Below are 57,671 nucleotides of genomic sequence, written 5' to 3' on the forward strand. Positions count from 1 at the left end.
TCCTCGTCACGGCATCAAGTGTCGTCATCACGGCACCTTCCCGCTGAACATCGCTCAGCGAATCAGGCCGGAAACACCCTTAAATCCACAGTCCCCGGACAGCATCATAGTCTTCGGCTGTTGGCTACGAACCGATGTATCCTCTTGCTGGACAAGGCATTTACGATGTGCACGGACGACGCGGTCAACCGCTGTAGTGAGGTTGTGAAGCAGATGCCAACGGTCCGCGACCTGGATCGCGGCGGGGGCACCGCGGCTGGCGCCGTCGGCGTAGGGACCGCCGCGGTCCGGCAGACGACCCGGACCTCTGGATGTATCGACAGTGATCGTGCCGTAGATTCGTCCCGGGCGGATGGCGAAATCGTCGAACCAGTGACAGAACCGATTCGGTCTGCTCGGGATGCCGACACTACCGGCTACCGTTTCCGATGCTGCGCGATGTCGGGGGCGGTTTGCTCGCGGGGTCAGCGGCCATTCCGCGGTTTACTCAACAACGCGCGGCCGCGTTCTGGGGTGAGGCTGCACGCCAGAACAGGGTCGGCGAGCAGCGCGATCGGGGCGATGTGATCTGGAGTGCGGGGCTGCCATTGCGTCATCGCGGTCTCGAGCGCATGCCACAGTGCCGTTGGGGCGGAGTGGTGTTGCGCGAGCGCGTTTCGCACCGCGGTGTCGAATGCCTGGTTTCCGTAGGTGAGCCGGTAGCCGGGCTGCTGTATCCGCGCTCGGTGCTCGTCGATGGCACGTCCGATCTCGAGTCCGGGGTCGTTTTGTGTGATTTCGAGGATCTGGGCAACTTCGAGTGCGGAGTACTGCGAGTGCTCATTGTCGGCGTGTTGCTGGGCGCGTTCGAGTGCTACGCGGTGCCCGGTACGTGCGCGGTCTGCCAGGTACTGGGCATTTTCGAGCGCGGAGCCATACCAGGGTTCTTTATGTGCGTGTTGCAGGAACATGCACGGCAGGAACTCTTCGGTGAACAGTGAACCGGTGAAGAATCCGTCCGGGACGGGCGCCGGAGGTAGCAGATGTGAAAGAAGCCGGGAGGCCTCGTACGGGGAGGAGTTGGCGAGGAACATCTGGAGCTGGACTCGTAAGACTGTGGCGCGTGGCCGGCCGAAATGTTGGGCTTTTTCCAGGGCCACCATGGCTGTGTCGATGTCTCCGGAAAGTGCCTCGCTCCGAGCCTGTTCCACCGCCAGATCCCAGCTGTCTCGAGTCTTGCCCGCCGGCTGACGTATTTGATGAAAGCCTAGGTATAGCGATTCCATGAGGGCAGTGAACGACGGATATCGCCGCGGAAATTCAGCCCAGGAAAACACGCTGTAGGCGGCCCACTCGCCGTTCTCGTCACGGTCGGCCGGGTCGAGGAACAGGACCCCGGCGTCGGCGTGAAGCGAGATCAGTAGCCCGCGACTGAACGGGTTACCCGGCGCGTCGACCGGAGCCTCGGTGACCAGGTCGGCCCACGACTCCCAGGCCGGTTCGAGGTCACGCAGCCATCCCAGATTGGTGGTGTCACGCATCTTCCGCACGAATTCCCCGGCATGGCGCCATCCATCGGTGGTTAGCAGGAAGCTGCGATACGAGGGCGGCAATCTCAGGCCGAGGCGCTCCTCGGCCGCTGCGACGTCGGCCTCGGCGGCTGGGGCGTAGCCGAGCCAGCGCTGCTGCACCACCTCGGGCTCCAGGTCACCGGGATCACTGGCGGTGATCCGTTCCTCGCTCCACAGCTCCAGCCACGGTCTCCAGTTCATTCCATGAACGCTACGAATAGCCTCCGACAAGTTCGGCATGCGTGCGGGCCGAGATCGTGGTGAGAGGAGCTACTGGTCCTGCTTCGACATGTCCGCACATGCCGCAGGGCGGGCGTTCCGGAACGCGGTAGTCGCCAATCAGAAGGGCGTCCACTCCTGTCCGGCCATCGGAGATTCCACGACTGGCGACCTCGCGGTCTTCCACGGCGGCGAACGGCAGCGTGGCAGAGTGGTTGGTGCCTGCTCCGCGCGGAGGCTGTTCGAGGTTGAGGGCAGCGTCGTGGTTCGCGCATACGAGCATGAGCACCCCTACTCATTCACGCCTTGTGCGTAACGACGAGGAGTCAAGTGAACGGCGGCTGTCTCTGTGGCAATATCCGGTTCTCTGCGGCCGGAGACCCCGATTTCCCGCACCTGTGCTCGTGTGCTCGACGAATTCCTCCGAAGCCGAGACCTCCCCGTCGCCTAATTCGCGGCCTGCCACATTGTGTAGTTTCCACATTCCGCGGTGATCTCGGCCGTTTCCTGCGCCGCGGCGAAGAAGTCGTCGACCAGTCGCGAGGTGCGCGATTCCGCCACCGCGAGGCACACCTGTTCAGGCGCCAGTTCCGGGATCGGCACATAGCTGATGTCGGGACGTGAGTAGAACACGGTCTCCGACCGCCCGACGAACGAGATGCCCCGGCCTGCCGCGACGTGCTCGAGCTTCTCCTCCACCCCGCGCGCCCTGAGTCCGGAGCCGGGGTGCGGGCGCCTGGTGGGCTGCGTACTCGGGTCGGCATGCCAGATCACCGGCTCACCGTCCAGGTCGGCCTCGGCGAGTTCCTCCTTGCCGGCCAACCGGTGGTCGGCGGGCAGCGCCACCATGAGTGGCTCGGTGTAGAGCGGGGTCAGGTGTAGCCCGGTCTCGTCGACCGGCAGCCGCACGTAGCCGACGTCGACACGGCCATCCAGCAGCATCAGAGCCTGGTCGTCCCATTCCATCCGCTGCACGTCCACGACCACGTCCGGGTTCCGGGCCTCGAACGCCCGCGCCGCCGGGATGACCGGGATGCCGGTCCGGAAGCCGACGACCAACCGCTGGCTCCCGCGGCCGGCCACGGACACCCGGCGCCGGACCGCGCGCACTGAGGCGAGCAGCGGGCCGGCGTCGTCCAGCAGCTGTCGGCCCGCGTCGGTCAGCTCCACACCATGAGTGTCCCTGGTGAACAGCGCGGCACCGAGATCCTTTTCCAGAGCGCGGATTTGGCGACTGAGTACCGGTTGCGCGATGTGCAGCTCCTCGGCGGCGCGGCCGAAATGCAGCCGGTCGGCGACAGCGACGAAGTAGCGCAGCTTGCGCAGGTCCAGATCCATGGAACCTCCCGGTCCGGCAATGCCCCCAAGGTATCACCACGGCTGAAAGAGGTCTTGGACACGCACTCTGACCGGTGACATCGTCAAAGGGGCGCAAGCGAATTCGGTCGAAGAATTCCGGATCGGATTTCTACAAGGACGAGGCGAGAACGCCGTCCTGTCCAGCTTTCAGAAAGCAGGCACATCATGAGCAGCGTCAGTTTCATCGGCCTGGGCGGAATGGCCGACGCCATAGCGGCTCGCGCGGTCGCGGGCGGCAACTCCGTCGAGCTCGTCGGCCGCGACACGGGCAAGGCCAAGGGTCTGGCTGCCGAGCTCGGCGGCGGAGCCACGGTAGGGACGTTCGGCACCGTCCCTGCCGGCGACATCGTCGTCCTCGCCGTGCCATACACCAGCGCCGTCGCGGTCGTCACAAAGTACGGGGATGCGCTGGCCGGCAAGGTCATCATCGACATCTCCAACACCTTCGACGCCGACGCCACCGGGCTCGTCACGCCTGACGGCACGTCCGGAGCGCAGGAGATCGCCAAGGCCGCCCCGGCGAGCGCACACGTCGTGAAGGCGTTCAACACCGTCTTCGGCCACGTCCTGGCCCAGGACCGTCGGCTGGACGTGCTCTTCGCCGGAGACGACGCGCGGGCCAAGGTCGGCGTGGCGACGTTCATCGAGAGCCTCGGGCTGCGTCCGCTCGACGTCGGCGGCCTGGAGATGGCCCGCTGGCTGGAAGGTGTCGGGCCGCTGCTGATGGGCCTGGCCCGCCACGGCGCGGGGACCTTCGACATCGCCCTCGGCGTCGACGTTCTCGATTGAGCTCACCCACATCACCTACCCACACAAGGACACAGCGTGCGCGTTTTCGTCGCTGGCGGGACCGGCCATTCCGGTTCGTACATCATTCCCGAGCTCGTCGCCGCCGGGCACGAGGTCACTGCCCTGGCTCGGTCGGACACCGCCGCGGCGGCAGTGTCCACGCTCGGCGCGAAGGTACATCTCGGCGACCTTCAGGACCTCGACGGGCTGAAGGAGGCGGCCGCGGACTCCGACGGCGTCATCCACGTCGCGCACAGGCAGGACCTGCTTCCCTCCGGCGGGATCGACGCCGTGGCCGCCGCGGAGCTCCCGATCATGCTCGCGTACGGCGAGGCATTGGCGGGCACCGGGAAGCCGCTGGTCGCAGCGGGGAGCATCGGCTCGCCGGGGAACTTGGGCCGGCCACCGAGGACGACCCGGCCCTTCCCGTCGGCGACGAGCACAGGGGCACCCTGCGGGCCCGTAACGTCGTGGAGACCGCCGTGGTCGGCCTCGCCGAGCGGGGAGTGCGGGCATCGATCGTGCGGCTTGCCAACATCGCACACAGCACCACCGATCATTCCGGCTTCCTCGCGCAGCTGATCGCGCTCGCGAAGGAGAAGGGCTTCGCCGGCTACCCCGGAGACGGCGCGAACCTGTGGAACGCCGTGCACGTCCGCGACGGCGCCACCGTGTTCCGGCTGGCGCTGGAGAAGGGTCCGGCCGGCAGGTACTGGCACGCGGTCGGGGACGGGGCCATCCCGCTCCGCGAGATCGCCGAGGCCATTGGCAGCCGTCTGGGCCTGCCCGTCGTGAGCGTTCCCATGGACGAGCTGATGGTGCCGGGGTACTTCGGGTTCCTCGCGAACATCGTCACACAGAGCTACCCGGCCTCCAACCTCGTCACTCGCCGAACCCTCGGCTGGGAACCCGTGCAGCCCAGCCTGCTCGCCGATCTGGACAACGGCCACTACTTCTCCGCCAACTGACGGCACGGACCCCGATCGCGGCGGGTCCGGCAAACGACAAGGCTTCGCTCTTCTGAGCGTCCTCAACATCCGGCTGTTCCGGGTATTCATAAATTCAAGGGAGTGATCGTGGGAAAGCTCGATGGCAAGGTAGCGGTGATCACCGGCGGATCAACCGGCATGGCGCTGGCCGGCGCCGAGTTGTTCGTAGACGAAGGAGCTCATGTCTTCATCATGGGCCGGCGGCAGGACGCGCTGGACGACGCCGTCGAGCAGATCGGCCGGAACGTGACCGCCGTGCAGGGCGATGCGGCCGACCTGAACGACCTCGACCGTTTGTACGACACGGTCAAGAAGGAAAAGGGCTCCATCGACGTCCTGTGGGCAAGCGCCGGAATGGGCGAGCCGGGCAAGCTCGGCGAGATCACCGAGGAGCAGTTCCATGCCGCCTTCTGGCTGAACGCGCGCGGGACGCTGTTCACGGTGCAGAAGGCGCTGCCGCTGATCAACGACGAGGGCTCGATCTTCATGACCGGGTCGAACGCTTCGCTCGGGGCCTTCCCCGGGTGGAGCCTGTACGCGGGGAGCAAGGCGGTGCAGCAGGCCTGGGCCCGCGTGTGGCTAAACGAGTTGAAGGACAGGCGGATCCGGGTGAACGTACTGACCCCCGGCCAGGTCGCCACTGCGAAGCAGGAGGAACTGTTCGACGAGGAGACCAAGGCGGCGTTCGAGTCGCTGATCCCGCGGCGAAAGATGGGCCGCCCCGAAGAGATCGCGGCGATCGCGCTGTTCCTCGCCTCGGACGACTCGAGCTATGTGAATGGGCTGGAGCTGGTTGCCGACGGCGGCACCACGGCGATCTGACCGCGAGACAACGGCCGACGCACTGGGCCTGAGAAAGGACACATCATGAGCAGCATCAGCATCATCGGCTCGGGGAACATGGCCGGCGCCATCGGCACCCTGGCAATCAAGGGCGGCAACACCGTCGAGGTGATCGGCCGCGACGCGGCCAAATCCGCGGCCCTGGCCAAAACACTCGGCGGCGGCGCCACAGCCGGAACATTCGGTGCCGCCCCGGCCGGCGACATCGTCATCCTCGCGGTGCTGTTCGACAGCGCCGTGCCGGCCGTCCACGAGTTCGGGGACGCGCTGGCCGGGAAGATCATCGTCGACATCACCAACCCCTTCAACGCCACCGGCACCGGGCTGGCCGTCCCGCACGACACCTCCATCGCGCAAAGGGTGGCCGAGGCCGCGCCCACGAGCGCACATGTCGTGAAGGCGTTCAACACCCTTTCCTCCACGTCCTGGCCAAAGGCGACTCGGCGGACGTGTTCATGGCCGGCGACGATGCGCAAGCCAAGGCGAGCGTGTCAGCGTTCGTCGAGAGCCTCGGACTGCGCCCACGGGACACCGGCGACCTGAGCATGGCCCACTGGGTAGAGGGAGCGGGCGTGTTGACGATGGGCTTGGCCCGCAACGGCGTCGGGAACTTCGACTTCTCCCTCGGCATCAACAACCTCGGCTGAGCCGCCGCCACATCCGGCACGCGGCCTGCCTCGTCCGGAGAGTTTCTTGTAGCAGTCAGCATGGCAGCGAGGGGGAAAAGGCGCTGAACAGATCGCCGTGACACTCGCCCTCATCGACGTTGGACCCCATCGAGAACAGGTACAGGCGTTCAGGATTCATCGCTTCGGCGACACCTCTGGCCACTGTGTGGACAGCTGATTGCAGTCGCAGATATTTCTGTGGCGTCAGGTCGCGCACGACATCTTCGACGTGTCGGCGCGGCACCACCAACACATATCCGGGCAGCGTCGGATATGTGTTCAGGAAACCCACGTGTTCGCCGTCGTCATAGACGGTCTCATGCTCGAAACCAGGTGTCCCGGCGAGGAACTCGCAGATGAAACACCCTTCGGTGCGCACCCGTGTCTCGTAGCCGGTGATGTCCATCGGGACGCGTCGCCGCCGCATCTCGGCTGCGGTGTCGGTTGGCGCCTGGGGTTTGGTGGCGATCAGATGGAAGAACCGGGCGCCCTCCAGGTACGGGCGGCGGTCGGCCACAGCGTTCTCCAACCGCAGCAGCTTGTCGAAGAACGCGGGGTCGTGCTTGGCTTCGTCGTCGGCGATCAGGTCGCATCGACCTTCACGTCGGTACGGTTGCCGACCAAGGTCACCAAGGGGCCGGGCTCCCGCGCGGCGGGAATCGCCATGGCCTACAAAGCTGATCGAGTCCGCACAGGCCCCGCTGGCGCAAGGTCAACGCCCGCGAACTCGTCGCGCTCGTCCGCAACGGTGCGCTGTTCCACAAGGGCAAACTGCTCGAACGCCCCCGTGACATCACCCCGACATCGATCGGCCCGGCCGACACCGCAACAGAGGTCGCCTGAGACAATTCCTCCGACCTTCGTCACCGTCCGGCTGTGAACCAAGGTCACCAAGGGCGCTGGCTCCCGCGCGGCAGCCTTGGCTATGTGTTCAGGCTGGTCGAGCCCGCCCATACCTGCTGGCAGGCCGTGCACGCGGCCCCGCCTGGTTGCCCTCCTGCGGGCCGGCGCTTGCTTCGAACGCGGTCGGCTCGCCGAACGCCCGAGGCTCACGCAGCCCGAATCACCGCCACTGATCGACTGCTCTGGATTTACCCCTCGCCAAGCCGATGAGTTTGCCTGCTGTCGGGAGTCTTCCTCATCGACGCCACATTATGGAGGACAGAATGAGCAATCCGATTCGGCTGTACATGTCGATGTCGCTCGACGGCTACATCGCCGGCCCGGACGATCGACCGGGCCAGGAACTCGGACGTGCCGGTGGACGCCTTTTCAACTGGCTCGACGACCGGGAATCCGACGGTCCCAGCGGACAGGTCTATCGCGAGGCGCTGGCGACCGGCGCGCTGATCGTCGGCCGTCGGACCTTCGAACTCGCCAAGCGTTGGCACGGCGACCATCACGACGGTGTGCCGATTTTCGTCCTCACCCACCATCTGGATGACGGGGACGTGCCACTCGGCCACGCGCGATTCGTCACCGACGTCGAGGACTGCGCCCGTCAGGCTCGCACGGCCGCCGGGGACCGACCGGTCATGGTCCACGGGGCAGGCGCGGCCCAAGCGCTCCTGCGGGCCGGGCAGATCGACGAGATGGAGATCCACCTGGTTCCGGTCCTCCTCGGGCAGGGCCGACGACTGTTCGACCACCTCGGTGGCGATCACATCGAACTCGAACTCGTCCGACGGCTCGAGGACCGAGACGTCACCCACCTGCGCTACCAGGTGCGCCGGACCGGGGAGCCCGCGTGAAGACGCTGTTCGTCTCCTACCGCGTCACCGACCTGGACCGCTCACTCGATTTCTACACCGCCCTGGGCTACGCCGAGCTGGGCCGGGTCGACCCCGGCGATGGCAGTCACCTCGTGATCCTCGCGTTCCCCGGCGAACCGGCGGCCTCACTGGAACTGGTCCACCGCCCCGCCGGCGGACGCGTCGACGTGGGTAGCGGTTTCGACCACCTCGCGATCCAGGTGGACGCTCTTGCCGCCACCCTGCAGCGGCTGACCGACGCCGGCCTCGAGCCCGGACCTGTTCAGTACCCGGGCGGGCCTCACGGCCCGAAGACGTCGTGGCTCACCGACCCGGATGGCTACCGGATCGAGTTGGGGCAGTGGCCGCCTCGACACCCCGACGGCATCACCGCCGCGGACTTCTCCTGAGCAGTCCGGTGAGCGGAGTGAAGAAGCTCCGCTTTCGGGCGGGCGCGCGGCAAGGCGCCATCCCCATCCACAGATTTTGACAATTACTCCAGCGCAGCCGGCGAGACGGGCGTTCATCCCGGAAGTGAACGGGAAGTACCGGCCACTTGCATCCCCGTGATTGCCGATCGCGCTCGGCAGGCTGAGTGCGTCATGCGCTCGAGCCCGAGTAGGAGGCTATTTCGAACCCCGGCGTAACGGGTTTCGGTCGGGTTCGGGGTGTCACGACGCGATCGAGGCCATGTATCAGGTCGTCAAGGCAAATGGTGCGAACGGATACGCGGCGACACCCGTGTCGTGGACATCGATGTGTCTGAGTTATTCACTGCCACAATGCATGTCATCCCAACAGGGGCCACAGCTGGCGGGATCGGGAGCTTTCTGATGTACTGCTGCCTGATAGCCCGGTGGACTACATTATTTCGGGTGATCCGGGCTATACGTCGATCTTGCCACCTCGGTTAACCCTTTTGTTTGCAAACTATTCATCGATGACAAGAGGTTTCGAAGTCGCAAGGTGAGAATTCTCCATCGTGCTCGTCGATTCGACCGTCGCACCGGACTGGTTTCGGGGATTTGCTGTATTGCGGGCGGCAGTACCGGCTCTGAGGCCGGCGTAGCCGGGTCCTGTTTGGGTGGAGTCTTTCCTGCCTTCGCGATGACCTCTCTGGCCGCGTCCTCGGCGCGGTTGCGATGCCGCATACCCGAAGCACAGAAACACAAGAAGAACACGAACATTGCGATTCCTAGACCGAATTCCGTCCAAAGGAGTGCCCACTGGATGTATCTCCAATCGTGGGCGACTGATTGTCCGAAGGCGGCATAGATACCTACTGCATCGACAATTCCAGTGAATCCCAAGACCAGTAGAGCGGCAAGAGCGTAGTAGAGATTGAGTAAAGAGGCGTGCCAGCGATTCGCATGCCCAGCGTTGTAGAAAAGCTCCGTTGCGTGGAGTCCGATTGCCACTTTGCGAAGATCGACGTCCATATTTCGATGAAACTTGCTGGCCTGCAGAGCCTTATGCGAAGCCGGGAGCGGCTGACTGGACACGTAGTCGTCCAAGCCGGGATAGATCAGCTGCTCCAGGGTGCGGACAGAAGTGGCACGCAGCCCCTGATTGAAGCTGTGGACCGTATAGAAGACTAGGAGGAGTAGCGCGGGCAAGGGTGCGGCGACTATCACCAATGGCGTTGGTACTGGTGACTTTCCGATGAGCGTGGTGACGACCCCGACGTAGGCGAGCATCCCTGTGACTTGCGTGAAGCCGGCGGTCATCAGCGAGGCACCGTCCGAACGCTCCGAGGCGTACCAGCCGAGCAGAATCTTCAGTGCATCTTCGCCCGGCGGAAACGACTTGGATGGCCCTGACGTCATCGTTGTATTCTCGACCGGCTGCGCTCAGTTCGCAGCTATCGCTTCCATGATGGCGATAAACCGCGACGAATGGGCGCGGTGATACTGCCGCCATGGGTGATGGGAGGCAGCCTTCCGTAAGGTAGGCGGCTAACGTCCGATCCCGGGAGCCATGCCAGCACAGAGGTGGACTGGTCGCCGCCCAAGTAGGACCCATCGGGGGCCTCGATCGCGTTTGTGCCACCCAGATGTTGACGTGGTCTGCCGCAGCGGTCGCTGTCGGTGCTGTCGGCAGAGGACTCGTGTTCTGCCAGGCTCGTGTCGGTCAAGTGATCTATACATCGGACTTGGAAGGGTTATGCCGTGGAAACTGGGGTCTGAGCTGCGTCTCTACGCTTCTGCGGCGAGGTTGTCCATCGATCTCTCTTTCCGTGGTACACCTGGCTAGAACAAGGTCGCGAGATCAATGTCAGTGTTCAGGTGTTGAATTCGGTTGCGCGGACGTTGTCGTTGGATGCGGCGGAGAAGGCGCATTTGTATCGGTTGGCGGATGTGCCGACGGTGCCGTCTGCGCATGCGGGAACGGCTCTGCCGGAGGAGCTTCAGGTGATTTTGGATCATTTGGCGCCGTTGCCGGGTGTGGTGCTCAGCCCGCGTTATGACGTGTTGGCGCACAATAAGTCGTATGAGGCGCTGTGCCCGGGTTTCGTCAAGGGCGAGCGTAATGTGGCCCGTCGGGTGTTTCTGACCCCGGAGTGCTGCAACACCTATCACCACAATTGGGATGACTTGCGGCGCATGGTCGGTTACCTGCGGGATTCGTATGCGAAGAATCTCGGTGATGCGGGTTGGGAGGGTTTCATCTCTGAGTTGTGTGCTGAGAGTGAGGCTTTCGCGTCGTTGTGGGCTCGTAATGATGTGGCGGTTCCGGCGAGTCGGACGAAGCAGATTCGTAATTTGGCGGTGGGGGAGTTGGAGATGTTCTTGACGAGCATGTCTCTGCCCTCGCTTCCGCATGCGTGGATGCAGATCTATACCCCGGTTGATGAGGTGGCGTGGGGGAAGTGGGTAAGTTGTTGGCGATGAGTGAGGAAGAGCGCCAACGGACTTGGATCGAGCATCGCGAGCAATATCATGCTGCCGCGGGTTAGCGGGAGGCTCGTTGGGTGAGCTGCGGTGGACAATGGTGTCGAGGTGATGGTCCGGAGGGGCATGGAGGATCATCGTTGTGGCGGAGCGGGCACAGTCGGCACAGGGCGCTCATTGGTCTGACGCGTAGCCGCCGTGCCACCAGTGGCGCAGTATGGCGAGTTGCCGTTCGGTGAGGGGGCCGGCGAGTTGTTCTTGGATTTTGTCGAGGTAGGCCAGTTCTTCGGCGGTCCATTTGCGGCGGTGCTCGGCGTTGTCGGTCAACGGTTGCTCGCTGGTGAGGTATCCGCTTGTTGCCGATCGTGGTGGCGAAGATCGCGCTGGCGTATTGCGTTTCGGCTTCGGCTCAGTGGTGGGCCCGCCATGTGCCGGGACATCGATCCGTATCCAGCCATTGCCGGACAACCTTTCCGAGGAAAACGAGGGGGCGGTCCGTGACCTGCGAGGTGGGTTCCGCGCAGTCATCGGTGACGTCGGAGAGGCGCAGACACGAGTTCGGCGGTGGCGACACGCTCGGTGATCAATCTCTCCTGATCAGGTCATCTTCTCGATCGCGCTCCTTGCATGCCGCGAGCTCACTCAGGTAGCTGAACAGGGTCGCGGACGCTGCCCCCCGTTCCTGCACCGACGCGGTAAGGCTGAGCATGATCAAGGTGTCGCGCTGGTAGAACTGGTGATCGGAGTAGGGAACACCGAGCGGCAGGCAGATCACCAGAGCTCGGCCGTCGACCGCAGCAATTCATCTTGACTCGGTACACCCGCCGAACTCACCCCAACATTCTGCTCGAGGCCGGGAACTCACCGCACGAAAAATACCAACCACCTAGCGTGATCGAGCAGAAGCAGGGGCCCTTGGCTCAGCCAGTGCTGTGGCGTGACTTCATTCTCCGAACCCATTGCGTGATGGCCGCGACGGCCGAGAACATCGCCGTCGCACCGGCCAGCAGCGCGGTATCGGTGAGTTTCGCGGTCGAGAACTCGACCTTCCGTAGCCCTGGCACTGGATATTGTCCGTTGCCCGAGGCCCATCGGATCACGTAGCCGACTTGGGTCCCCGGGTCGGTGGGCGGACCGGAGCCGATCATGGAGCGCAGCTCTGGTCCCCTCCCGTTGAGATAGACCAACGTGAACGCGATGAACAGCGCCACAGCTACTGCGGAAGCGGTCGTCAAACCGGCAAGGGCATTGGTGCGCGCCCGGATATTGATCAACGCGGCGAAGATGGTCAGGAAGATCGCGATGGTGGCGAGGATGGCCCACTTGCCGCTGAGGTTGGAGTGGGCCGGTGGATTCTTCGACCAGAGACCCACGAGCGTGGTGGTGATGTGGGTTTGGCCGAAGGCATTGCTCCAGATCGTGCCGTCGGGGCCGCCCGTGGCGAGCCACGGCTTGAACAGCAGGGTGAATGTGATGCTGCTTCCGACTGCGGCGCACAGGTAACCCCAGTTGTCACGGAGCAGGGTCGCCAGTGGTTGCACCCTCGCGCGGAGTTTGGCGAAGCCGACCCGGCGTCTCCGAGTACCGCCCGCGGAGCTTGGCGTCGACCCTGCGTGTTGCTGCCGGTCTCGACTCGCTCGCCAAGGAGTTGGCTGCATCATCTCACTGATCCCTGTTCATTGGAGCGGTATATGACGTGCCGTCAGATATCGGCTCGCTGTTGGTAGGCGCAGATTGTTCCGATGGTTTCGCCACGGACAGCGGATCCGCGATGTCCTCCAGGGACCGACCTTCGGCGTTCACGCCGAAGAACCAGGCGACCAGACCACCGAAGATCATGAACCCGGCGCCGATGAGGTACCCCACTGTGAGCGGGAACCGGTCGGGACTCGGGTTGTCGGCGCCACCTACCAGATGTCCGAAGAGGAACGGCGCTACGACCCCGCCAGCGCCCTGCGCAATGGCGAAGAAGAACGAGATGGCTTGACCGCGCAATTCCAGCGGGAAGATCTCGCTGACTGTGAGATAAGCAGAGGACGCACCCGCCGAGGCGAAGAAGAAGATGACACACCAGAAGAGAGTCTGGGTGGTGGCGTCGAGAATGCCCGCATTGAATGCCCACGCGGAAACGAAAAGCAGGAAACCGGAGCCCAGATAGGTCGCGCAGATCATCTTCCGGCGACCGATACTGTCGAAGAGCGGGCCAAGTATCAATGGGCCGATCAAGTTACCGATCGCGAACGGGAAGAAATAGTATCCCGTGTGATCGGCTGGGACATCGTAGAAATTGATCAGCACCAAACCAACGGTGAAGAAGATCGCGTTGTACAGAAATGCCTGCGTGGCCATCATCGTGAAGCCGAGGAAGGAACGCGATGGGTAGCGGCCGAAGAAGATCCGAGCCATCTGGATATAGGAGAGCCGGTCGGTATCGACGATGTCGAGAGCTTTGCTGTCGTCGACCGGAGGCAGTTCGATGCCCTGCCCGCGGACTTGCGCTTCGATCTCATCGACGGTGCGTTCGGCTTCGGCGGCCCGGCCGTGGGTGAGCAGCCAGCGCGGGCTTTCGGGAATGTGGCGGCGCACGAAGATGATGATGAGTCCGAGGGCGGGTCCGATGAAGAAGCCGAGCCGCCATCCCCATTCGGTTGGCACGAATCGCTCGTTGAACAGGATCAGGCTGGCCGCCGCGCCCATTGCCGCGCCGCCCCAATAGGTTCCGTTGATCGCGATGTCCACGCGGCCCCGATACCTGGACGGCATGATTTCGTCGATGGCCGAGTTGATCGCGGTGTATTCGCCGCCGATTCCGGTGCCTGCGATGAAGCGGAACAGATACAGCGACCAGGAACTCCAGGCGAACCCGGCGAGACCACTGCCGATCAGGTAGATCGCCAGGGTTAGGATGAACAGTCGCTTGCGGCCTAGCCGGTCGGTGAGCCGGCCGAAGACGAGCGCGCCGACGACCTGTCCCGCCAGATACCACGACGCCATCGCGCCGACCTGCCCACTCGTCAGGTGAAGGGTGCCGTCATGCTGCAGGGGCCCGCCCATACTGCTGACGATCTGGATCTCGATACCGTCCAGAATCCAGGACACACCGAGACCGACGACAATGAGCCAGTGGAACTTCGTCCACGGTAGCCGGTCCATCCGGGCGGGCACGAGGCTCCGGATTACTTCTTTTTGCGATGTTGTCATTTGGCGATCACCCAACTTGTCGAATGAAATTAATTTGTCCACGGACCTATATTGGAACCTGCTAGCCGCAGATCGACATATGCGGCCCTATTCTTCCGCTGTATCGCTTGCTCGCGAATATTTTGATCGTCCGGGGTTCGGTAGTATTGTTCTCCCGTTGCAGATAGATCCCTGGAAAGCCGGTACGCAATGTATCTGCGGGTGTCCTCATCGGCTTGCGCAAACCTATTTGGTGTTACGACATTCTGAAATTCATCGTATGTCGCGTAGTTTCGCCGCACCGTATCCCAGACCAATGGATTGGTTTCCCAATCCGCATCACTGCGATTGCGCATGGGCCGGGGGCTGAGGCGGTAGAACAGTGCCGCGGATTCTGCAAATTGGGCATTGTGGGCGTTTCGCTCGGCGACGCCGTATTGCCGGGAGTTTTCGGCCAGGTCCAAGGCGGCGGCAACTCGTTTCAGTGGACCGTATTCCATCGGGTTGTCCTCGGCGGACTGCATGGTACGGGCATGAGCCTCGGCCGCCCATCTTCGACTTTCCCTGGGAAAGCGGGCGACAGCGAGGGCACCCATGGCGTCGGCGCGGTCGGCACCGAGACTGAGGATGGTCGTCATCGCTGCCGCAGCGGCTCGCGCGTTGGTGCCGTCGAAGTCGTCCACGGCAGCCCTGGCGGCCGCATCGTGCGCATTCTTTCCCAAGGTGAGTCGGGCCATCCAGCTTCCAGCGGCCCGCTGCGGTACGTTTCCCCGAAGCAATTCGTAATTCAGATAATTCATTTCTTGCATGTGCTTCGAGTAGTACGTCAAAGGCGATGACCGACCGAACATAAAGGACGCTACGGGGTTCGCGTTGAATTCGGCGATACCACGCAGTGCCGTTCCCATGGCGTGGCCCGGTGACAGCGAGTAGCGCAGGCTCGACTCGCCGATCCCGGTGGATGGGCCGCCAGCCGGGGCCGGCCTGCCCTCGAGCGCCGCACGAATCTTCTCGGCGGTCCGGCTCTGGCCACCGAGCAGGCTGAGATCGAGACGTCGCAGCAGTACGAAGCCTGCGATCAGCACGACCCCACCGACGAAGATCGCGGCCATACCGCTGTCGGGTGCCGATCTGAAGACATGGTCCAGCACAAGGGTGTAGCAACCGAGGTATGTGGTGTAGACCACCAGCGCTCCGGCATCGCCGACCATGCCGGCCAGATTGCGCACCAGAAATGCCTGAGTGGGGCCGTATATGAACCCGCCTGCGGCGAAACCGAAAACGGTGAGGATCGCGTGGAAGACCGACGACAGTGCGGCGAGCAAGATTTTGATCGAAAGGTAGGACATGAACAGCAGGAGAATGGTGCCGAAAATAAGAAGTGTCAGCCCGGTGCCGACCTGCCCTGGGCTCGGATTCATGATCTTGGCGTGGGCATAGGCGTCGCCGCAGTCGCGCATCCCGTGTGCGACCTGCGATTCACTGCCCGCCAGGATTCCGGACGACCAGGCCGTGCGACATCTCGGCGAATCGTCAATGACATGACCGAAATTCCATAACTGCAGCGGATGTCGAGCGAAATTGTCGGCCAAGGTGCTGTTCAGGTCGGCGACAATGGATCTGGAGTCCGGGTTGGAGTCGCCGTTGAGCCCCGCCGCGACCGAGATCCCGACGTCGCGGCCCTGGGCCAGCAGGCCGTTCGGCGACAGCACAGCGGCCAGCGGATGCGCGAGAAAGCCGACGCCGGCCACTGCGACCACCAGCATGACCACCACCTGTAGTACAGCCTTGGCGTGGTATCCGCGGACGACGAACCAAGCCACGAAGAATGCGCCGATCGATGCCGCCGCGGCCAGCACGATCGGGGTCGCGATCTGATCCCGTAGGCCGTCGGCGAGTGCGTTCAACGGCGTGCTGAGCCAATCGAGCCAGCGAAAGCTCACCACGAAGCCGGTCAGCCAGATCGCACTGATCACGATGACCATGAATACCGTGAAAAGCAGGCCCAGTATGGTCGCAAGCACCGCGTCCCGCGGGTGGAAAATGCTGCCCCCGTCGGTGGCGAACAGGTAGTCCGACAACGGAATTCCGGACGAGTCGCGGATATCCGTCCAGGCCAGCCCATCGATCGCGGATGTGCTCCTGCCGCCGGTAATCGTGTCCGCGCGCCCGACGGCAGCGCCGCCCGAGAGGGGCCAGATCGCCAGCAGAATCAGCAAGCTGATGAGGAGACGGACGGTGATGCGCCGGGGGCGGGTGGCGGCGGCCCAGACCCGACATCGTCGAAGTACGGCCCGTGGCGACCAGCTCATCGGATCCCATCCCTTGGACAGGTGACGAAGGGAGTCCGAATCAAGTCTCGGCAAGTGCTGTCGCATGTGGCTTCACCTCGCGCGAGTCTGGGGTGCCAGGTTGCATATTGGTTACGTCATCGTTGACGCACCATTAAACGTGCCGTTACTTGTTGGCTCAATGTATCGCGGCGTAACGGGTACTTTTGAGCAGTGGATAAGGGGGTCGTGAGAGCCCACCTGAGCCACGGCACACCAGTCGATTTGGATGCTCGTGTTCGCCCAGGCTGCCGCGCGGAAGGTGGCTGAACGAATTGGCTTGTGCGGGCGCCACGGCCGTGGTGGGTGCCGCTGCAACCGGCACGCCGGGCGATTGCTGCAGCACCGAACTGCCACTTCACCAGATCCGGCGCCGGTGCGGCCCCCGCGGAGCTTGCCCGGCGCATGAAACCGGCCAGGAGGCGAACAAACTATCGATCGGGAAGGATCTCTCCCGACCCTCGGGCGATGAGATGCACGGGCAAGGTGCTGGTCGGGGCGCGGAGTCGTCTCCGTTGATACGTGCGAGGAGACGCTCGGTTGCGATTCTGCCCATGGCCGTGACGTTGGGGCCCACGACAGTGACCGCTGGGAGCAGCATGTCGGCGAGTTCGAAGTCGTCGAATCCGATCACCGCTCGCTCGTTGCTGAGTTGACGCACGTGCAGAGACCGGATGGTTCCGATAGTGCACCGATTGTTGAGTGCGAAGAAGACGGTCGGCGGGTCTGCCAGTTCGAGCAACTCATCGACGACTGCTTGTGCTTCGACAGTTTTCTCTACGCGGAGGCGAATGCGGTCTGTATCGGCACGAAATCGATAGTCCTCGAGCGCCGCATGGAAACGGCGCGACGTTCTGAGACCGTGTACAGGGATGCGGAGGCTCCGACGGCAGCGAGCCTCACGCACCGCGCATGGCTGCCGTGCTGCAGAACCATCAGCTTGCTGCAGCTGCCTGCCGGGCTGATGGGGACGCGGTTCAGCCTCGAGCGGGGGCGTGCCGCACGCTCCGCACCACGATCGCGCCGTAATCGCGGCTTGGCGGGTCCGGATAGTAGTTGGGGACGATGTGGCTTCGGTCGGGCACCAGATAGTTGTGCCCTCGGTACATCTCCAAGAAGGGATCGACCAGGCAGCCGCCGAGTGTGCGTAACACGTAGTCGGGGGCGTCTATCTCGCCGAAACGGCGGCAGTATGCGTCGTAGCCGGGGATCTTTGCTCCGGTGAGGACATAATCCAGTCCGTAGCGCTCGGCCAGCTCGACTGGGGTTTCCATCATCACCGCGTATGCTGTGCCGCCGCGTGCGGTGCGCTTCAGTGAGCCGGAAGCCAGGTAGATGGCGTTCGCGGTGTCCAGATCGATGACCGGATAGTAACCGTGACCGGTCACCGTGTCCCAATCGCTGAGTTCGGAAATGCGGTCCGCCTCATACCGCATGGGGAAGCCCATCAAGGTGCCGACGACCTCGCCGTGCTGTTCGAAGATCCAGAACCCCTCGGGATACGCACGAAGGCGAGCTGTCATCTGGTCACGGCTCGCTCGCTGAGATTCCTCCCAGTCTTGCTCGACAGCCATGATCTCGTCCAGGTCGTCCAACGTCGCCTGCCGCACCAGGATCGTCATCGTATCCCCCAGGTCACGGGAAGTTGCTCCAGGCCGTGCACGAATACGCCATCCTTCCATCGCAATGTATCGGGATCGACCGCGAACTCCAGTCGGGGGAAGCGCCGCACCACGGCGCTGATCGCGACCGTCGCCTCCAGTCTTGCCAGTGCGGCCCCGAGGCAGAAGTGCGGTCCGAGGCCGAACCCCAAGTGCCGGTTCGGTGTTCGGGTGATGTCGAACCGTTCGGGTTCGGGAAACTGCGCGTCATCATGATGTGCCGACAGCAGCGACGCGACGACCAATTCCTCGGCCGGAATGACCGTGCCCCGGAACTCGACATCGGTCAGCGAAAAGGCTCCGGTGCTGTTCTTCACCGGAGGGCAGTATCGCACCACCTCTTCGATCGCCGGTTCGATGAGCGCTGGTGTGGCACGCAGCCGCATCAGTTCCGCGGGATTCCGTAGCAGCGCCCACGCCGCGTTGCCGATGAGGTTTCCCGTCGTTTCGAAACCCGCGGCGATGAGCAAGAAGATCATGCTCATCAGTTCCACCGGCGACAGCCGGTCACGATGAGTCTGCGCCTCGATCAACGCACTGGTGAGGTCGTCGCGGCGCTGTCGGCGGCGTATCTCGAGGAATTTCTCGAGATACTGCTGGAACTCGATCGCCATGGTGCGCAGCGCGTCGAAATCTCCCTCCGACGGCGGAGCGATCAGGATCCTGGTCCACTCCCGGAACCGCTCCTGGTCTTCGATCGGTATCCCGATCAGCTCGGCTAGGACGGTGATCGGCAGCCGGAAGGCCAGTGCATCGAGCAGGTCCACCGACTCCTGCTGCTCGGCCTGGTCCAGCAGCCTGTCGGTGGCTGCGGCGACGTATGGACGGAGCTCGATGATCCGGTGCGGAGTGAACGCCTTGGCGACCAGGGCACGCAATCTTGTGTGCTCCGGGGGATCGGCGTAGAGCATGTGCTTGTCCAGTTGGTCGAATTCGGTCACCCGGAAGTACCTGGATCGCGCCGCGTCGGACAGCTTCCGCTTGTCCTTGCTGAAACGATTGTCGCGGAGCAGTTCGACGACGTCGGCGTAGCGGGTCACACGCCATTCGGGTGCTTGCTGGTGCGGGTTGAACAGGCGGATGATCGGCGCCTCGGACCGCATCCGCGCCAGTGTCGGCAGGGGATCGACACGCATCTGTTCACCCCACAGGTCGAACCGGTTCACTCGGGCCGCTCCAGCACTTGTCCGACCCGGCGCCAGGTGGGCCTGTCACTGATCTCTCGCCACCAGCGCGCAAGGTTCGGTCGCGCGTCGATCAGGTCTACACCGTTGGAGGCGACGAGATACTGCAAGTAGGGCAGCCAGGTCACTTCGGCGAGCGAGAACTCGGGTCCGGCGAGGAATTGCTGCCTGGCCAGCGTGGCGTCCGCGACGTCGAACGCGGTTGCCAGCTCACCGCGCGCCGCAGCGATGGCGTTCCGATCTGGTGGTGGCGGAAGGAATTTCGCGCCCGGGCTGCGGCGGATGATCTCGTACACAGGGCCGGCGCGGACGAGGTCCCACACCGGTCCGCTGACGTAGCTCTGCTCGATGCTGATCCACTGTTCCATCAGCCCGCGCAGCCTGAGGTCGTCCGGTGTCAGTGCCGGGCCCGGCAACCGATGGTCCAGATAGCGGATGATAGCCCGCGATTCGTACAGCAGGAACCCATCGTCCTCCAGTACCGGAATCTCACCGAACGGCTGGAGTTTCCGGTGCTCCGGCGACTTGTCCTGCCCTTGGAGAACACTCACCTCGACCAGCTCGGCGTGCTGATTCTTCTCGGCCAGGACCATCAGTACCTTGTGGGTGCATGCGCTGGTGGCCGCCCCGTACACCTTCATTATGTTTCGTCCTTCGTGTACTCCGTGAGCACTTTCAACAGATACCGGGTGACCGCCCTCGGGGTCTGATGATCGAAGGCGAGCGTCGACGGCAGCGCGAGTCCGGTTCGCGCCGCGAGTTCGTGTCGCAGCTGCACGGCCATCAGGGAATCCATGCCGAGTGCCATGAACTTGCCGTCCACCGGGACGTCCGAGGGCGAAGGTAGCTGGAGTAAGGCCGCTGCGTCCCGGCGTACTGCTGCCTCGATCGCGGCCTCCCGATCGCCGTTCGGCAACCCGATCAGTTCGTCGACCCAGTGCGCCGGCACGACGGCCACCTGTTCGCTGGGCGGTGCCGGTGCGTCGAGCCAATGACGTTTGCGCTGCCATGGATAGCGCGGCAACGTCGCGACCCGGCGCCGATCCGGGTACAGGCGGGCGAAGTCCACTGGATAGCCCGCGGTGTAGAGCTCGGCAATCGAGTTGAGCAGGCTGCGTTGTTCCGGGCGCTCCCTGCGCAACGTCGGGATTGCAGCTGCTGTGCCGAGACAGTTCGCGATATGGCCGGAGAGCACGGAATGCGGCGCTATCTCGAGGAAGATCTGCTGCCTATCGCGGGCTGCGGCGTGCACAGCGTCAGCGAATCGGACCGGCTGCCGGACGTTGTTCGCCCAATAGTCGCCGGTCAATTCGCTTCCGGCGATCCGGTCTCCGCGCACCGTGCTGTACATGGGGCACGTAGTGGGGCCGCACTGTACCGCGGCGAGTTCCTTCGCGAGCTTTGTGGCCATCGGGGCCATGGAAGGTGAGTGGAATGCGTAGCCGCCCGGCAACCAGCGGCAGTGGACGTCTCGCCGCTGGAGCGGGTTGAGCACGGTGTGCAACTCGTCCACCGAGCCGGACAGTACGACGGACCGGTCGTCGTTGATCGCTGCCACCACGACCGAAGTGTTCGATCCGGCAATAACGTTCGCGATCTCATCCGGCCCCAGCGCGACTGCAACCATCGCCCCCGAACCGTCGGCCGACGCCATGAGGCGTCCTCTCGATACCACGATCCTGATGGCTTCCGCCAGGCTCAGCGCACCCGCGACATGCGCGGCGGCGATCTCACCAACACTGTGCCCGATGACTGCGTCGGGCCGAATGCCCCACGACGCGAGCAGGGCCGACAGCGCAATCTGGCATGCGAACAGCGCGGGTTGGGCGATCTCCGTGCGGTGTAACCTCGATTCGCCTTCTGGCGCAGCCAGTTCCGCGAGCAACGACAACGATGTGTGCTCCGCGACCAATCGGTCGCATTCTTCGAGTGCGGCGCGGAAAATCGGTTCACTGCCCTGCAGCTCGCGACCCATACCGATCCACTGCGCCCCCTGCCCGGAGAAGACGTAGGTGATCGTGGGTGCCGTGGCTCGCGCCCGCGTGGCACCGTCGCGCACGAATGCGTGCAGGTGCTCGGCCAGTTCGGCACCGGAGGCGCCAACTACTGCGGTCCGCCATTCGTGATGATCACGCCGGGCTCCCGCCGTATAGGCGACATCGCACGGATCATCTTCCCGCTCGAGGACATTCGCGTGTGCGATAGCCAACTCGATCAGTGCCGTCGGGCTGCGCGCCGACAGCGGGAGCAGGACCGGTCCGCCCCGCGGCGGCAGCTGCTCGACCGTGGGCGCCTCGGCGACGACGACATGCGCGTTGGTGCCGCTCATACCGAACGAACTGACACCCACGATCCGCCGCTTCTCGCCCTCCGGCCACGCGATGGTCTTCGTCGGGATGACGAAAGGTGTTCCGGTCAGGGAAATCCTCGGATTGAGCGTGCTGAAGTGCAGGTTGCGGGGGATTTCCGCGTACTGCAAGGCCAGTACCGCCTTGATCAGTCCGGCGATGCCCGCGGCGGCCTCGAGATGTCCGATGTTGGTCTTGACCGCACCCAGTACGCAACCGCCACTGTTAGCGTCCACCTCGGCGAAAACCTCCGCCAGTGCCTCGATCTCGACCGGGTCTCCGAGTGCGGTGCCGGTTCCATGGGTCTCCACATACCCGATATCGACGGGGCGCACCTGGGCATCGGCGAACGCCTGGTGCAGCAGGTCCCGCTGCGCCAATGGATTTGGTGCGGTCAGCCCGGCCGAGCGACCGTCGGAGTTCATTGCCGAACCCTGCAGGACTGCCAGTACTCGATCGCCGTCGGCCAGTGCATCGGAGAGCCTCTTCAGCACAACGATTCCGCAGCCCTCGCCGCGGACGAAACCGTTCGCACGGGCGTCGAAGCTACGGCACCGGCCATCCGGCGACAGCGCTTGTAGATCGCTGATCATCTCGGTCACCGCTTCGTCCAGAACGAGATTCACCCCACCGGCCAGGGCGAGGGAGCTTTCCCCGGTCCGCAGGCTCCGGATCGCAAGATGTACCGCGACCAGCGATGATGAGCACGCGGTGTCCACCGCGAGACTCGGCCCACGCAGCCCGAGCAGGTACGACAACCGACCCGCGCCGAAACTGTGGGCCGTTCCGGTGCCGGTATAGCCGCTCATTGCGCCGGACCGCGCGCTGAGCAGCAGGTAGTCATTGCTGCTCATCCCTACGAAGACGCCGGTTCGGCTGCCGGCCAGCCGCTCGGTCGCCACTCCGGCGTCTTCCAGCGCCTCCCAGGCGACCTCGAGCAGCAGCCGATGTTGTGGATCCAGCGCGTCGGCTTCCCGTGGGGAGATCCCGAAGAACGCCCCGTCGAATCCGTCCACCGAGGGCAGGAAAGCGCCGGTTGCTCCAGCGTCACCGGTGGCACGGTCGGGTCGTTGGGACACTGTGTCGACACCGTCGGAGAGCAGCGTCCAGAATGCTTCGGGGTCGTCGGCGCCACCCGGGAAACGGCAGCCCATGCCGATTACCGCAATAGCTTCGGTGTGCTGTCGCCGCAGCCGCACGACCTCGGCTTCCATCGTGCGCAGCGCGGAAGCGGCTTTCACGAGCTGTGTGCGATAACGTTGCTCGTCGGCGATGTTCACGTGAACTCCCCCTCTTCGAGCCGGTTTATCGAATCGTCGATCTGCGCCAGCAGATCGTCCATGTCCAGATCTCCGAGTTCATCTAGTTGGCCGGTGGTCGCCTGCGGCTCGGCCATGCCGAGCGCGTCGAGTAGCTGTCCGGTCAGCGCGAGCACTGTCGGCGCGCTGTACAGCAGCGTCGCCGACAGTCGTACGCCTAGTGCGGATTCGAGCCGATTCCGTAGTTCGAGCGCCATCAGCGAGTCGACGCCCATAGTGGTCAGCGGCGCTTTCCGGTCGATCAGAGCTGGGTCGAGGTGCAGGACCTGGCTGAGTTGTCCGGTCACGACGGTGTCGATCAAACTCGGGCGTTCGGCAGCGGCGGCCACGCGCAGCCGGTCCGCGAACTCGGTGGGCCGTCCGCTGGTGTTCCCGCGGTTGTCGTCGTCGAGTTCGGCGTACAGCGACGCACCGGCCAGAGACGGGTAGAACGCGAGCCATTGCCGCAGATCGAGATTCGCCGCCACGACCTGGCTGGCGCTGCCGCCCAGCAGGCGACCCAGGATGTCCACACCTTGCGCAGGGGTGATGGTGCCGACCCCCCGGTGCGCGAGTCGCTGCCCTTCCGACTCGCGCCTCGCCATGATTCCGTCCTGCGAGTACAGACCCCAGTCCACGCACAATGCCGTTCTGCCACTGCATTTCCGATGCCGCGCGAGCCCGCCCAGAAATGCGTTGGCGGCCGCGTAGCTCGCCTGTCCCGGTGAACCGAGCACAGCCGACGCTGAGGAGTACATGACGAAGAAGTCCAGCTCCCGGTCCCCGGTCAGTTCGTGCAGGTTCCACGCGCCGCGGACCTTGGGTGCCAGGACCCGATCGAATCGTTCGGCATCCAGTCCCAGAATGGTCCGATCGTCGAGCACCATGGCCGTGTGCAGCACTCCGCGCAGTGGTGGCATCCGGTCGTCGATATCGGCGAGCACCCTGGCGACGTCCGCGCGCTGGGCGACGTCCGCGCGCGCCACCACCACCTCGACACCATCGCGCCTGAGCTCGGCGATCCTCGCCTGTGCGTCCGGACCCGGTTCGTGCCGTCCGGCCAGCACGAGGTGCTGCGCCCCCCGGGTTGCCAGCCAGCGTGCCAGGCCGATACCGAGCCCGCCGAGCCCACCGCTGATCAGGTATGTCCCGCCGGTCAGCGCCGGCTCGGCATTCCCGTAGTCGAACCGGGTCCGTACCAGCCTGGCGAGCTTCCGCCCTTCCTCGCGCAGCGCGATTTCGTCTTCGCGATCTGATGCGACGAGTTCGGGAAGGAGTTCCGCGGCGCAACGAGTGGGCGTCCACTCCGAGTCGAGGTCCACCCGGGTGCATTCCAGTTCGGGATGCTCGACGCTCAATGTCCTTGCCAGTCCCCACAGCGGAACTTGGGACACCGCAACCGGTTCGCGGCCTACCTGCTGAGCTCCTCGGGTGACCAGCCACAAGCGGGGATGGTCCCGCAGGCCCAGGCGAGCGAGCGCGCGGACCAGGCGCACCGTGCTGAGCCCGGTGGTGTGCTGATCCTTGGTCAGGGTATCGGCGGTGATGTATTCGGTGTCGGTGGTATTCAGGCTCCACAGGTGCACCACACCGGCACAGCCCGGTTCGCCCTGGGCGACGTTGTCCAGCAGTGCGTTCCAGGCTTCGTCGTCGGCAACGTCGATATCGTCCTTGCCGACCAGGACGCAGGTTCGGCCGCGTTGTTCGAGCAGTGCGGCCAGGGCGCTGCCGACACCGGAGGAATCGGCGAGCACCAGCCAGGTACCGGCAACCCCGTCACGCCGATCCGGCGCTGCGACACGTTCCCCCGCGGCCCAATCCACCCGGTAGAGCCAGTCTCGGTACGGATCCGGTTCGGCGAGCTCGGCCACCGTGAGCCCCTCGACCTCGATCAGCACGGTGCCGTCCTCGTCGAGCACCAGCAGATCACCACAGTGTTCGGTGGACCTTGCGCGCGCGTGTACCCACACCCGTCGACCGATCGGCCCGTGCACTCGAAGCCGCTCGATCCGCGCCGGAACGATTCCTCCGGTCGGCAGCCGGTCGAGCAGTACACCGCCGAGGACCTGGAAGCAGGCGTCCAGCAGGGCCGGGTGGCAGACGTACCCCGTTGACGACTCCGCAAGTTCGATCGCCGCGATGCTCTCACCCGCACCGGTCCAGATTCGTTGCACGCCACGAAAGGCCGGGCCGTAGTCGATGGTTCGCCCGGCATATCGCGCGTAGTGCTCGTCCGCAGTGACCTCGGTGCGACAGCGGTCCCGCACCGAGGTCAGCGGCTCGGCCGTAGGTGGTCCGTCGTCGGCACGGCCGATCGTCCCATGTGCACAGCGCACCCACGGCTCGGAATTGTCCGCGCGGGCATATACCTGGAAGCCGTCGGCGTCCTCGATGAGTTGGAAGTGGCCGGAGCCGTCGCTGCCGAGAATTGTCATACGTTCGAATACGAGATCATTCAGAACCGATGATCGCCCGGTGGCGTACAGCGCCATCTCCACATAGCCCGACGCCGGGAACACGACCACACCGTCGACAGTGTGGTCGGCCAGGTAGGGGAGATCCAGTTCCCGCTCCCAGATCCGAGTCCCCGGCGAGGTCGCGAGGCTGACCGGCTCGCCGAGAAACGGGTGTCCGCGTTGCTCTGGGTGGACCGGAGTCCGGTCCACCCAGTAACGTTCGCGCCGCCAGGGATAAGCGGGTAGCGGTACGCAGCGCCCGCCGCCGGGGTGCAGCGCGGGCCAGTCGACCCGGCTGCCCCGGACATACAGCGCGGCAAGCGATCCGAGGAATATCTCGCGTTCGTCGTGTCCGCGACGACCTGACGCGACGACCGTACCGCCGTCCTCTTCTATCGAAGTCAGCAGGATCGGGTGCGGACTCAACTCGACGAATACCGTCGGGCCCGCCGCAATCTGTTCGCGGACCGCCTCGGAGAACAGCACGGGTTCTCGTAGATTGCGGACCCAGTAGGCGGCATCCAGTTCGGCGCCGCCGCAGAAACTTCCGAGCACGGTGGACCACATCGGCACCGCGGCGGCCTTCGGTTCCAGTACACCCAGTTCACGGCCGAACTCATCGGTGATTGCGTCGACTTGCGGGCTATGCGCGGCGACCTCGACCTTGATTCGGCGGCAGAACACCCCGGCATCGGTCAGCTGGGCCACGATCTCGTCCAGCGCGTCCGGAGCACCAGACAGCACAGTCGAACGCGCACTGTTGCTCGCCGCGATCGACACCCGGTCCGCCCACTCCGAAAGGGCCACGTTCGCCTCCTCGAACGGCAGCTCCACCTGCGCCATCGCGCCGCGTCCGGTCAGTGTGCGCAGTAACCGGCTGCGGCGCACGATGATTCGCGCCGCGTCCGTCAGGGAGAGCACGCCGGCCACGTGCGCGGCGGCCACCTCGCCCAAGCTGTGGCCAATGACCGCGTCGGGCTCGATGCCCTTCGATCGCCACAACGCTGCCAAGCCGACCTCCATCGCGAACAGCACAGGCTGGACGATGTCGATCCGATTCAGCCGGGACTCGGACGGATCGGCGGTCAGTTCAGCAATGACCGACCATTGCGCTTCGTCGCGGATCGCGTCGTCGCACGCCTCGACAGCCGAGCGGAACACCGGCTCACTGTCGAACAGCGCGCGGCCCATACCGAGCCACTGCGAGCCCTGTCCGGGAAACACGAACACGGTCCGGTGCCGTTGGGCAGGTTCGGTACCCGACACCAGCTGCGGTTGTCCGTCTGCGGACACCACCAGTGCGGCACGGTGTTCGTGATGGTGTCTACGGACGGCCGCGGTGTAGGCGATATCGGCGATCTCGGCCTGCCTGTCGGCCAGCGTCGTCCGGAACGCTGCGACAAGTTCGATCAGCCCCTGTGCGTCGCGCGCGGAAATCGGTACCAGGGCGAACCCTGAGGTGGGCGCAGCTACGGGAGGTTCGACTCGCTCCGGCGGATCAGCGACGATGACGTGTGCGTTCGTCCCGCTGATACCGAACGAGCTGACTCCCGCCATCCGCGTCACACCGTCGCGTCTCGGCCACGGGACCGGTTCTCTCGGCAGCACCAGAGCGGTTCCGTCGAGGTCGATCCGGGGATTCAGCGTGTGCAAATGCAGGTTCGCCGGAATACGCTCCCAGCGCAACGCGAGCACGGCCTTGATCAACCCGATCACCCCGGCAGCCGCCTCGAGATGACCGATGTTGGTCTTCACCGCACCGAGCACGCAGTGTGAGCCGTCCTCCCTCGGCTTTCCGATCACATCGATGAGCGCATCCACTTCGATCGGATCACCCAGGGGCGTTCCGGTGCCGTGTGTTTCGACATAGCCGATATCCGCCGCGTCGGCGCGCGCGTTGCGCAATGCCTGACGTAGCAACGCTTTCTGCGCGGACACGTTCGGCGCGGTCAGCCCGGATGAACGGCCGTCGGAGTTCACCGCGGACCCACGGATCACGGCGAGCACCGGATCGCCATCTGCCACCGCGACGGACAGACGTTTGAGGACCAGCATCCCGCATCCCTCACCGCGGACGTAGCCATCGGCCAACGCGTCGAAGGTCTTGCACCGCCCGTCGCCGGACAGTGCGCGAGAGCTGGCCATCATGTCGGTCATGTCTCTGGCCAGCATCACGTTGACACCACCGGCCAGCGCCATCGTGCTCTCGCCGGATCGCAGGCTCTGCACCGCGAGATGCACCGCGACCAGCGACGACGAACACGCCGTGTCCACCACCATGCTCGGCCCCTGCAACCCGAGCACATACGACAGCCGTCCGGCGGGGAACGAGTGCCCGTTGCCGGTCACGGTGTAGATATCGCGCTTGCCGACGCTGAGCCGGTCGTAATCGGTGACGACGACGCCGGCGAACACACCGGTTCGCGAGCCGTTCAACTGCTCCGGCAGGGCCCGTCCCGCCTGTTCCAACGCCTCCCAGGTCACTTCCAGCAGCAGGCGTTGCTGGGGGTCCATCGCCTCGGCTTCACGAGGCGATATACCGAAGAAGGCCGGGTCGAATCGGTCCACACCGGACAGGAAGCCGCCCCAGCGGCTCGCGGTGGCGCCGTCGTCGGCTGCCCACCGGTCCGGGGGCACGTCGCTGATCGCGTCGACGCCACCGTCGATCAGCCGCCAGAACTCGTCCGGGCTGGTGCCGCCGCCGGGCACCCGGCAACTCATGCCGATGACGGCGATCGGCTCGGTCTTCGCCAGCAGTTCGCGGTCCAACCGTGCCTGCAGCGTTCGGATTGCCGTCAGAGCCTGCTTCACCGACGCCTGCTCAGTCATTGCCCAGTTCCTGTTCGACCAGCCGGATACTGTCCAGCAGCATGGCCTCGGCTTCGGCATCCGAGAGTAGATCGAGGTCCGTCATCAGGGATGGCTCGTCCTCCGATTCCGAATCCGGTTGCCGCGCCGAGGGTTGCGTCACCGCAAGTTCATCCGCGATGAACTCCGCGAGCGCGGCCACGGTGGAATAGGTGAACAGCAGCGCGACCGACAACCGGATGCCGAGCGTGGACTCCAGCCGGTTGCGTAGCTCCACCGCCATGATCGACCCCATGCCCATGCCCTGGAACGTCGCCCTCCGGCTCAGGTTCACTGGATCTCGTTGCAGCGTCAGGGAAAGCTGGTGCGTCAGGTGCTCCTCGAGCAGCGCGCCTCGTTCGGAGACACTGGCCGCGGCCAGCCTGGCGGCGAATGCGGTAGGTCTATCGGGGGCCCTGGTTTCGACCGCATCGAAAAAGGGCGCGCCGGCCGCTCCGGGGTACGACTCGAACCAGTGTCGGAGGTTCGGATCCATGACTGCGAGCCGACCGAGATTCGAGCCGATACCACGATCCAACGCCCGCGTGAGACTCCTCGCGGGCGCTTCGGCGATGCCTTGTGCCGCTGTGTCTGCCCGCGCGACATGCAAGCTCAGTGCGGGCAGGCCCAGGGCACGGCGGTGGTGGGCGATGGCATCCAGCCGAGCACTGTCCGGTGCGTCACCCGGGCGACCGAACAATGCGGCGACCGAGGAGCAGAGGATAAAGAAATCGAGCCTGCGATCGAGTGTGTGCTGGTGCCACCGCCATGCGCTGTCACCATTCCCCGTGTGGATCAGCCCGCGCAATGGGCCTGCGGCGGTTTCGATCTCGGCGATCAGGGAGCTCATCTCATGATCGCCGGTATCGTATGTGTCGACGGTCAGCACCCGGGCCCCCGGGACGTCGATCGGCACGATGGCAGCGGCCCGGCCCAAGATCACGATGTTGCGCGCGCCGCAGTCGGTCATCCACTGGGCATACGGCTCGGCTGATGCCGTGGCCCCGCAGACAATCAGATATGTGCCGTCTGACTGCAACTGCGCCGCCTGCTCAGCGGCCGCGGGCACCCGAACCAGCCTGGCGACGAACCGGCCGTGGGGACGCAGGGCCACATCGGTATCCCGGTCGTCGCTGAGCAATTCTGTTGCCAGTGTGGCCACTTCATCGGGCGTCGGCCGCGCCGTGAGGTCCACTCGCGTGACGGACAGCGTCGGACAGTCGAGCCCTATCGCCCTGCCGAGTCCCCACAGGGACGCTTGGTCGACGCTGACCGGAGTGGTATCCGCGCCGACTGCCTGTGCGGCACGGGTCAGCAGCCACAGTCGTGGCCGATCCCGCCATCCCATTCCGGTCAAAGCCTCGGCCAGCGCACTCGCGCTGGAGGCGCCGAGACTGCCGATGTGCACCACCCCGGCAGGTGGTTGTCCGGGAAGAACGGTGCGCAGCGACTCGGTCGTGGCAGAGCTGAGTGCCCGGTCGGTCTTCAGATCGCAGGGAATGTTTCGCGCACGTAACGCGTCGGCGAGTTCGGTGCCGAGGGCGTCCTCACCCGCGAACACGATCCACGGCCCGATCCGCTCTCGCAATGATTCTCGGTGCGGGGCTTCGCGCCATTCCACGGTGTAGAGGCAATCGGCAGCCGGATCCGGATCGGTGGGCGCGAGCGAGCTCAGACGCACGCCCTCGACTTCCACCAGCACCCGGCCGTCGTCGTCGAGCAGGTAGAGGTCACCACCCGGACCGGCCGATCGGGCGTGCGCCCAGACCGGGCCGGTCGGCGCCCGATACACCCGCAACCGGCCGATCTCGGTCACCACATAACTGCCTGACGAACCGTTGCACAGGGCGATCAGCGCCTGCAGACCAGCATCGAGCACCGCGGGATGGACGCGGTAATCGGCACGGCGAGACGGTGTCGGCGGGATGACTCTCGCCAGCACCTCGTCCTGGCCGAACCACAACTCGCAGACCCCACGCAGGTGCTCGCCGATATCCAGTCCCGCCCTGGCCAGTGCCCGATAGTGCTCGGCGCCGTCCCGGCGCGTCGTGCAGCGCTTCCGGATCGAAGCCGGCTGTTCGTGCACGTGCGGCGTACCAGTGTCTGGGCCGACGGTGGCCAGCGCATGCCGCACCCAGTCCGGACCACGGCGGCTGAACATCTGGAAGAGTTCGTCCCGGGTGCTGATCACCGTCTGGGTCGTGGGCGACACCGCGGCGGTCAGCTCCAGCAAGCGTTCGAACGTCAGCCGAGTAACGGCGATATCCGTGGTCTCATAGGCCTCCGCGGCCGCAGCCAACGCCATTTCGGCGAAGGTGGCCGCGGAAAGCACAACGCTCCCGCCCACCGTGAGGCCGGCCAGATACGGCAGGTGTGCCGGGTCCAGAGCGCGGTGCCAGTACCGGGTTCCGTGCTCGACCGCCGAGACCAGACCGGGACCCAGCAGCGGGTGACCTTCGGCAGTGCGGGACAGGACAGCGCGCCGGTCCGCCGCGAGCCAGTACCGCTTTCGCTGCCACGGATACGCGGGCAGCGACACGACTCGACCGGTACCCAGGAGCTGATCGAAGTCCGGCGCGCAACCGGCCGCATACAGCGCGCCGGCGGCGCGCCGCAGCGACGACAGGTCGTCCTCGTCCCTGCGCAATGAACCGAAGACGTAACCATCGATGCCGCGGGCGGCAAAACATCGCTGGATATTTTCCATCAGGACCGGATGCGGGCCGATCTCCAGGAAAACTCGGTACCCGTCGGAGATCGCCGCGTCCACCGCATCCGCAAACCGTACGGTTTGCCGGACGTTTCGTTTCCAGTAGTCCGAGTCGAATCGCTGATCGGCAGCGAGCTTCCCGGAAACTGTGCTGTAGACGGGCAACCGGTTCGACTCGGGCGCAAGTGTGCCGAGTGCCTGGGACAAGTCATCCGCAGCCGGATCCATCTGCGCGCTGTGGAAGGCGTAACCGACCCGGAGTTCACGGAAAGCGACGCCGTCGCGACGCAGCCGTCCGAGCAAGTCCGCCAGTGCGGAGTCACTGCCCGAGACGACCGTCGAATACGGATCGTTGACCGCTGCGATCGCCACTTCCCCCCGGTATTCCCGCAGCATGCCGCGCAACCGCTCGGCAGGCAGTTCGACCGAAGCCATGCCGCCCTCCCCGGGCACCACCGCGGCGTGCATCGACCGGCTGCGGTGGTATACCACCTCGACCGATTCGGCGAGAGACAGCGCCCCGGCCACATACGCTGCGGTGACCTCGCCGACACTGTGGCCGATAACAGCATCCGGCACGAGTCCCCATGCCTGCCATAGCCGAATGACCCCCACCTGAATTGCGAACAGCGCGGGTTGCGCGACCGCGGTGAGGTGCAGGCGGCTGTGTTCCGGCGATGCGGTGAGCTCGTCGATCAGCGACCAACGGGTCAGTGGCCGAAGCAATTCGTCGCATTCCTCGACGGCGGCGCGGAAGACCGGTTCGGTCAACAGGTTCCGGCCCATTCCGATCCATTGCGAACCCTGACCGGAGCACACGAACACCGTCCGGCGCCGCTCGCCATGCTCCACAGTGCCCATCCACGTGTTGCTCGGCATGCTGCCCCCGACCGTGGCGCGCAAGGAGTCGGCCAGCTCATTCGGCGACGAACCCGTCACAGCGAGGCGGTGTTCGTGATGGTCCCGCCTGGCGGCCGCCGTATAACACAGGTCACCCAGGGCGGTTCCATCGTCGCTGATGAGCTTGCGCGCCATATCGTTCGCCGATGCGAACAGGGAATCACGCGATCGAGCGGAAAGCACCAGCAACTCCGTCCGGCCGTGGTCCGGCACGGGGGGTCGGGCGGCGCCTCGGACGTAGAGCGCACCAAGCGAATCGATCAGCGTCGAGCAGTCACGGTCGCCTCGTCGCAATGTCGGCAGCGCCCGGCCACCGTTCTGCTCGACCACCGGGGCGAGAATCGGATGCGAGTCGACGTCGATGAAGATGTGACTGTCGTCGGCAAGCAAGCATTCCATCGTGTTTCGGAATCGCCATGGCTCGCGTTCGGTGCGCACCCAGTGCTCGGCGACCAACTGCGTGCCCTCCATCCGCTCACCGGTGACCGAGGAATAGAACGGTATTCGGGTCTCGCCCGGCCGCACATTCGCGAGCGCGTCCCGCAAACCGGGCAGTATCGGATCCACATAGGGACTGTGCGAGGCGTAGTCGACCCTGATCAGAGCCGACCCGATCGATCGCCCAGCGAGTTCATGCCGCATTGCGTCGATGGTCTCTCGGTTACCCGAGACCACAGTGGATTCCGGTCCGGCCTCGCCTGCGACCCACACCCGGCCCGTGTGTCGGGACACCAGTTCGTTCGTGTCCGCAACGGACAGATCTAGTAGGGCCATAGCGCCGTGACCGGAGAGATTGCCCGCCAACGTGGCGCGCCGACACATGATCAACACAGCGTCGTCGAGGCTGAGCGCACCGGCGACGTGCGCGGCGGCCACCTCACCCATGCTCATCCCGGCGACGGCATCGGGCTCGACTCCCTTTGATCGCCACAGCTCGGTCAGCGCGACCTGCATCGCGAAAATTGCAGGTTGGGCGAGCTCAGTGCGCTCGATCCAGCTCTGGTCGGCCGAGGTCAGCAACTGAGTGAGGGACCAGTCGACGTGCCGGCGCAGCGCGGTCTCACACCGGTTGATCGCTGACCGGAATGTGGGCTCAGGTAGCAGCCACGCGCCCATTCCGGTCCACTGTGATCCCTGCCCGCCGAACAGGAATGTGATTCTCGGCGGGGCTTTTTCGACTGTTCCCGTGCTGATTCCGGCTCCGGTGTAGCCGCTGTAGAACTTCTCGCTGGCAGCCGCGAGATCATCGGGGTCGCGCACCGACAGCGCGAGCCGGTGCGAGCCTTCTGGCTTCGCCGAGAGGGAAGCACACAACCGGGCCAGCGATGCCCGGTCCCGAACGGTCGCCAGGTCACGCACGGCGACACGAAGGCCGTCCTCGCTGTCCGCGGCGAGCGGCAGCAGGTGGATCGGAGCGTTTTCGCCGCTTTCGAGGATCACGTGACAGTTCGTCCCGCCGAACCCGAATGCGCTCACCCCAGCGAGGAGGCGGCCTCCGGCGTCGCCTCGCCACTTCTCCGGCCGCGAAAGTATCCGCAAGCCCCATTCCTCGAAGGGGATGTGCGGACTGGCTTGCGCGAACTGGCCGGAGGGCGGCAGCGTGCGATGCCGCATCGCCAGCAGCACCTTGATCAGCCCGGCGATCCCGGCCGCCGGTTCGAGATGCCCGATCGCGCTCTTGACCGACCCGATCGGCAGCAGCCGGTCAGGCGCCCGCTCCGCGCCGAGCACAGTGGCCAGCGCGCTCGCCTCGATCGGATCACCGAGCGCCGTTCCCGTCCCGTGCGCTTCAACGTACCCGACCTCGGACGGCGCAACGCCCGCTCGCTGATACGCGCTGCGCAGCAAGGACTCCTGGGCCAGCAAGCTCGGCGCGGTCAGGCCATTGGTGAACCCATCGTGATTTACTGCGCTGCCCTTGATGACACCGTGAATCGGATTGCCGTCGGCCAACGCCCGGTCCAATGGCTTCAGCACGATCATCCCGGCGCCCTCGCCACGGCCGTACCCATCGGCGCGCGCATCGAACGCCTTGGAACGCCCGTCCGGTGCCAGCGCCCCGAGCCGTGCCAGCGCATGCACCGTATCCTGCGCCAGCATCAGACTCACACCACCGGCCAGCGCGATGTCACACTCGCCCGCCCGCAGGCTCTGCGCCGCGAGGTGCACGGCGACCAGTGACGATGAGCACGCGGTGTTCACCAGCAGGCTCGGTCCGCGTGCACCCAGCGTGTACGACAATCGGGCGGGAATGATGCTCGGATCGCCTCCGGCCAACGTGTGTTCGGTGACCAGATCCGGGTCGGCGCGAATTCCCGCCCCGTACTCGCTCCACATCGCGCCGACGAACACACCGGTCCCGCTGCCGCCGAGACCGCCTACCGGAATACCCGCGTCATCAAGGGCTTCCTGCATCAATTCGAGCATCAACCTTTGCTGCGGATCGACGTGTGGAGCCTCGCGCGCAGAGATGCCGAAGAACTCGGGATCGAACTTGTCTATCCCATCGATGAACCCGCCGCGTGGGGGACTGTCCCCGTCCCACCGCCCGTCCGGAGGTTCGGTGAGCGCGTCCGAACCGGTGCTGAGCAGTCGCCAGTACGCCGCCGCGTCCGGAGCTCCGGGGAAGCGGCAGGCGAGACCGACGATAGCGATCGGCTGTGGCTCCGAACCCGGTGCCTCATACTGTTGCAGTGGCTCCGACCTGGTCCCGATCAGCCAGCGTGCCAATGCAATCGGTGTCGGATGCGCCCACATTTGGGTCGGCGACACCGGTTGGCCGGTTGCCGCACTCAGCTCACCCGCAAGCATGGTCAAAGTCCGCGAATCGAGCCCGTAGCGGGTGAACGGCTCGCGTCCGTCGATCGCGGCGGGGGTCACCTGGCTCAGCTCGCCCATTCTGGCAATGAGCCAATCCCGCACGTCCTCCATAGACCGGGACCGCATAGGCCGCCCACCTCCAACACGCAAAATCCTCATCATTGCGTGGCCGTGTGCTGCGGCGTCGGCACGCGCACGGATCATACCGTGGGTATATACCGAACAGTCTTCTTTGCGGTTGCTCCCCCTGACCGCCTAGGTGTCGAAGCGTCCGCAACGTTCAGCGCGGATTCATATGACAACCCTCGAAGCCGTGACAGGTGACGTATTGCCTCTGCCCGCGCGGTTCCCGGCAGTGAGAAACCAGTGAAGACAACATCGGCGTTCTGGGGCAACACTTCTCGACCTGCTAGTGGATCCGAGCGATTGCGGCTCGGCGACGGCATCCATTACTCGGCCACTGATCGAATCCGGCGTCCGCGCTACCGCCGCGGCCGACTCGGTGATGCGAAATATATTGTGGTGCAACACATCTGATATCTACTGACACCCCTGCTGGCGACTTCGAGACACGTGGACCACGGCTTGGTCACTGGCAGACCGAATGGTGCACCAAGCCGCCATCGCAGCCTCGATTGCCATCGGCTGCGGCTATTGCCTTGCAACGGTGAGCATCTCAATGCCATGAATAGGGTTGCTGGCGGCGTGCGTGCTGGCCGGGATCGACTTCGAGTCGGCGAACCTTTCGACCTGCACCCCGCGCCCACGATCGCTTCACATGGCGCTGAGCGCCCTTGCAGATAGAGCATTCTCACATCAAATGTTCCCAACAATGGCAAACATCGAACGGGTTCCCGTCCGCGGCAATGAAGGTCAGTCGTTGCGGGTGACGCCTGCCGCACCGTGCGGTCCGAGGAGCAATTCACTCGCCTAAACGGCGTCGGCGTCCTCGACACGGAATGAGCGTCGTGACCAGGGTCAGTGGCCCTTCCCAGCCGATACGCCGCTACGGCGCGCTGGCACATCTCGCCACGGTGTTCCGGTGCGGGTGCGCGACCGGATACCGTCGATGAGCTGTCGTTTTTCGGCGGGCATCCCGCCTTCTTACCGCAGGGCAGCAACGGTTCCAGCCACCAGTTACAACAAGATCAGCGAGCGCGCCCGCGCCGCCACCGAGAGAGCGGACCGCAATGCCTGATCCTAACGAATCGGTCAGCCCGCCCGCGTGCAAAGGCAAGACGATTGTCGAAGTCGTCGAAGCGTTCCAACGCAATTGGCCGCACCTCAAACCCCCGATCTTCCGTGCCGCGGACGTTCTGCCGCTGCTGCAGGGCAACGACCGCGAGTTCGCCGCCGCGTCGCTCCTCATCGACGGCGGACGCGTCCACTACCCGGACCGAGCCCCCGAATGACCCGATCCCGCCGCAGCGCGAAAACCACTGGCACCGCCACGAATCGGCGACCGCTGCCTACCTCGCCGAGCACGTCGACGACCGCATCGAACGCGCGAAGAACGGCGCCAAGGACCGCGGCGACTTCGCCGGAATGCGTATCCATGGCAGACGTCTGGTCGGCGACTGCAAGGAGGGTTGGTGGGATGTGTGCCGCGCAGGCGGTATCAGGAGGCTACTGCCAGGGTACGACCGACCTAGCGGTAGCGCGGGTTCGTGTTGTGCCATTCGAACGAGCCGCCCATCCAATCGCGAACGCCGCGCATGAACAGCTGGAGTTCGGGGGAGGGGATGGCGTGCAGGGCGCGATGGTCGGCTTCGAACTGGTGCACCATCCGGTTGTGCAGGTCGACGGTGACCTCGGTCGCTTCGGCCAGCGAGCACCCACGATCGGCGGCGATCTGCAGCACCATATTGCTGACGGGTACTTCGTCGGCGGCATCCTTCTTGATCGAGAACAGGTCGTTGACCAGGACGGCGGCGGTACCCGCCCGGAACACGGCCTGCCGGACCCGATCGTCGTAGAAGAGGTTCGCGGGCAGCTCGTACCCGGCGACGGGGTCGATCAGGGTCATCGAGGTGTAGAAGGTGTCGTGCTGGCGGGCGGCGAGATATTCCCACGCGGAAGGTGATTCGCCGGTGTGTCGCCACGCGGCGTAGGCGGTCCAGGACACGAACATCGTGAACGTCGCGTAGCAGGCGCGCTGCACCTGCCCCGGGGTGGCGTGGGCGCGCAGATTCGCGATCGCGGAACCGAAAGCACGCAGCACCTTGTCTTCCCGCAGCACCTCCTCCAGCGGAGTGGTGAACTCGCCCGCGTCGGGTAACGGATCCAAGGCCGCCATCGCCAAGGTGAGTCGTTGCGGCAGCCGGGTCGGGTCCGCGCCGAGCGCCGAATCGTCGGCGTAGTAGTCGTCGGCCATCCACCAAGCGGTGTTCATCTGGGCGGGGACCAGCAGTCGGTCGGGGTCGTCGGAATCGGTGTGGGTCAGCATGACCAGCCGTCCGTAGCCGGTCCGGCGCAGCTTCTCGAGCTCGTCGTCGGTGAACCCGATCGACTCCGCCCATGTGGTGAGGCGATCGTCGATCCGGTCGGCGAGATTGTCGTCGATCCGGGTAGCGGGCGGGCAGTACAGTGGCGGCGCGGAACCGTCACCCCAGGCAAGTTCTCGGTAGGGCTCGATCTCGGCCGTCGCGTGCCGGACCGGTATCCGAAACGCGCTCTCGCCCAGGGGAGTTCCAGTGTCGCGAAGGTGCCGTAAGCCGGTGCTGGGCAGTGTGGCCGCCGGCATCGCGCCGGGCGCGGGCGGTGGCGCTGGTTCGGGCTCGGCCCGGGTCATCGTCGAGAAGCGTGCGGCGAGTTCGGTGCCCAGGCCGTGAGGCCCAGCCAGAAGGTGCGTGAGTCGTTCGCCGGTGTCGGTAACCGTGTCGCGGTGGCTGGTCTGGTCGTTGTCGAGACTTGTCACAGCACTTCTCCCGTCGCAGGGGTCCATAGATGGAGACAGCACGATGCACTCAAACGACTATCGGCCGTCTCGCTCAGTGCCGCAGGCGATTGCGTGATTTCGGTCGATTCGACACGCTGATCTCCGACATCGGGCCTTCGTGCCGAGGTGAGAGCATTCGACCGCCCTCACGGGACCTGCCCATGAAGTTTGCAGCACTGTGCGGTCGAGCTTCTGACGGTGACTCTGAACGACTGACCGGAATGCGAGAAGCGAAGCGTCACTTGGCATATAGCGGTGTTCGACAGCGCAAGAGAATGATGGAATGAGCTGGTATCTCGGGAACTGTGCTGTGAGATCGGTGTGCCGGACGGGTTCGGATCGTCGAGTGGAGGGCAGACGTGAACTGGGAGAGCGTCCCACCGGGCACCTGGACCAGATCCTGGCCGGGATCCAGCCCTGGCACCAGTGTTGAGTAGCCGCCTATCGGCCGTTTGGTGAGGCGGCGTCCGCCAATCAGCAATGTGATAACCCGTTTCACTTCCGGCCAGCTGTCGGTGGTCCCACGAGCGGCAACGTGGTGGCCCCACGACGGGGCACCGACACTCCGTCAGCGAATCCTGCCTCGAGGTGCGTCATCTATGGACTAGAAGACCTCGATCTGCGCGGGCTCGGGCAGCGTCTGTGGACGCACGTCCGTGTACCAGGCGTACTCGATTCCACTGAGCCTGCCGTGCTCGACCCATAAAATGACCTCGCCGATCGGTGCTCCGTTGTGGTCGGTGACGGCTCCATTGGCGAAGATTCCGTCCGTCGAACCGGATGCGGTCTCCACGCCAGAGGGCACCACCACATCGACGCTGGGCGAACCGACACCCCAGGTGGCGTTGACCTGTGTAAACGGAATCTGCGCCAGATAGTCGCCAGCACCGGCCTTGCCGGAGGACAGCAGTTTGGTGACGACTCCGGTTTCGAGCTCGGTCATGGCCCGCGGCTCAATCGGTGTACTACTCATCGGCTCTCCTCGGTTCTCGCGCCACGTCACGGAATGTACGCGGTGCCGATCTTGAAGACACCGTTGATCATGGGACCGCGAATTTCGACGGTCTGGCCGTTGATCGTGCGGACCAATGGCTTCGTACGTCGCCGTCCTCGCGCGCTGGCTATACCTGGGACGAGTGGCCTCTCATGCCGGATGGTGCGCATTTCTCGTGTGCGACAAGGCTGTTGATAGGTAGGCTCACACCCGGTACGAGATACGGGCATCGGGGCACGATGACGCCAGCGATCTTGGCAGCGGCAGCGGGAATATTCGGAATCGCGATTGGTCGTTTCTGGGGCACCAGAACAGAGTCCGCACGATTGCGCCGAGATGCCCTGCAGGTCAGGACATCCCGTAGTGCCGAATTTCAATTCAGCCCGAAATATCTGGCTCGATAGGCTGGCGGCCATGGAAAGTCCAGACCCGAGCCCTCCGCTGACCTACGAGGAAGCGCTGCGAAAAGCGCGCGATCTGGCCCAGGATCCCGGCACTCTGGTCCCCTACACCCATCAGGGGCTCGAGAATGCCCGCTACGGGCGAGGTTTCGCCTTCTTGCAGACGCTGCGCGGCGAGATGGACGGCTATGTCCTGGTGACCACGACTGGTTACGGCAGCGGGGTACTTTCGGTGGACGGAAGCACCATCGAAACGGTGATCGCCGAACACCTGGCTCGAGCCGATCATGCCAACAGACAAATCCCCGACAGTGAACTCTCGGTGGCGCACCGAGTGGCGCTCGATGCCTACGATGCCGGCCTCACGCGCATCGACGAGATACCCGGGCGCGCAGCGATCGACACCGAGACAGCCGACTACGCCGAGTTCGTTCTGCTGGTCCTGTGGCGCAACCGCAACCAGGAAGACTCCGGTCGTAAAATCCTCGCCCGCAACGATTCCCTGTTGCAAAGCCCAATCCCTGGGCGTCGATACACCCAGCCCTGCCCGCATTGCGAGCGGCCGACGATCTACCAGGAACGCTACCCCCGCGCGGTCTGCGATCCCTGCCGGGACCGCACTACCGACCGCGCCGGGCGCCGAGTGACCGGTTTCAACGCCAGTTTCAGTGGCGGAATGATCGCCTACTACACCGACACGCTCGAGCACTCGGACAACTCTGGCTCCCAACAGGAAGAATGCGTCGAGGTCAGCCGAACCGGTGTGTGTTTTATCGACGCACACCCAGCGACCATGCAGGAGGTACGTCTCGGTGGGATCGTCGTCCAAATAGCATCCGCCCACGGAGACGGCTCAGGCCAACCGAACGGCGCCGTAAGCCGCTTACGTCGCGTTTTCCGCTGGTAGCGGTGACGGTAGGACATCGCACGAGTATTCAGCCGCCGACCAGTTGACGCGTGGACGAGCGCCGATCATCAACGATCCACCGAACCCGCAGGTCATGTCTTGGATGGCGGTGACCGCGCTCGACAACTGTTGTCGCACCGCCGTACCCCGAGCGCTGCCGGTCTCGCAGCGAGTCGCATTCGTGCTGCGGAACCGTGCTCGACGGTCAGCTGATGACCGACCACTGACGGCGAAGCCGAGATCGGTTTCGCCGATCGAGGGACGCGGCTGGGCTGGCGTCGATGCCGGACTTGGGAAGTGGTGTCTACTTGCCGCGCAGAAATTTCTCGGTGTCGATGTCGAAACCGCGGCTTGCCGTTCGACGTAGGGGTGAGTCAGGGTGGAGACGGTCCGCGAACGGTGGGTCGGCCCCGGCGACGGCTAAGGAGCAACAACATGCGAGTCATGATTCTGGGGAAGGCGACCGAGGACACCGAGCGTGGGGTTCCGCCCACCGCCGAGGAGTTCGCCGCGATGGAGGCATTTAATGAAGAGCTTGCCAAGGCCGGCGTGGTGCTGGCCGGTGACGGCCTGAAGCCGAGTTCGGCCGGCAAGCGGGTGGCTTTCGACGAGAAGGGTGGCTCGTCGGTGCTCGACGGGCCATTCGCCGAAACCAAGGAGCTGATCGCCGGCTACCAGATCTGGGAGGTGTCCTCGCTCGAGGAGGCGCTCGAGTGGGTCCGCCGCGCCCCGATCCGCAATGGTGTCGTCGAGGTGCGGCCGTTGTACACCGCCGAGGACTTCGGCGAGGCGTTGACGCCCGAGCTGAGCGAGGCGTGAGACGACCGGGCTTGTAGGGCCGAGGGTATCGGGTGACCAGTGCGACCCGGCGGACCGTGGAGGCGGTCTGGCGGATCGAGTCGGCGCGGTTGATCGCCTCCCTGGCGCGAATCGTGAACGACCTGGGCTTGGCCGAGGACTTGGCCCAGGATGCGCTGATCGCGGCGCTGGAGCAGTGGCCCGAGTCGGGCGTTCCGGACAAGCCGGGCGCCTGGCTGCTGGCTGTCGCCCGCCGTCGCGCGGTCGACACAGTCCGCCGCCAGGTGAATCTGGAGCGCAAGCTCGCACTGCTCGCCCGCGAGACGCCTGAGGGCGAGGATCCGATGGACGCGATCGAATTCGACAGGCAAGTCGACGATGATGTCCTGCGGTTGATGTTCACCGCGTGCCACCCGGCGCTCGGCCGCGACGCCCGGGTGGCGCTCACGCTCAAGACGGTGGCGGGACTGTCCACCGACGAGATAGCCCACGCCTTCCTGATCCCGCCCACCACGCTCGGTCAGCGGATTTCGCGCGCGAAGAAGACGTTGTCGAACGCGGGGGTCCGGTTCGAGGTTCCGGTCGGCGACGAGCTGACCGCACGGCTGGCCTCGGTGCTCGAGGTCGTCTACCTCGTCTTCAACGAGGGATACGCCGCCACCAGCGGCGATTCCTGGATGCGTGCAGAGCTGTGTGCGGAGGCCATGCGGCTCGGTCGGATGCTCGCCGCGCTCGCACCCGACGAACCGGAGCCGCACGCACTGGTGGCGCTGATGGAGTTCCAGGCGTCGCGGCTGCGGGCCCGAACCGACGCCGGCGGCCGACCGGTGCCGCTGGACCGTCAGGACCGGACCCGCTGGGACCGGTTGCTCATCACCCACGCCGAGGGTGCGCTGCGGCGGGCCGAACACCTCGGCGGACGCGGATCCTACGTGTTGCAGGCCTCGATCGCCGCCTGTCACGCCCGCGCGATGAGCGCCGCCGTTACCGACTGGCACCGCATCGCCGAGCTCTATCACGAACTCAGCGCACTCACCGGCTCGCCGGTGGTCGAGCTGAACCGGGCCGTCGCGGTGTCGATGGCCGACGGACCCACAGCCGCGCTGGCCATCGTCGATGAGCTGTCCGCCCTCACCGCGCTGCGCGGCTACCACCTGCTGCCTGCCGTCCGGGGTGATCTGCTGCTCAAGCTCGAACGTCGCGACGAGGCACGCTCGGAGTTCGAACGGGCCGCGGCGATGACCGGCAACCAAGCCGAGCGGACGCTGCTGCTCGACCGGGCCGCGTCCTGCTGAATCGGCCGTGATGACGGATGGAATCGCAGAAAGGCCCGGGAAGTCAGCTGCAGGAGACGAATTGCTGGACGAAGATGCCCGCGGGGTCGCTGGTGTCGAAGCCGGGGCGGGCGGCGCCGGCACGGACACCTACACCGAGCTTGGTGACGTTGCGGTCGAGGATGTTGGCCTTGTGGGTGGGGCTGTTCATCCACCAGGTGAGGGCTGCTCGGGCGGTGGTCAAGGTGTTCGAGCCCCAGCCTGCGTAAGTGTTCTCCGACCAGCGGTTCACGTCGGGGGCATCGCCCTCGTAGTAGGTGCAGGGGTTGTAGGACTTCACGCGGCGCTGGATCTGGGTGTCCACCGGCACACCGGCGAGGTCGGGATCGTCGTGAGAGTTCGCCCCGTCGGTCCACCATTGACGTCCCTCGGCGTGGCGGGCGAAATCCGCTGCGCTGTTTCGTAAGTCGTCGCTCCATTTCAGTTCGGGGACACCGGCATTGGCGCGTTCGATGTTGGTGAGGCAGAAGACGGCGCGCTCGATCTTGTCGAACTGGTCGTTCAGGGCGAACATGGCGCCGAGGCCATTGTTGGGGTACTTGTTCGCGAAGTACTGGTAGCCGTGTACAGGGTCGTCGGCGTTATCGCAGGTGGTGGCCGCGGCGGCGGGCGCGGCGGTGTGCGGGAGACCGGTGACGGCGGTGGTTGCGATGGCCAGCGCCACGAGGGCACCGCCGATGATCTTGCGGCTCATGGTCTTTCAGCTCCGTACGTTCGAGGAACCATTGGGCTCCTCGAGCATCGGCGCCGAGACCAACAGTCCACCAACGGAATACCAATGGGCGCCGGACCGCTCCCAATGCTGTCTACCAGCTGGGCTCCGACGTCGCGACCTGTGCCGTGCCCGCGGATCGGCGCTGCTGCGCGATATCAACAGATCCGCCGCGGTAGCCCTGCCGGAACACCACCTCCACCGCCAGCATCGGGCAAGTGGGCTGCCGGGAGTACAGGCTGATCAGCCGGTCACCAACAGCAGTGTTGCCGGGTCGGTGGATCGGGTCAGTCGTGCCGGATCGGTCGAGATCGACGAGTAACCAGTGAGCCTGGGTTGGCGGCGTCGCCGCGGCGGGGGTAGGAGGTTCGTGGTAGCGCGGTGGGCGGCAGCGTCATCTCGATTCGCGAGGTCGCTGGTGATGTGGCGATCACCGAAACCACCACGGCCGCAGCGGCTGTGGTGTCAGTTCGGCGTCGAGGTTCGGGTGCGGGGCCGGGTGGTGGTGGGGGATTCGCCGGTGTGGCGGCGGTAGATGCGGCGGAAGGCGGCGGGGTCGGCGTAGCCGGTGGCGGCGGCGATGGTGTCTATGGGGTCGTCGGTGGTGGCCAGCAGGGCTGCGGCATGGCTGACGCGGAGGCGGTGGACGTATTCGGTGGGGGACATGCCCAGGTGGGTGTGAGTGCGGCGGGCGAGGGTGCGGGGGGAGACGGATGCGGCGCTGGCCAGTTCGGCGAGGCTCAGCTGGCGGCTGAGATTGGTGGTGATGTGGTGTTCAAGGGCTCGCACGGCGGGGTCGGTGGAGCGGAGGTGTTCGAGGATCATGTAGCGGGATTGGGACATGCGGGAATCGAGGACGAGGTAGCGCGCTACGTGGTCGGCCAGCGCCGCACTGTGTAGGCGGGCGATGAGGGTGAGCATGACGTCGGCGTGGGCAAAGGCGGCGCCGGCGGTGACAACCGGACCGGTGTCGATGACCATGCGGTCGACCACGACGGTGATGTCAGGGAAGCGGCGGGTGAAAAAGGGGGCGAGCCACCAGGTTGTGGTGGCGGTGCGGCCGGAGCGCAGGCCGGAGGCGGCGAGGATGAAGGTTGCCGAGCAGGACGCGGCAACGGTTGCACCGTTGGCAGCGGCCTGTCGGATCAGCTCAATGGCCTGCACAGTGTCGGGGCGTGACAGAAGTTCGTGAATTCGTCCCTCGGTCCCGGCCGACGGACCCAGCAGAACCGAGATATCGGTTGAATCGAATTTCACAGTGGCGGACAGGCTTTCGGTTGTTACCGGAATTGATCGTTCGCTTCCGGATCGCACTGGTTTGCCATCGACGGAGATGACGCGTTGGCGCAGCAGATGGTCGCGGTGCGAGGGAGTGCGGTCCTGGGCTAGTCCGGCAGCGGTGTCGACGATGTCGATGCCCATGCCGAGCGCTCCTTCGAGCACACCCTCGAGGATCAGATGGGTAATTATTGGCAAGATTGGACCGAAAAGTGGCGGTTCAGTCAATGGTTATGCCAGCCTGCGACCGGCATGGTGTGAATCTGCAGCATCCCTCCTTTGATAATGTCCGCGATGATCGGCTCGACGACTTCCACTGCCGGAAGGTCACGTTCGACGGTGCCGCACGCGCGGTGTACGTGTCGGGAGCCGGACCGGCGGTTATCGTGATGGCCGAAATGCCCGGTATCAGTCCCGATGTGGTCCGCTTCGACCGCTGGGTCCGGGACGCCGGGCTCACGGTGTACATGCCGTCGCTGTTCGGCCGCGATGGCGCCTACCCCGGAGGCCGAGGCGGGGCTCGCGGTATTCAAACGTGCCTGTGTCAGTGCCGAATTCCGTGCGTTCGGCGGCGGGGCTGCGAGTCCGGTCGCCGACTGGTTGCGTGCCCTGGCTGCCCTCGCCCACCGGGAATGCGGTGGTCGGGGAGTCGGCGCGGTCGGAATGTGTTTTACCGGCAACTTCGCCCTGACGATGATGCTGGAGCCGTCGATGCTCGCCCCCGTGCTCTGCCAGCCTTCCCTGCCGCTGGATAATCCTGCTGGGCTGGAGATTTCATCCGAGGACCTGGCGTCTGTCCGCGAGGTTCTGGATCGGGAGAATCTGGTCGTGCGCGCCTATCGCTTCGAGGGCGACCGCTTCTGCACCGCAGCGCGTTTCGCCGCCTATGCCGAGGCCCTCGGCCCCCGTTTCGAGCCTCGCGTCCTTTCCACTGACGCGGCGAATCCCGCGCCGCCGCCGTTCTTCGAGCAGTTCGTCGGCTGCGCTCACAGCGTTGTGACGGCTCATTTGATTGATGCCGAAGGCGAACCCACCGCAGCGGTCCGCGACGAGATCATCGAATTTCTGGTTGAGAGACTTGCCGATGCATGAATGCTTTCGCGCTGGGCCTTCTCAAAGAAGTTGCATCATGCTGGGCACAGTCATTGACCGTGAAGTTGCCGACCGATGGTATGGCGGGTGCGGCAGCGGAGACTGTCTTGGAAGGGGTTGATGTTGTGGTTGTCGTCCGGGGAGGTAGATACTATGCGACGTCGCCGGGGTGGTGGTATCAGCGTGCACAGGTGCCCTGTGCGGGGAGACGCAGGCCGTCCAGCGTTTTGAGCTGTTTGACGATGACATCTCGAACCAACTGGTCATACTCAGAGTGCGGGAGTTCGTGAAGTTCACAGCGTGACAACGTGAAGGTGCGCCGCGAGGTGGCTGGTCAGGCCCCTGGCCGCCGTCATCGACCTGGTATGTCGACTATTCACGATCCGGGTGTGCGGGCAGGTCGGTCGGCGCGTGATACCGCATGGTTACAGCCCTACAGCCAACCGAGGAGGCATAATGCCTTCAATAGATTCCGCGTCTGCTCAGCGCGAGGTGGAAATCAGGTTCGGCGAATGCGTGACAGCGGATCAACGGCCTTTTGCCGAACAGTCGATTACCGCAATGATCGAGCGGCATTCCGAACGCGTGGCGCGGCGGCGAGCGGAAAACCGTGAACATGCCGAGTTGATGCGGGCAATCCACGCGCCGCTGCTGAAAAGCATCGAGCAAGACCAGGACGCGTCCGCAGCGTTGCGTGTCCTTCGGGCGAAGAGACAACCGGACTACTCCGGCGGCGACGGCGTGGTGCACCGCCCAGTCCGAGACTCGTCGAGTCCTGGGCTGATCGAGTTACGCGGGTTCGAACTCATCGGCCTTCCCTACCACTACGACTGGCATTGGCATAACGGCGATGGAGAACTCCGCCCCCACATGGAAACGGACCGTATCGCCGGCACCGCGAAGGTTGCCTCCGACGTCATCGGTTCCGGAACGTGGGTGACCGGCCATGCTGGTATCGGCGTCGCGCTGACAACCGACCACCTTGCTGCCGCGGCGGCGCGCCCGGCCCGGACAACCTGGGACAGCTATCGCGTGGCAGGAGCCCCGATCGGAGGGAATGCGACAAGCGAGGGCGGGACCGAGGTCACCGTCTTCGAGGACGGCAACCTCGTCGCTTCCGGTACCGACAAGCATTGGCATGAGCGAGCCAGCAACGGCGAACTGAAATTCCACAACACCGATGGATTTGGGATCAACGACCCGATCGAGGTCATGTGGATAATGCGACCAGATCACACGTACACGCTCAATGTCGGTGCCTGGACGTATTGTGAGTATCACAACGGGCTTTTCAGTCAAAGCGAAGCCCATGCCACCGTCGACGCGAAGGTCCTGTTTATCGGCCTCGATCGGTAGCTCACAGAGCGGTGCGGGCTTGCCGGGCGGCCGGCGACTCCGCCGAGGGGCGCGCGCACTTTGTCTGCGGAGGTGGGCTGCCAGGCCGGAGTTCGCCGAGGCCGGCGGGAGGCGTTCGCGCGTGATGTTCTGGCCTTCCGCGCGGTGAGCAAGGCGAAATTTTCCGTGCTCGGTTACAGCCTACGGAACTCCGGTTGTGTCCGACGCGACCGTCGGTGGGCGACTGGATGGCGTGTTCGGCAACCGCGCGATCGCGGTCCCGTCAGTACCACTGCTGTCCGAGGGCTTCGTGCGGCGAGCCGACGAGGCAGGTATGCGTCTGGCCGTATGGGGCGTGGCCGGTTCCGGCCGGATGCGTGCGGCGATCACGCTGGGCGTCGGCGAGATATCGACGAGAAGCGGGGAACATCTCGCGCTTCTGCGCGCCGAGGTCGCCGAAAGCGGGTTCCGGATACCCGAAGCGTTCTCGCGTTCGACGCCACCGCCGGACGGGCCGCCGACAGCCACGCCGTGGTCCGGGTTCCTGGGCCGATGACGGGGTCTGGGAACCCGATAGCTAGTGCCTGTGTCTGGTCAATCCCGCACCGGGCGCGGCGCACGAGGGGCAGGGGCGCGAGTTGCTCCCTGCTTCTCGATATGGCCGACGGCCCGCAATAGGTCCACAGAGCATCGGCACACGTAACGAAGCCATCGGGTGTTGTTAAGAGGCGGGTGCGGTGACTGGGGTTAACGTGATGCCGCCGCAGCGAGCGGTGTGACCGCTTCCGTGGACTGCTCTTGTTTGTGCAGCCAGAATTCCGATGCTCTTGGAGGACACATGCTTACTCCTTTTCGGACCCCCGTTGTCGCGCTCACAGTGGCCGCCGCGGCGACGTTCATCGTCTCCGGCGTTGCGCAGGCGACCCAGCCGACGACTATCGAGATCGACGCCGACGGCGTAGCAATCGTGGGATCTGATGCGACAGGCGAGAAGTTGAGTGTTCCGCTGCGCTACACATGTCACGCAAAAGACGGCAAAGGTCACCTCGGAGTCAACGTCCGCATCGCCGATATCCTGGTAGGCATCGGCAATGCGAAACCGACGTGCGACGGGATCGAGCACAAGGCCGTCATCATCGTGACTGCGAGCCAAGCGGACGACCGTTTCGAGGCTGGCGACGAGATCGCTCTCGAAGTAAATGTGGAGACCGTCGAAGGTGGTACGGCCGACACAGGCACGGACCGGAAGATGGTGGTGCTGTAGGCGAGCGCCCCGCCCGTAGACCAGTTCGGTCTTCGGGGGCCACTGCCGCCACGACGGTTGCGTCTCGAACTCTTCCGGAAATTTTTGTGCCGTCCGGCGAGTTGTCCGAACGGCACAAGACCTGATCTTCAAGGAAGCCCCGGACGCACGGCGCGGAGAGCTATCTCATTGGCAGGCAAACGGAATCGTCAGATTTCATAGGCTGTGGCTACTCGACACAGCGAATTATCGCTTGGATACCGGCAAATTCACTGCAATAGCGCGCGCCCGCCGATGTGAGGCGGAGCGGCACAAAAGAAATCCGGCCCCGTGAGGGGACCCGGACGAAGCGGCGATCTACCGAGACCCGAATTAGGAGGCGGGCTTGGGCTGGGAGAGATCCCTGACGCCGGTGATCGCATCGATGATGTTGAGGATGGCGGAGGTGCCGCCGTCGAGGGCAGAGCTGCCGGAGTCGAGCATGGCGGAACCGGAGGACGAGCCAGCCGAACCCGTGGATGAGCCACCATCGGCCGAACCCGAGCCCGAGCCGGTGGCAGCGGAGCCGGTGGCAGCGGAGTTAGCGGCGGGGTTAGCGGCGGAGGCGACCGCGACCGGGCCGAAGAACAGGGCGGCGGCGGAGACGGTGGCGGCGGCGGCAAAGACCTTGCGAGAGACCATGTACGGAGCTTCCTTTCACAGATGGATAACGACGCCATCACGGCGCACACCCCAAATGTTATTAAGAAGTGATCTGCAAATCTACTTTTCTTATTGTGCAAATAATCACGGTTAATAATAGGCAAACACTATCTTTAGCCTAGGTGACGCAATTTGATCTTTATCGCTCATGCGAATTAGATGATCAAATTCGCTTGATTTATTCGACGGTGCCGCGAATCGGCATGCGGCGTACCCGATCTCGCAGCGGACCTTCGCTCGCGGCCCGGCGTGAACTCGAGCCGATGACGCGCTCGGGGCCCGTCGGACGACGGCGAATCCGGCGTTACCGGGCGAGGTGTCGCGCGGCGCGACGGCGCGACACCGAGCTGGGACGATGTCGACCCATGTATCCTCGCTCTGCTGCGCGCCGATGGCCGGGCCCCGGGGCAACCAACTCACCGCCGAGACCGGGGTGTCCTACTCCACGGTGCAACGCCGGATCCCTGAGCCGCGACACCGGCGTGCTCTACTTCGACGTCGACACCGAACGCGCCCGACTCGGCTCGCGCTTCCGTACGCTGCTCCGGATCCCGAGAACCCTCCGAGCCGTCCAGTGGTTCGAGCGCGCGGTCTCAGCTGATGCCCTGTTGATCGGGCTCCATGAGAGCGACGACCCGATCCTTGTCACGCGCCTAGGGTCTGCCGGTGTATTTCGTCGAGATCCTTTTGTGCCCACGCGGGTTGGCGGGAATCACCGACATGCGGTCTGCTGCGAGCGCGTCGGTGGGCCGTGCAGCCATCAGTAGCTCCAGACGAGCGCACATGCCAACGGGTAGATGGAGCGCCGGGTGTCCGGCAGAACCGTGGGACATGTCCGGGAAGTTAGGGGCGCAAGCGACTAATTGCGTGCGGCGTCGATCAGCTGTTGGCGCAGCCAGGTGAGAGGGGTGACGCCGCCGGGGTCGATCGCGTAGTGGGGGTAGCTCTGGTGGATCCCTGACTTCAGGAAATCGTCGATCTGTTTTTTGCGTTCTTCGTAGGCGGAGTTGTTGAGCTGGTCGTGGAGCAGGCCGAGACCGCCTGCGGCGAGGGCGTCGGCGATGAGGTTGCCCGCCTGCTGCTGATAGGGGCCGATCTGGGTGGGGTCGGGGTTGGAGATCTGGGCGAAGAATCCGGCGATGCGGGCGGCGAAGTCGCCGTCGGGGGTTGCGCAGTACAGATCTCCCGGGGCGCAGAAGGTGTAGGTCTTGGGGGTGAGCCAGCCGAAACCGCCCAGGCGTGGACCACCGGCGCCGGCGCCCACGACAGGAGGGCCGATCAGGTTGTCGGTGGGGGAGCGGCGGGGATCGGATATCAGCCCGACCAATGCCACGCGGTCCGGCGCTACGACGCCCAGCCCGGTGCCGATCTCGGCGGCGAGATCACCGGCGGCGTCGGCGCCCTGGCTGTAGCCCAGCAGCGCGAAGCGAGTTGCGCCACAGCGCTGCGCCATCGCGTTGACCAGGCCACGGGTGTTGTCGAGGGCTTCGCGTTTGGAGCGGCCGTACACCTCGCCTTCCCAGGGGAACGCGGTCGCGGTGTAGGCGACGTAGTCGGTCTCGACGTCGCCGGGCAAGCCGTCGGCGACGGCGGCGAGCATCCCTCGGCCCGGTTCGGACTTCGAGGTTTCCCATGTGCCCGGAACGGCCACGACATACATGTCGGGGCACTGCTGCGGGGCTGCTTGTGCGGTTGTGGCGACGCCGACCGGAAGGGCGGCGCTCACCAGGGCAGCCGCGCATGCGGCGGTGTTTTTCCATCGAGAAAACATCGTCTACTCCCGGGGTTTCACGATCCAGCGCGTTGTCCGATCGGCGAAGGTTACTTAGCGAGTGTAAAGGGCGTGTCAGGACGGCGCTGGGATTATACGTCAGTCACGCGCTTGACTGGTGGACGAGCAGACCGCCGGGCGCCCCGGCTAAGTGCGCGTACAACTGACAACGCCATGAATAAGAGGGGGCACGTTCGGCGGAACTGGTTATCGGCCCGGTAACACAATCGGTTTGATCGAGCTGTGGTCGTGGCGGCCGCTGGTCAATGCCGCGCCGACTTCATCGAGGCCGAAGCGGCCGGTGACCAAGCGGTCGAGATCGACTCGTCCGGTGGCGGCGAGGTCGATCGCGGTTGGCCAGGTGTTGGCGTAGCGAAACGTTCCGGTCAGCTCGAGTTCGTGTTCCTGAAGGTAGGGCAGGGGGAGTGGAATATCGTCGCCGCCCATGCCGACCAGTACCACCCGTCCGGCCCTGGCCACAGTGCGTATCGCGTCGCTGATTGCTCGTGGGTGTCCGGAGCATTCCAGCAGCACATTCGGTTCGAATCCGATGTCGCGCAGTGCGGTGTCGGCGACGTCTACGGCTTGTGTGCAGCCCAATTCGATGGCCAGCGCCAGTCGCTGCGGGTTCACATCGGTGATCACGACCTCGGATGCACCGAAAGCCAGCGCGGTCTGTGCGGTGACGAGTCCGACCGGGCCCGCGCCGTTGACCAATACCCGGTCGCCCGCACTCACCCGACCTTTACGGCATGCCCATACGCCGACCGATAGTGGTTCGAGCAGGGCGGCCGCCTCGTCGGTCAGTGAATCCGGCACCGGATGGGCGAATTGCTGGTGCAGCACCACGTATTCGCAGAATGCGCCGTCGATCGGGGGTGTGCCGAAGAACCGCATGTGCGGGCACAGGTTGTAGCGGCCGGCCCGGCATTGGCGGCAGGTGAAGTCCGGTATCCCGGGCTCGAGCGAGACTCGTTGCCCGAGGTGATGGTGTCGCGCACCGGTGCCGAATCCGACCACCACACCGCAGGCTTCGTGGCCGAGCACCAACGGTTGGTCGACGATGTGGTGGCCGATCCGACCGTGCTCGAAGTAGTGCACATCGGAGCCGCATACGCCGACCGCGCTGACCTCGACGAGCACTTCGTCCGGAGCCGGTTCGGGCACGGCACGTTCCTCGATCGCGATCTTTCCGACGGCTTCCAGGACCGCTGAGCGCATAGCGTCACTGCCTTTCGTCGCGTGCCAATTCGGCAACCGTCGCCCGGGCGCCACGAGCATGCAGTGCACGCAGTGCCGTGACATAGGCGTCGAGAAATCGGGGCCGGTCGATCAGATCGCCGAATACTGTTCTGTTGCTGAGGAATGCGGTGGGGTCGTCGCGCTGGCGGCGGGCCAGCGGTGTCAGCTGGTCGCGGAGCCGGTCGATGACCTCGATCGGCTCGCCGTGCTCGTCGATGCCTTCGGCATAGCGTGCCCAACCGGCAACGATCGTCGCGGCACAGTCGATCTCGCCGGATCCGTCGCGAGTGTCGAGCTGCTGACGGATGACCGGCAGCAGCCATTTGGGGATGCGGTCCGACGATTCGGCACACAGTCTGGCGATGGTGTCGCCGATCGCGGGATTGGAGAACCGTTCGATGAGCGTGTGTTTGTAGCGGTCCAGGTCGACGCCGGGCACCGGGCGCAGGGTAGGTGTTGCCTCACGGTCCATGTAGCGCAACAGGAATCGGCGGAAGTCCGGATCCTGGGCCGCTTCGTGCACGAGGCGGTAGCCGCTCAGATATCCCAGATAGGCGAGTGCCTGGTGGCTCGCGTTGAGCAAGCGCAGTTTCATCAGCTCATACGGTGCGACGTCGGCGACGAGCTGCACCCCTACAGCATCGAAGTCGGGACGGCCGAGGGTGAACGAATCCTCCAGCACCCATTGGGTGTACGGCTCGGTCACCACCGGCCACCGATCCTCCAGGCCATAGCGGCGCGAGAGCTCGGCGGACGCGTCGGGGGGTGTCACCGGCGTGATGCGGTCGACCATCGAGCTGGGGAACCGCACCGCATGCTCGACCCAATCACCGAGCTCACGATCACGCAGCCGCGCGAACGCCCCGAAGGTGGCTCGCGCGATATGTCCGTTGCCCTCGATGTTGTCGCACGACATGATGGTGAACGGCGTGATGCCCCGCGCCCGGCGGCGCACCAGCGCCTCGGTCACGAGTCCGAATACGGTGTGGGGCAGACCGCCCGACGCGAGATCGGCCCGAATCGCCGGATCGGCAGCGTCGAATTCGCCGGTGGTCGCCGAGAAGTTGTATCCGCCCTCGGTGATGGTCAGTGAGACGATCCGGGTTGCCGGATCGGCTAGCTTCTCGATTACCGCTTCCGGATCGTCTGGCGCATAAAGGTATTCGATGATCGAGCCGATCACACGGGTACGCCAGGTACCGTCCGGCTCGGTGACCGACAGGGTGTACAGGCCATCCTGCGCCGCCAGCACATCGCGCATGCGCCGATCGGCGGGCAGCACTCCGACTCCGCAGATACCCCAGTCGGTCGCGCCGCCCTGCTCCAGTAGCCGATCGATGTACATCGCCTGATGGGCTCGGTGGAACCCGCCGACGCCGAAATGGACTATCCCGGTGCGGATCCGGGTGCGGTCGTAGGTCGGCACCGAAACTTCCGGGGCGAGCCCGTGGATCCTGGCGGCACGTAACGCCGTGGTTGTGGCCCCGTTCATAACGACCCTTCGACTGTTGTGTACGTCACACTCCGATGGTAGCCTCTTGAACAATAGCTCACACGCTGAGCAGATGATCAGGCATCGATGAGGAGCACAGTGGCTACCGAAGCGTCCCGGCCGGGAAATCCGGACGATGTCCGGTTGGCGTTGCGGGCTGCGCAGCTCTATCACCTCGAGGGCGCCACCCAGGCGGAAATCGCCGCCAAGCTGGGTGTTTCCCGCCCGACCGCCGGGCGGCTCATCGCCCGCGCGCGGGCGCAGGGGCTGGTGCGCATCGAGATCAACGTCCCCGACGAGCTGCGCTCGGCTGTGCACGCCGATGTCGAGAGCGAACTCGAGGCGAGGTTCGGGCTCACCGAAGCGGTCGTGCTCGGTGAAGTGCCCGATCGATCCCAGGCGAGCCTGCTCCCGTTCGGTCGCGCCGCGGTCGGCGTCCTGCACCGTCGACTACGGCCGGCGGATACCCTCGGATTCACCTGGGGCCCGGACACCATCGCGGTCGCGCATGAGCTGTGGACGAAGTCGGCACGGTGCGCGACCGTTGTCCAGCTGGACGGTTCGATGACCTCGGGTGACTACCAAACCGGCGTCGATTACACACTCGGCCGCTGCGCCGTTCAATTGCAGGCCACCCCCGTTCGGTTGCACGCACCGCTCTACGCGGATCCGGCGACCGTGACCGCGCTGGAACAGGATTCGCTACTCGGCCGCGCCATGTCTTTGGGGCGAGACGCCGACGTGATGATGTTCGGTGTCGGACCTGTCTCCACCGCCACCACTTTGTTCGAAGGCAGCTATCTCGACACCGCGATCCTCGATGAACTCGGCGAACTGGGCGCGGTCGGGGAAATCGGCGGCCGATTCTTCCGCGCCGACGGCAGCGATGTCGCGGGATCCCTTGCCGCACGCACGGTTTCGGTCGGACTCGACGCCATCCGGGCCTGCCCGACCTCGCTGCTGATTTCCGGCGGAGAGTCCAAGCACGAAGCCGTCCTCGGTGCGCTGCGGGGCGGACTGGCCACCATTCTCGTCACCGATATCGAGTGTGCGCGGTGGCTGCTGGAAAAGAAGGAGAGTTCTGGCCGATGAATGGACACCATGCGAAGGCCGCTGCGGCGCTGGCTGTCGCGGTTGTTATGGGGGTGGGCGGCTGCGCGGGCGCCGGATCGTTCACCTCCAGCGGCGATACCGTCACCATCGCGATGGTTTCGAACTCACAGATGCAGGACGCTATCGCCCTGTCCGGTGAGTTCGAACGCGAAAATCCGGGAATCGAACTCAAATTCGTCTCGCTGTCGGAGAATCAGGCCCGCGCCAAGATCACCGCCTCGGTCGCCACCCACGGTGGTGAATTCGATGTGGTGATGATCAGCAACTACGAGACACCGCAGTGGGCCAAGAACGGCTGGCTGGTCGACCTGTCGGATTACGAGCGCGAGACGCCCGGCTACGAGGCGCAAGATTTCATTCCCTCCCTGCAGAAATCCCTGTCCTACCAGGGTGATATGTACTCCGTGCCGTTCTACGGCGAATCCTCGTTCCTGATGTACCGCAAGGATCTGTTCGAACAAGCGGGGCTGACCATGCCCGCCGAACCGACCTGGGATCAAATCGCCGAGGCCGCCGCGAAACTCGATGATCCCGGCGGTGGTCGCTCCGGTATCTGCCTGCGCGGTAAGCCCGGCTGGGGTGAATCGCTCGCACCGTTGAATACCGTGATCAACACCTTCGGCGGACGCTGGTTCGACGAGAACTGGCACGCCCAGCTCAACAGTCCCGAAGTGGTTCGTGCCGTCGAGTTCTACATCGACCTGGTGCGCGAACATGGTGAACCCGGGGCGGCCGCCAGCGGATTCAGCGAATGCGCCACGCAGCTCTCCCAAGGCAACACCGCCATGTGGTACGACGCGACCTCGGCGGTCTCGGTGCTGGAAGATCCCGCATCCAGCAAGGTGGTCGGCAAGATCGGGTACGCGCCGGCACCGGTCATGCAGAAGCCGAACTCGGGCTGGCTGTACACCTGGTCGCTGGGGATTCCCAAATCCAGTGAAAAACCCGATGCGGCCTGGAAATTCATCTCCTGGATGACCGGTAAGCCCTACATCCGGATGGTCGGCGAGAAGCTCGGCTGGTCACACGTGCCACCGGGCAGCCGGATGTCGACCTATCAAATTCCCGAATACGCCGCGGCATCGAAGGCATACGGACCGTTGACACTCTCGTCGATGCAGGGGGCCGATCCGGAACATCCCACCGTGGCGCCGGTGCCCTATACCGGAATTCAGTTCCTCGCCATTCCGGAGTTCCAGGACCTCGGAACCAGAGTGAGCCAGCAGATCAGCGCCGCCGTCGCGGGTCGGACCAGCGTCCATGACGCACTCGACCAAGCCCAGCAATATGCCGACGCGGTCGGCCGGTCGTATCGAGAGAACCAGTAGTCATGTCTGAAACCACCACAGCGCCAGCAGCTTCCGACTCGACTACGGAACAAGCACCACCGCCGACCCGCGCGCGGCGCGACCGGCTCGCACGAGCCGAAAGCTGGCGCAGGCGCGGTCCGCTGCTACCCGCCCTGATCTTCATGGTTGTGGTCACCCAGGTGCCGTTCGTCTTCACGTTGTACTACTCGACGCAATCGTGGAACCTGGTCCGGCCGGGCTCGCGCCATTTCATCGGATTGCAGAACTACGCGGATGTCTTCCGCGACAGCCAGTTCCGGCAGGTGGCGCTCAACACCGTCATAATGATCGTCGGGACCGTCATCATCTCGGTGATCCTCGGACTACTGCTGGCATTGCTGCTCGATCGCGCGTTCTTCGGCCGCGGCATCGTCCGCACCCTACTGATCACACCGTTTCTGGTGACTCCTGTCGCGGCGGCATTGATCTGGAAGACCACCATGCTGGATCCGGTGTTCGGACTGGTGAATTTCGTACTGAAACCGTTCGGCGCCGGCCAGGTCGACTGGGTGAGCAAGTATCCGCTGCCCGCGGTGATGGCGGACCTGGTATGGCAGTGGACGCCGTTCATGATGCTGCTGATCCTGGCCGGGCTGCAATCGATGCCACGCGATATCGTCGAGGCCGCCCGCGTCGACGGCGCGAACTCCTTGCAGATCTTCCGTGAGCTCACCCTCCCGCATCTGCGCCGGTTCATCGAACTGGGGGCCGTGCTGGGGGCGATCTACTTGGTCAACACCTTCGACGCGGTGTACATGATGACCTCGGGTGGGCCGGGCATCGCCAGCTCCAATCTGCCCTTCTATATCTATCAGCGCGCTTTCCTCGGTTTCGATATCGGTCAGGCCGCGGCAATGGGTGTCGTCACCGTCATCGCCACCACCATCGTCGCGACGTTCGCGTTGCGACTGCTGTTCAAGTCCTTCACCGGAAAAGAGGAAGCCGCATGAACGCGCATGCGCTTGCCGACAAACCCACTGCGGCACAGCAGGTTCCGATACGTCGTCGGCACAACCGAGCGGGCATGCTGTGGGGTGCGCTGGCCTGGGTGATCGGCATCGGAATGTTCTTCCCTGTGCTGTGGATGGTGCTGACGGCGTTCAAACAAGAGGGCGACGCCTACACCGATCCGCCGAAGCTATTCTTCACCCCGACCCTGGACCAGTTCTCCGCGGTCCTCGACAGCGGTATCGGCACCACGCTGCTGAACTCCACCTTCGCCACCGGGATGTCGACGATTCTCGTTCTGGCCCTGGGAATTCCGGCGGCATTCGCGCTGTCGTTACGTCCGGTGCGCAATACCCGCGACGCGCTGATGTTCTTCATCGGCACCAAGATGCTGCCGATCGTGGCGGCGATCGTGCCGCTGTATGTGATCGTCGGCAATATCGGGCTGCTGGACAATATTTGGGCGCTGGTCATCCTCTATACCGCGATGAATCTGCCGATCGCGGTGTGGATGATGCGATCGTTCTTCCTGGAGGTGCCCGGCGAGCTGCTCGAGGCGGCAAGCATGGACGGGGCGAGCCTGTGGACCGCGGTGCGCGAGGTGATCCTGCCGCTGGTATCGCCCGGTATCGCCGCCACCGCACTGATCTGCATCATCTTCTCCTGGAATGAATTCTTCTTCGCGGTGAATCTGACCGCCGTACAGGCACAGACGATTCCGGTGTTCCTGGTCGGCTTCATCACCGGCGAGGGCCTGTACTGGGCGCGGCTGTCCGCAGCCGCGGTGCTCAGCGCCCTGCCTGTCGTCCTCGCCGGCTGGCTCGCACAGAACAAGCTGGTGCGCGGCCTGTCCTTCGGCGCCATCAAGTAAGGAAAAACTCATGGCCACAATCCATTACGACTCCGCATCGTGTGTCTATCCGGGCGCGGAGACGCTCGCGGTCGACTCGCTCGACCTCGATATCGCCGACGGTGAGTTCATAGTCCTGGTCGGGCCGTCGGGCTCGGGCAAATCCACCGCATTGCGAATGCTCGCAGGCCTCGAGGAGATCGATGGCGGCTCCATCCGCATCGACGGTCAGGACATGGTCGGTGTGTCGTCCAAGGACCGCGATATCGCCATGGTGTTCCAGAATTACGCGCTGTACCCGAACAAAACCGTCGGGGAAAATATGGGTTTCGCGCTCAAGATGATGAAAGTGCCGGTGGCCGAACGCAAACGCCGCGTC

43 protein-coding genes and 3 pseudogenes (1 of these 46 running past the window's edge) are annotated in these 57,671 nt (G+C 64.8%); 22 read left to right on the forward strand and 24 right to left on the reverse strand.

Annotated elements, in window-relative coordinates; translation table 11 throughout:
* Positions 1 to 464 precede the first annotated feature (464 nt).
* The gene (locus ACIBI6_RS14520; protein WP_364359999.1) at positions 465 to 1,751 is read right to left on the reverse strand and encodes an SMI1/KNR4 family protein; all 1,287 of its coding nucleotides are present in this window, start codon (positions 1,749 to 1,751) and stop codon (positions 465 to 467) included.
* A gap of 465 nt (positions 1,752 to 2,216) precedes the next feature.
* On the reverse strand, positions 2,217 to 3,107 hold the full coding sequence (locus tag ACIBI6_RS14525) for a LysR family transcriptional regulator (protein ID WP_396956510.1): 891 nt from the start codon (positions 3,105 to 3,107) through the stop codon (positions 2,217 to 2,219).
* 186 nt (positions 3,108 to 3,293) lie between these two features.
* On the opposite strand from ACIBI6_RS14525, the gene ACIBI6_RS14530 reads away from it, so the two are divergent.
* The 5 genes and pseudogenes from ACIBI6_RS14530 to ACIBI6_RS14550 all read left to right on the forward strand — a co-directional run bounded on the left by ACIBI6_RS14530 (position 3,294) and on the right by ACIBI6_RS14550 (position 6,396).
* Positions 3,294 to 3,917, forward strand: a complete 624-nt coding sequence (locus ACIBI6_RS14530; RefSeq protein WP_396956511.1) for an NADPH-dependent F420 reductase — start codon at positions 3,294 to 3,296, stop codon at positions 3,915 to 3,917.
* A gap of 36 nt (positions 3,918 to 3,953) precedes the next feature.
* Entirely contained in the window at positions 3,954 to 4,499 is a 546-nt protein-coding gene (locus tag ACIBI6_RS14535) for an NAD(P)H-binding protein (RefSeq protein WP_396956512.1), read from the forward strand.
* Complete coding sequence (locus tag ACIBI6_RS14540; protein ID WP_396957066.1) at positions 4,388 to 4,885, forward strand: NAD-dependent epimerase/dehydratase family protein; 498 nt, start codon at positions 4,388 to 4,390, stop codon at positions 4,883 to 4,885. Before ACIBI6_RS14535 ends, ACIBI6_RS14540 begins: the two co-directional genes overlap by 112 nt.
* 108 nt (positions 4,886 to 4,993) lie before the next feature.
* Complete coding sequence (locus tag ACIBI6_RS14545; RefSeq protein ID WP_364360020.1) at positions 4,994 to 5,728, forward strand: SDR family oxidoreductase; 735 nt, start codon at positions 4,994 to 4,996, stop codon at positions 5,726 to 5,728.
* Positions 5,729 to 5,773: 45 nt separating this feature from the next.
* A pseudogene (locus ACIBI6_RS14550) lies at positions 5,774 to 6,396 on the forward strand (NADPH-dependent F420 reductase).
* Positions 6,397 to 6,451: 55 nt separating this feature from the next.
* On the opposite strand, the gene ACIBI6_RS14555 reads toward ACIBI6_RS14550, so the two are convergent.
* A complete protein-coding gene (locus ACIBI6_RS14555; protein ID WP_396956513.1) occupies positions 6,452 to 6,946 on the reverse strand; it encodes an HIT family protein in 495 nt (164 codons plus the stop codon).
* A 57-nt stretch (positions 6,947 to 7,003) separates the two neighbouring features.
* Here ACIBI6_RS14555 and ACIBI6_RS14560 point away from each other — a divergent pair.
* From ACIBI6_RS14560 to ACIBI6_RS14570, 3 genes and pseudogenes are all read left to right on the forward strand, one after another.
* Positions 7,004 to 7,260, forward strand: a pseudogene (locus ACIBI6_RS14560) (IS256 family transposase); the annotation flags it as partial.
* Positions 7,261 to 7,583: 323 nt separating this feature from the next.
* A complete protein-coding gene (locus tag ACIBI6_RS14565) occupies positions 7,584 to 8,168 on the forward strand; it encodes a dihydrofolate reductase family protein (protein WP_396956514.1) in 585 nt (194 codons plus the stop codon).
* Positions 8,165 to 8,578, forward strand: a complete 414-nt coding sequence (locus tag ACIBI6_RS14570) for a VOC family protein (protein ID WP_396956516.1) — start codon at positions 8,165 to 8,167, stop codon at positions 8,576 to 8,578. Before ACIBI6_RS14565 ends, ACIBI6_RS14570 begins: the two co-directional genes overlap by 4 nt.
* A 456-nt stretch (positions 8,579 to 9,034) precedes the next feature.
* Here ACIBI6_RS14570 and ACIBI6_RS14575 read toward each other — a convergent pair whose 3' ends face one another.
* Complete coding sequence (locus tag ACIBI6_RS14575) at positions 9,035 to 9,994, reverse strand: hypothetical protein (RefSeq protein WP_396956517.1); 960 nt, start codon at positions 9,992 to 9,994, stop codon at positions 9,035 to 9,037.
* Positions 9,995 to 10,453: 459 nt separating this feature from the next.
* Here ACIBI6_RS14575 and ACIBI6_RS14580 point away from each other — a divergent pair, with 459 nt between their 5' ends.
* A complete protein-coding gene (locus tag ACIBI6_RS14580; protein ID WP_396956518.1) occupies positions 10,454 to 11,059 on the forward strand; it encodes a hypothetical protein in 606 nt (201 codons plus the stop codon).
* A gap of 174 nt (positions 11,060 to 11,233) precedes the next feature.
* On the opposite strand, the gene ACIBI6_RS14585 is transcribed toward ACIBI6_RS14580, so the two are convergent.
* The 12 genes from ACIBI6_RS14585 to ACIBI6_RS14640 all read right to left on the reverse strand — a co-directional run bounded on the left by ACIBI6_RS14585 (position 11,234) and on the right by ACIBI6_RS14640 (position 34,919).
* Positions 11,234 to 11,386, reverse strand: a complete 153-nt coding sequence (locus ACIBI6_RS14585) for a hypothetical protein (protein ID WP_396956520.1) — start codon at positions 11,384 to 11,386, stop codon at positions 11,234 to 11,236.
* A 256-nt stretch (positions 11,387 to 11,642) separates the two neighbouring features.
* Positions 11,643 to 11,834, reverse strand: a complete 192-nt coding sequence (locus tag ACIBI6_RS14590; protein WP_396956521.1) for a hypothetical protein — start codon at positions 11,832 to 11,834, stop codon at positions 11,643 to 11,645.
* Positions 11,835 to 11,979: 145 nt separating this feature from the next.
* Entirely contained in the window at positions 11,980 to 12,600 is a 621-nt protein-coding gene (locus ACIBI6_RS14595; RefSeq protein ID WP_396956522.1) for a hypothetical protein, read from the reverse strand.
* A 121-nt stretch (positions 12,601 to 12,721) separates the two neighbouring features.
* Entirely contained in the window at positions 12,722 to 14,260 is a 1,539-nt protein-coding gene (locus ACIBI6_RS14600) for an MFS transporter (RefSeq protein ID WP_364358715.1), read from the reverse strand.
* 29 nt (positions 14,261 to 14,289) lie between these two features.
* Positions 14,290 to 16,551 (reverse strand): hypothetical protein, encoded by a 2,262-nt coding sequence (locus tag ACIBI6_RS14605; protein ID WP_364358712.1) that lies wholly within the window; start codon positions 16,549 to 16,551, stop codon positions 14,290 to 14,292.
* 376 nt (positions 16,552 to 16,927) lie between these two features.
* A complete protein-coding gene (locus ACIBI6_RS14610; RefSeq protein WP_396956523.1) occupies positions 16,928 to 17,476 on the reverse strand; it encodes a substrate-binding domain-containing protein in 549 nt (182 codons plus the stop codon).
* 70 nt (positions 17,477 to 17,546) lie between these two features.
* The gene (locus ACIBI6_RS14615) at positions 17,547 to 18,191 is read right to left on the reverse strand and encodes a hypothetical protein (protein WP_364358706.1); all 645 of its coding nucleotides are present in this window, start codon (positions 18,189 to 18,191) and stop codon (positions 17,547 to 17,549) included.
* Entirely contained in the window at positions 18,188 to 19,366 is a 1,179-nt protein-coding gene (locus tag ACIBI6_RS14620) for a cytochrome P450 (protein ID WP_364358703.1), read from the reverse strand. The genes ACIBI6_RS14615 and ACIBI6_RS14620 overlap by 4 nt, the downstream gene beginning before the upstream one ends.
* A 26-nt stretch (positions 19,367 to 19,392) precedes the next feature.
* Positions 19,393 to 20,055 carry a glutathione S-transferase family protein gene (locus ACIBI6_RS14625; RefSeq protein WP_396956525.1) on the reverse strand — a complete coding sequence of 221 codons (663 nt, stop codon included), beginning with the start codon at positions 20,053 to 20,055 and terminating at the stop codon, positions 19,393 to 19,395.
* Positions 20,055 to 23,042 carry a beta-ketoacyl synthase N-terminal-like domain-containing protein gene (locus ACIBI6_RS14630; protein WP_364358697.1) on the reverse strand — a complete coding sequence of 996 codons (2,988 nt, stop codon included), beginning with the start codon at positions 23,040 to 23,042 and terminating at the stop codon, positions 20,055 to 20,057. Before ACIBI6_RS14630 ends, ACIBI6_RS14625 begins: the two co-directional genes overlap by 1 nt.
* Positions 23,039 to 28,345 (reverse strand): type I polyketide synthase, encoded by a 5,307-nt coding sequence (locus tag ACIBI6_RS14635; protein WP_396956526.1) that lies wholly within the window; start codon positions 28,343 to 28,345, stop codon positions 23,039 to 23,041. The genes ACIBI6_RS14630 and ACIBI6_RS14635 overlap by 4 nt, the downstream gene beginning before the upstream one ends.
* A complete protein-coding gene (locus tag ACIBI6_RS14640) occupies positions 28,338 to 34,919 on the reverse strand; it encodes an acyltransferase domain-containing protein (protein WP_396956527.1) in 6,582 nt (2,193 codons plus the stop codon). The genes ACIBI6_RS14635 and ACIBI6_RS14640 overlap by 8 nt, the downstream gene beginning before the upstream one ends.
* Positions 34,920 to 35,983: 1,064 nt before the next feature.
* On the opposite strand from ACIBI6_RS14640, the gene ACIBI6_RS14645 reads away from it, so the two are divergent.
* On the forward strand, positions 35,984 to 36,205 hold the full coding sequence (locus ACIBI6_RS14645; protein ID WP_364358688.1) for a hypothetical protein: 222 nt from the start codon (positions 35,984 to 35,986) through the stop codon (positions 36,203 to 36,205).
* A gap of 236 nt (positions 36,206 to 36,441) precedes the next feature.
* On the opposite strand, the gene ACIBI6_RS14650 is transcribed toward ACIBI6_RS14645, so the two are convergent.
* Both ACIBI6_RS14650 and ACIBI6_RS14655 read right to left on the reverse strand, forming a co-directional pair.
* Positions 36,442 to 37,710, reverse strand: coding sequence for a family 2 encapsulin nanocompartment cargo protein terpene cyclase (locus ACIBI6_RS14650; RefSeq protein WP_396956528.1), 1,269 nt, complete (start codon positions 37,708 to 37,710; stop codon positions 36,442 to 36,444).
* A gap of 625 nt (positions 37,711 to 38,335) precedes the next feature.
* The gene (locus tag ACIBI6_RS14655) at positions 38,336 to 38,704 is read right to left on the reverse strand and encodes a hypothetical protein (RefSeq protein WP_396956529.1); all 369 of its coding nucleotides are present in this window, start codon (positions 38,702 to 38,704) and stop codon (positions 38,336 to 38,338) included.
* 579 nt (positions 38,705 to 39,283) lie between these two features.
* Between ACIBI6_RS14655 and ACIBI6_RS14660 the strand changes: the two genes are divergently transcribed.
* The 3 genes from ACIBI6_RS14660 (at position 39,284) to ACIBI6_RS14670 (ending at position 42,126) form a co-directional block, all read left to right on the forward strand.
* Positions 39,284 to 40,033 carry a hypothetical protein gene (locus tag ACIBI6_RS14660; protein ID WP_396956530.1) on the forward strand — a complete coding sequence of 250 codons (750 nt, stop codon included), beginning with the start codon at positions 39,284 to 39,286 and terminating at the stop codon, positions 40,031 to 40,033.
* A gap of 435 nt (positions 40,034 to 40,468) precedes the next feature.
* Entirely contained in the window at positions 40,469 to 40,852 is a 384-nt protein-coding gene (locus ACIBI6_RS14665) for a YciI family protein (protein ID WP_364358676.1), read from the forward strand.
* A 32-nt stretch (positions 40,853 to 40,884) separates the two neighbouring features.
* Entirely contained in the window at positions 40,885 to 42,126 is a 1,242-nt protein-coding gene (locus tag ACIBI6_RS14670) for an RNA polymerase sigma factor (RefSeq protein WP_396956531.1), read from the forward strand.
* A 43-nt stretch (positions 42,127 to 42,169) separates the two neighbouring features.
* Here the strand turns inward: ACIBI6_RS14670 and ACIBI6_RS14675 are convergent, their stop codons facing one another.
* Entirely contained in the window at positions 42,170 to 42,859 is a 690-nt protein-coding gene (locus ACIBI6_RS14675) for a CAP domain-containing protein (protein ID WP_396956533.1), read from the reverse strand.
* A gap of 483 nt (positions 42,860 to 43,342) precedes the next feature.
* Positions 43,343 to 44,353, reverse strand: coding sequence for a GlxA family transcriptional regulator (locus ACIBI6_RS14680; protein WP_396956534.1), 1,011 nt, complete (start codon positions 44,351 to 44,353; stop codon positions 43,343 to 43,345).
* A gap of 35 nt (positions 44,354 to 44,388) precedes the next feature.
* Here ACIBI6_RS14680 and ACIBI6_RS14685 point away from each other — a divergent pair.
* The 4 genes and pseudogenes from ACIBI6_RS14685 (at position 44,389) to ACIBI6_RS14700 (ending at position 47,846) form a co-directional block, all read left to right on the forward strand.
* A pseudogene (locus tag ACIBI6_RS14685) lies at positions 44,389 to 45,247 on the forward strand (dienelactone hydrolase family protein).
* Between the two features lie 456 nt (positions 45,248 to 45,703).
* Positions 45,704 to 46,603, forward strand: a complete 900-nt coding sequence (locus tag ACIBI6_RS14690; RefSeq protein WP_396956535.1) for a hypothetical protein — start codon at positions 45,704 to 45,706, stop codon at positions 46,601 to 46,603.
* 196 nt (positions 46,604 to 46,799) lie between these two features.
* Complete coding sequence (locus ACIBI6_RS14695) at positions 46,800 to 47,138, forward strand: hypothetical protein (protein ID WP_396956536.1); 339 nt, start codon at positions 46,800 to 46,802, stop codon at positions 47,136 to 47,138.
* A 321-nt stretch (positions 47,139 to 47,459) separates the two neighbouring features.
* Complete coding sequence (locus ACIBI6_RS14700; protein ID WP_364345764.1) at positions 47,460 to 47,846, forward strand: hypothetical protein; 387 nt, start codon at positions 47,460 to 47,462, stop codon at positions 47,844 to 47,846.
* Between the two features lie 351 nt (positions 47,847 to 48,197).
* Here ACIBI6_RS14700 and ACIBI6_RS14705 read toward each other — a convergent pair whose 3' ends face one another.
* The 4 genes from ACIBI6_RS14705 to ACIBI6_RS14720 all read right to left on the reverse strand — a co-directional run bounded on the left by ACIBI6_RS14705 (position 48,198) and on the right by ACIBI6_RS14720 (position 53,032).
* A complete protein-coding gene (locus tag ACIBI6_RS14705; protein ID WP_364345766.1) occupies positions 48,198 to 48,506 on the reverse strand; it encodes a hypothetical protein in 309 nt (102 codons plus the stop codon).
* An 880-nt stretch (positions 48,507 to 49,386) separates the two neighbouring features.
* Positions 49,387 to 50,298, reverse strand: coding sequence for a cutinase family protein (locus ACIBI6_RS14710; protein WP_396956537.1), 912 nt, complete (start codon positions 50,296 to 50,298; stop codon positions 49,387 to 49,389).
* Between the two features lie 207 nt (positions 50,299 to 50,505).
* Complete coding sequence (locus ACIBI6_RS14715; protein WP_396956538.1) at positions 50,506 to 51,519, reverse strand: NAD(P)-dependent alcohol dehydrogenase; 1,014 nt, start codon at positions 51,517 to 51,519, stop codon at positions 50,506 to 50,508.
* Positions 51,520 to 51,523: 4 nt separating this feature from the next.
* Entirely contained in the window at positions 51,524 to 53,032 is a 1,509-nt protein-coding gene (locus tag ACIBI6_RS14720; RefSeq protein WP_396956539.1) for a mannitol dehydrogenase family protein, read from the reverse strand.
* 87 nt (positions 53,033 to 53,119) lie between these two features.
* On the opposite strand from ACIBI6_RS14720, the gene ACIBI6_RS14725 reads away from it, so the two are divergent.
* The 5 genes from ACIBI6_RS14725 to ACIBI6_RS14745 all read left to right on the forward strand — a co-directional run.
* Positions 53,120 to 54,124 carry a sugar-binding transcriptional regulator gene (locus ACIBI6_RS14725; protein WP_396956540.1) on the forward strand — a complete coding sequence of 335 codons (1,005 nt, stop codon included), beginning with the start codon at positions 53,120 to 53,122 and terminating at the stop codon, positions 54,122 to 54,124.
* Positions 54,121 to 55,473, forward strand: a complete 1,353-nt coding sequence (locus ACIBI6_RS14730) for an ABC transporter substrate-binding protein (RefSeq protein ID WP_396956542.1) — start codon at positions 54,121 to 54,123, stop codon at positions 55,471 to 55,473. The genes ACIBI6_RS14725 and ACIBI6_RS14730 overlap by 4 nt, the downstream gene beginning before the upstream one ends.
* A gap of 2 nt (positions 55,474 to 55,475) precedes the next feature.
* Positions 55,476 to 56,444, forward strand: a complete 969-nt coding sequence (locus ACIBI6_RS14735; protein WP_396956544.1) for a carbohydrate ABC transporter permease — start codon at positions 55,476 to 55,478, stop codon at positions 56,442 to 56,444.
* 74 nt (positions 56,445 to 56,518) lie between these two features.
* Positions 56,519 to 57,313: a carbohydrate ABC transporter permease gene (locus ACIBI6_RS14740; protein ID WP_364346087.1), complete on the forward strand. Its 795-nt coding sequence runs from the start codon at positions 56,519 to 56,521 to the stop codon at positions 57,311 to 57,313.
* Positions 57,314 to 57,323: 10 nt separating this feature from the next.
* Positions 57,324 to 57,671: the beginning of an ABC transporter ATP-binding protein gene (locus ACIBI6_RS14745; protein WP_396956546.1), read on the forward strand. Its footprint extends 765 nt past the window's final position; only the first 348 of its 1,113 coding nucleotides appear in the window; its start codon is at positions 57,324 to 57,326; its stop codon lies off the right edge, out of view.

Source organism: Nocardia sp. NPDC050412 (assembly GCF_044458825.1).
Lineage (GTDB): Bacteria > Actinomycetota > Actinomycetes > Mycobacteriales > Mycobacteriaceae > Nocardia.

Excerpts from the sequence above, each read along its gene's own strand:
- ACIBI6_RS14520 (WP_364359999.1), bottom strand. The coding sequence starts at position 1,751 with ATGAACTGGAGACCGTGGCTGGAGCTGTGGAGCGAGGAACGGATCACC.
- ACIBI6_RS14620 (WP_364358703.1), bottom strand. The coding sequence starts at position 19,366 with ATGCGTGTCGATCCCCTGCCGACACTGGCGCGGATGCGGTCCGAGGCG.
- ACIBI6_RS14525 (WP_396956510.1), bottom strand. The coding sequence starts at position 3,107 with ATGGATCTGGACCTGCGCAAGCTGCGCTACTTCGTCGCTGTCGCCGAC.
- ACIBI6_RS14575 (WP_396956517.1), bottom strand. The coding sequence starts at position 9,994 with ATGACGTCAGGGCCATCCAAGTCGTTTCCGCCGGGCGAAGATGCACTG.
- ACIBI6_RS14720 (WP_396956539.1), bottom strand. The coding sequence starts at position 53,032 with ATGAACGGGGCCACAACCACGGCGTTACGTGCCGCCAGGATCCACGGG.
- ACIBI6_RS14605 (WP_364358712.1), bottom strand. The coding sequence starts at position 16,551 with ATGAGCTGGTCGCCACGGGCCGTACTTCGACGATGTCGGGTCTGGGCC.
- ACIBI6_RS14565 (WP_396956514.1), top strand. The coding sequence starts at position 7,584 with ATGAGCAATCCGATTCGGCTGTACATGTCGATGTCGCTCGACGGCTAC.
- ACIBI6_RS14690 (WP_396956535.1), top strand. The coding sequence starts at position 45,704 with ATGCCTTCAATAGATTCCGCGTCTGCTCAGCGCGAGGTGGAAATCAGG.
- ACIBI6_RS14740 (WP_364346087.1), top strand. The coding sequence starts at position 56,519 with ATGCTGTGGGGTGCGCTGGCCTGGGTGATCGGCATCGGAATGTTCTTC.
- ACIBI6_RS14735 (WP_396956544.1), top strand. The coding sequence starts at position 55,476 with ATGTCTGAAACCACCACAGCGCCAGCAGCTTCCGACTCGACTACGGAA.
- ACIBI6_RS14730 (WP_396956542.1), top strand. The coding sequence starts at position 54,121 with ATGAATGGACACCATGCGAAGGCCGCTGCGGCGCTGGCTGTCGCGGTT.
- ACIBI6_RS14635 (WP_396956526.1), bottom strand. The coding sequence starts at position 28,345 with ATGACTGAGCAGGCGTCGGTGAAGCAGGCTCTGACGGCAATCCGAACG.
- ACIBI6_RS14725 (WP_396956540.1), top strand. The coding sequence starts at position 53,120 with ATGAGGAGCACAGTGGCTACCGAAGCGTCCCGGCCGGGAAATCCGGAC.
- ACIBI6_RS14710 (WP_396956537.1), bottom strand. The coding sequence starts at position 50,298 with ATGTTTTCTCGATGGAAAAACACCGCCGCATGCGCGGCTGCCCTGGTG.
- ACIBI6_RS14645 (WP_364358688.1), top strand. The coding sequence starts at position 35,984 with ATGCCTGATCCTAACGAATCGGTCAGCCCGCCCGCGTGCAAAGGCAAG.
- ACIBI6_RS14655 (WP_396956529.1), bottom strand. The coding sequence starts at position 38,704 with ATGAGTAGTACACCGATTGAGCCGCGGGCCATGACCGAGCTCGAAACC.
- ACIBI6_RS14530 (WP_396956511.1), top strand. The coding sequence starts at position 3,294 with ATGAGCAGCGTCAGTTTCATCGGCCTGGGCGGAATGGCCGACGCCATA.
- ACIBI6_RS14640 (WP_396956527.1), bottom strand. The coding sequence starts at position 34,919 with ATGCGGTCCCGGTCTATGGAGGACGTGCGGGATTGGCTCATTGCCAGA.
- ACIBI6_RS14675 (WP_396956533.1), bottom strand. The coding sequence starts at position 42,859 with ATGAGCCGCAAGATCATCGGCGGTGCCCTCGTGGCGCTGGCCATCGCA.
- ACIBI6_RS14625 (WP_396956525.1), bottom strand. The coding sequence starts at position 20,055 with ATGAAGGTGTACGGGGCGGCCACCAGCGCATGCACCCACAAGGTACTG.
- ACIBI6_RS14615 (WP_364358706.1), bottom strand. The coding sequence starts at position 18,191 with ATGACGATCCTGGTGCGGCAGGCGACGTTGGACGACCTGGACGAGATC.
- ACIBI6_RS14705 (WP_364345766.1), bottom strand. The coding sequence starts at position 48,506 with ATGGTCTCTCGCAAGGTCTTTGCCGCCGCCGCCACCGTCTCCGCCGCC.
- ACIBI6_RS14715 (WP_396956538.1), bottom strand. The coding sequence starts at position 51,519 with ATGCGCTCAGCGGTCCTGGAAGCCGTCGGAAAGATCGCGATCGAGGAA.
- ACIBI6_RS14600 (WP_364358715.1), bottom strand. The coding sequence starts at position 14,260 with ATGACAACATCGCAAAAAGAAGTAATCCGGAGCCTCGTGCCCGCCCGG.
- ACIBI6_RS14665 (WP_364358676.1), top strand. The coding sequence starts at position 40,469 with ATGCGAGTCATGATTCTGGGGAAGGCGACCGAGGACACCGAGCGTGGG.